Raw genomic sequence first — 57,671 nt, forward strand, 5'->3', positions numbered from 1 at the left:
GCACTAGACTTTTTTAGACCTTGTATATTATTATATTCTACGTAAAAATAGCGTTGATTCTTTGAGAAAATATTTTCTCCTTTTAAAAAGTTAAACCCCCAAATAAAAAGAGCAATAACTACAACTGCAACAAATCCCGTTTTTAGTTCTCTAGACATACATTCTTATTTAAGTAACAATATTACTAATTATTTTTTGGAGATTATACCTAAATCACCTTGTTTTTAATGCTTGTTTTACTGAAATTTTTTCACCATCCTTAAAAGCGGCAATAAAGGCAGATCTATATCCTTTCTTTTTTACTCTTTTAAGTAGTGACTGTATATTTTTATAATTGGTTGTTTTGCCATAATAATACTTATAAAACCTTCCCACTTTTATACTTTCTACATCTTTTAATCCTTTAAAATTGTACGCTTTTGTCGCTATCTTTTTTCTGCTAGAAGCAATCTGAATTTTATACTCAACCTGAGTTGTTTGTACTACATCTTTAGGCTCTACTACAACTGGATATTTATCCACAGAAACAACATCAACGGTGTTTATTTTTAATTGATTCACAAAAGAAACAATAGAACTCGCAATGTTTTTTGCCATTGCTTGTTGCCCACTTCTAGAATTTAAAAAACGTCCTTCTTTTTTATTGGTTAAGAAACCTAATTCTACTAACACACTTGGCATAATGGTTTCTCGTAATACTTGAAAATTATCCATTTTTACATATCTGTTGTGGCGATTTAATTTGGTAACAAGATTGTTCTGAATGAGGCTTGCCAATTGCAAACTTCGATCTAAATTTTCTTCTTGTAACAACGACAAGCCAATGACAGATTCAGGCGAATTTGGATCGTAATTATAATTTTGTTTGTAATCTTTCTCTAACAAAATCACACTGTTTTCTCTTTTTGCTATTTCTAAATTTTGCCGATTTCCTCTTGCCCCCAACACAAAAGTTCCAATCCCATAAGCATTTGTAGTATGAGAATCACAATGAATAGACACAAACAAATCTGCTTTTATCCTATTGGCAACACTTCCACGTTTCCACAACTCTATAAAAACATCTTTTTTACGTGTAAAAACAACCTTAATGTCTTTTTCCTTTCCGATGATTTTACCAACTTCTAATGCTACTTTTAAAGCGATATTTTTTTCTCGATAACCGTTGCCAATATTTCCTGGATCATGACCTCCATGACCAGCATCTAAAACAATTGTGTATGTTTTTTTTTGCGCAAAACTAAATTCTGATGCACTTAAAAAAAATAAGCTGCATATAAAAAGAGTAAAAAGCTTCGTTTTATGATTATATTTAAGGTGTTCTACTATTGGCATCAATATTTTTACTTAATTTTGGCTTTTCAAATTTGGCACTTCAACAATTGAAGTATATTTTTACATTTGTCACAAAAATAGCATTAAAAGCATTGCAATCAAACATACCACACATACTTTTATTTAGCTTCCTTAGCCTTTTTTGCTTACAAAATGGTTTTGCTCAAGATATAAAACCAAAAACCAAACCAATTCCACTTCTTAAAGATAAAAAATCTTCCTTAAAAAAGGACAGTCTTTTGCTAAAGAAAAAATTAGACACCGTTAAAATTGATACGATTGTTAAACCTAAAAGCGCTATTGAATCAAAAATAACACACAATGCTTTAGATTATATTTTACAAAATGCGAAAACAAAACAAATTGAATTGTACAATCAAGCACACGTTACTTATGAAGATATCGATCTAAAAGCGGGTTATATTTTAATCGACAATAAAAAAAATACTCTTTTTGCTAAAGGAATAAAAGATAGTTTAGGGTATACGCAAAGACCTGTTTTTAAACAAGGTTCTCAAGAATCTGAGCAAGATTCTATTTTGTATAATTTTAAAACAAGGCGCACTCTAATTTACAACATCAAAACCAATCAATCTGGAATGATTACCTATGGCGAAAAGATGAAAAAAGTAAATGATTCAACTATTTTTCTAAGAAATATAAAATTTACAACTTCAGATAAAATACACCCAGATTATTATATAAAAAGCAGAAAAGCAAAATTAGTTCCTGGTAAAAAAATTATCGTCGGGCTTAGTAATTTGGTTGTTGCAGATGTTCCAACACCCATTGCAATTCCCTTTGCTTATTTTCCAATGACAGACAAAAGAGCTTCTGGTTTTATCATTCCAACTTGGGGACAAACAAGTAGTCAAGGTTATTTTTTACAAAATGGTGGTTATTATTTGGCTTTAAACGATTATTTAGACATTTCTTTGATGGGAGATGTTTATACCAATGGAAGTTGGGGTTTGCGATCAGAATCTAGCTATGTTGTGCGGTACAAATACAATGGTAATTTTAGTTTACGCTACGAAAACTTAATTAGAAGTGTAAAAGGTTTTGATGATTATAGTAAATCAGCTAACTTTAATGTTCAGTGGTCTCATAATCAAGATGTAAAATCAAATCCGAATGCACGTTTTTCTGCTTCTGTAAACTTAGGAAGCAGTAAATATTTTAGAGAATCTTTAAACGAAGTAAATAGCAATGATTTCCTAACAAACACCTTAAGTTCTTCCATTTCTTATTATAAAAAATTCGTTGGAACACCTTTTAATTTAAACGCTACTGCAAGCCATTCTCAAAATACAAATACACAAAAAATTACAATGACGTTGCCTTCTTTACAAGTGAATATGGATAGAGTTTATCCATTTGCTGGTAAAGGTGGAATAAAGAAAAATGCATTACAAAAAGTTGGTTTGAATTATAGTATGAAAGGAGATTACAGAATTAACACTGTAGATTCTCTCTTTTTTAAGCCTGAAATGTTTAAAACTGCTAAAGCTGGCGTACAACATACAGCATCAGCAAATACAAATATGAAAGTATTAAAATACTTCACCTTATCGCCAAGTGCAAATTTTAAAGAAGTTTGGAACTGGGATTATATCAACAGATATTATGATGCAACATCTGGAACCGCAATTAAAGATACCGTTAGAGGTTTTAAAAGCTTTAGAGAATATAGCGCAGGTGTTTCTTTAGGAACTACTATTTATGGTCAATTCAATTTTAAAGGAAGATTAAAATCAATACGTCATACAATGAGACCATCAATTACTTATGGATATCGGCCAGATTTTGCAGACAAATACAATCAACAAGTACAGCAAAGTATAGATCCTACAGATATTTTAACCTACTCGCCTTTTGAAAACGGAATTTACGGAAGCCCTGGAGCTGGTTTATCAAACTCAATCGGAATTAACATCAGTAATGTTTTAGAAGCCAAAATAGCCTCCAAAGATTCTTTAGACACCGAAGACAAAAAAATAACCTTGCTAAACAATTTAAACTTTAGTACCAGTTACAACATCGCTGCGGATAGTTTAAAATGGAGCCCTGTTTCTATGAATGCCGGAACTCGCTTTTTTAAAGATAAATTGTCTATCAATTTTGGAGCCACATTAGATCCTTATCAAATTGACACAAAAGGAAATAGAATTAATAAAATTAACAGCAGCATATTTAGATTGACAAGCGCAAACATTTCTGCCAATGTTTCATTTTCTAGTAAAGATTTTGAGAAAAAGGAAAAAGCAACATCTAACAATACAAATCAAAATCAGTTTGGGTCTTCTTCTACAAACACAAAAAACAAGAACAATAAAGACGTAAAAGAAACCAAATTGTACAACGCAACAATTCCTTGGAATATTAATATTGCATATGCTGTAAATTACTCTAATTATGGCATTTCAAATAGCGGAATTGGTTCTAACTCTTTAATGTTTAATGGCGATTTAGAATTATCCCCAAAATGGAAAGTAAGATATAGTTCTGGGTACGATTTTAAAAATAAAGGTTTTACCTATACTCGTTTAGGGTTTACAAGAGATTTAGATAGTTGGAGTTTTAATTTTGATTGGTCTCCATTTGGCACCAACAAATCTTATTATTTTAGAATTGGCGTAAACTCAAGTATGTTAAGCGATTTAAAATGGGATAAACGGAATTTACCGGATAGATTGTTGTTTTAGGAATTAGGAAAAAATAAAATTTTAAACCCAAATTACGACAATAAGATTAAACTTTGTATCTCAAAAAAAAAATGACCCTTTGAACCTAAAAAAAATAAAAACATGAAAACAATCATTACAACAACAAAAGCTCCAGCGCCAATTGGGCCATATAATCAAGCGACGTTAGTTGGAAACACTTTATATACTTCTGGTCAGATTGCAATAAACCCTGCAAATGGCGAATTGGTTTTAGATGATATTTCTACAGAAACTAAACAAGTTATGGAAAATGTAAAAGCCGTTTTAGAAGCTGCAGAAATGACTTTTGAAAACATTGTAAAAACTTCTATTTTTATTTCTGATATGGAAAATTTTGGAGCAATTAATACAGTGTACGCAACGTATTTTAACGAAGCAACTGCACCTGCAAGAGAAACTGTAGAAGTTGCCAATTTACCTAAATATGTAAATGTAGAAATTAGTGTGATTGCTGTTAAATAGCTTTAATTAATAAATCTGCAGTTGCAGGATTTGTTGCCAAAGGTACATTGTGCACATCACAAATTCTTAACAACATTATAATGTCTGGTTCATGCGGATGTTTTGCATGTGGATCTCTAAAAAATAACACCATATTACATTTACCTTCTGCAACTCTACTTGCAATTTGTGCATCACCTCCAATTGGTCCTGATAAAAATTTAGTAACTTTAAAACCCGCCTTTTCTGCTTTATCCCCTGTATTTCCTGTAGATACAAGATTAATTCTTTTTTGTAAAAGAGCCTCTTTGTGCTCATTTAAAAACTGAACCATCTCTGCTTTTTTACCATCGTGGGCAATAATTGCTATTTCCATATAAAAATTTAATTATTGTTAAAAATAAAAAAAACCTGACAGAAAAAATACTATCAAGCTTTGTATATTTTAAATTTATTTCTTTTAAGATAGTGAAGCAGCATGCTCTACTAAATCTACTATTTTTGTTGAATATCCGATTTCATTATCGTACCAAGAAATTACTTTTACAAAATTGTCATTTAACGCAATTCCTGCATTGGCATCAAAAATAGAAGTTCTTGTATCTCCAACAAAATCTTGAGAAACAAGCATTTCTTCAGTATATCCTAAAATTCCTTTCATTTCGTTTTCAGAGGCAAATTTCATTGCTTTTTTAATTTCTTCATACGAAGTTGATTTCTCTAATCTTACTGTTAAATCAACAACAGAAACATCCATCGTTGGAACTCTAAAAGCCATTCCTGTTAATTTCCCATTCATTTCTGGAATCACTTTTCCAACTGCTTTTGCGGCTCCTGTAGAAGACGGAATGATATTATGCAAAGCTGCTCTTCCTCCACGCCAATCTTTTAATGATGGACCATCTACTGTTTTTTGTGTTGCCGTTGTAGAATGAACAGTTGTCATTAAACCTTCTACAATTCCAAAATTATCATGCAATACTTTTACAATTGGCGCTAAACAATTTGTGGTACAAGATGCATTCGAAATAATGGTGTCTTCTTTTGTTAATTTATGATGATTTACGCCCATTACAAACATTGGTGCGTCTGGTGATGGCGCAGAAATAACTACTTTTTTTGCTCCGCCAATAATATGTAAGTTTGCTTTATCTTTTGATGTAAAAAACCCTGTACATTCTAGTACATAATCAGCTTCAACTTCATTCCATTTTAAGTTTTCTGGATTCCTTTCTGCGGTAACTCTGATTTCGTTTCCGTTCACAATTAATTTTCCGTCTTTAACGTCAACTTCTCCATTAAACTTTCCATGTACAGAATCGTATTTTAACATGTACGCTAAATAAGCTACATCCAATAAATCATTAATTGCAACAACTTGCATATTTCCTCTTTCAACGGCTTTTCTAAAAGCCAATCTTCCTATTCTACCAAATCCGTTAATTCCTATTTTTATCATTTATTTAGTTTTATGTAGACATAATATCAGAAACTCTTAAAAGTTCTTGATCTATAATATGTCCACCTTTTATTGCTTCTTTAAGTTCTGTAGTAATGACTTCGTTGTCTTTTAAACCAACCATGTAATTACTTTTATTTTCTAATAATAATTCTACTGCTTTTACTCCTAATCTACTTGCTAGTACTCGATCAAAACAACTTGGAGAACCTCCTCTTTGCATATGACCCAAAACTGAAACTCTTACTTCATATTCTAGCAAATTATCTTCTACATACTTTGCTAATTCGTACACATTTTTACCAGATTTATCACCTTCAGCAACAACAACAATACTTGATGATTTTCCTGAATTTTTACTTCTTTTAAGTGATTCTAACATCCTTTCTAATCCCAAGTTTTCTTCAGGAATTAAAATCTCTTCTGCCCCTGCTCCAACGCCAGCGTTTAAAGCGATAAAACCAGCATCTCTCCCCATCACTTCAACAAAAAATAATCTGTTGTGCGATGAAGCCGTGTCTCTTATTTTATCAATTGCTTCTACAGCTGTATTTAATGCGGTGTCGTAACCCAACGTATGTGAAGTTCCAAAAATATCATTGTCTATAGTACCTGGAATTCCGATTACTGGAAAATTAAACTCTTCATTAAAAATCATTGCTCCAGTAAAAGACCCATCACCACCAATTACAACAAGACCGTCAATATGGTTTTTTTTTAAATGTTCAAAAGCTGTTTTTCTGCCTTCAACGGTTCTAAAATCTTTTGATCTGGCCGTTTTAAGAATAGTACCTCCTTTATTAATAATGTTATTAACCGTTCTCGCTTTTAGTTCGATAAAATCGCCTTCAATCATTCCTTGAAAACCGCGATAAATACCAACACATTCTTTTTTATAATATGCACAAGTTCTAACAACAGCTCTTATTGCTGCATTCATTCCTGGAGAATCTCCTCCAGAAGTCATTACTGCTATTTTTTTTATTTCTTCCATAATCGAACTTACGAAGTTAAGAAATAAAAACTACTTTTTAATAGATTTTTAAGAGTATAAAAATCACTATTGAGCTTGTATAAACTCTTTTATTTTAAAGAACTGTTGGGTGATTTTTTTTACAAAAACAAATTGATTCGTTGCCCTATCTAAATTATGCTTTTGATAGGTTGTTTTAAAGTAACTATCATTGTTTAAATAATCTGTTAAAAAACGCATTCCCATAATAAAAGGCAACACTTTTATACTTATTGGCAGTAAATTTATTTCTTGCTTTGTTGCACTTTTACAAGTTTGAAAAAAACCTTCTGTGTAACTTTTAAAAAACTCGAAATTAAATCCAATTTTAGTTGTATTTATTTCATCTTCATCTGCAGTATTACAAAGCGTTCTAATTGCATCGCCGTAATCGAAATGCAAAACGCCTTGCATTACGGTATCTGTATCAATTAAACACAGCGCTTTATTTTCTTTTGAAAATAAAATATTTGAAATTTTAGTATCATTATGTGTTACTCTTAACGGTAATTTATTTTGTTGAATTGCGATATCAATTTCTTGCATCTCTTCGATATGCTCTTCTATAAAATGAATCAATTCTTTAGATTGATTTATTTTTTTTTCTGATGCATGTTGAAGCGCTTTTTTAAATTGATGATACCGTACAGTTACAGAATGAAAATCTTCTAAAATAGTGGTGATTTTTGCACTATCAATATCTTTGGTCAATTCTAAAAACTCGCCTGTTATTTTACCCGCTTCAAAAGCAATTTGAGTATTTTCAGCTTTTAAAAACGTTACTGATTCTTCGATAAAAATGGAGGCATTCCAAAAATTACCATTTGCATCTTCATAAAAAAAAGTACCATCTTTTGCTTTTACAAAACACAATACTTTTTGTTGAATTTCTTTTTGAGGTAAATACTTTAACTTTTGCTGTAAATGATTGCTAACAAAAATTTTATTCCCTATTAATTTTTTCGCTTTCTTAAAAACAATATTGTTTATTTTTTGTAAAACGTACTGTGGTTTTTGTATTGTCTTAATTAAAAAAGTATCATTAATATGTCCAGAATTTAGTTCTTGGAACGATTCAAATTCAGATTGAATTTCAAATTGATTAATGATGCTTTTCAATACGTTTTCCATTACCAAAGTTTTGGCGGATAAACAGCTTGGGCAATTAAGTCTTTTACTTTATTTACAACAATTTCTTTGTCTTCTTTATAAGTAACACCCATCCATTTTGCATCGGTGCTCAATACTTTCACCTGAGCTTCATTTGTTTTTATCAAGTTGTCTACCACTAAGGGCAAAAAGAATTCTGCTTTTAATTCTTGACTACTTTCTTCTAAGAACACTTCGAACTCACGATCTAGAAAATCTAAAAAAGTGGGTGTAAACCCAAAAAAATTCATAGATACAATAGTATCTCTAGACATAATTGCTTCTTTACCTTCTTCGTTTTCAAAAACAATTTCTTCTCCTCTTTTTGTAATTGCTGTTCGTTCTATTATTTGTTGCAAATTGTTGTTTTCATCTGCAAAAGTTTCTCCTCTAGAAACACTTCCGTTATCTGACAACGTATTGTAAATTGGGTACCCAATCATTGCATAATCTGTGGATGTTTCGTCTGCGTTCTTTAAGAAAGAAATAATTGTTTCAAAAGCATCTAACCCATAAAAATCATCCGCATTAATGACACAGAAATTATCCTTAATTATGTCTTTTGCAACTAACAACGCATGTGCTGTCCCCCAAGGTTTCACTCGTTGATTGTTACTATACTTTTCTGGCACTTTAGAAGTTTCTTGAATGGCGTATTCAACTTCTACTTTATCTTTTAATTTTGCGCCAAAATCGGTTTTTACTTCTTCTAAAATATCTTTTCGTACAATAAACACCACCTTCGTAAATCCAGCTTTTATTGCATCAAATAGAGAAAAGTCCATGATGGTTTCTCCGTGTTCTGAAATCCCATCGAGTTGTTTTGTTCCTCCATATCTACTTCCCATTCCTGCCGCTAAAATTACTAGTGTAAAATCTTTCATATTTAATTTTTGCTTTTTGTTGATTTAAACTTCGTAAAACGATTTGTTTTTGCTGTTTTTACGGAGTCTTTTTCTTTTTTAATTACTTTCTTCTTTTTCAATCCTATTTTTCTAAGTAAATCAACTAAATTATTAAAATCTACTTGATATGTTAAACCGATTCCTTGCGTATAACCTTCCTCTTCTGTTGAATACTGTATTTCGTTTTGACGATTAAAAATAACGCCTCTAAAATTCCCTTTTTCGTTTAAAAGGACTTCAACTTTTACTTCTCCTACAACACTAGATTGCGTTTTAGAGCCAACTGGCACTCCAACTTTACCATTTACAACAACTCTATCAGAAATTTGTGTACCTACCGCAAAATTTACCAAATCGTCATTTATCACATTATTTACATTTGTTTTATCGGTAATTTCATAGTTTACGTTAAATTGTACTTTGCCGTCTTCGCTACTAATTAAATCTGAAACTAAATTTGATATTGCATTTGATGTTGTCCCTAAAATGGCATTTGAACTATTAAAATTAGATTTATCTGGATTATAAAATGTGTTTAACACAAGCAAAGATAAAAATTGTTTGGTTTTTTCGTTGACATCATTATCGTTTAATTTAAACTCTAACTCAGATGCAATTGTGTTGTTTACATTCGGAATCTCAATATCAAATTCTTGATTAGAGGTAAATAACCCTCCGCTAATTCTTGTAATTAAATTTACGGGTATTTTTCTGTTAGAGTTAAAATTTTCTAACAACATTGACGGATTTGCCTTTGTTGTATAAACTGCTGTAATATTTAAATCTGCATCAGACGGACTTCCATTCCATGAAATAGTTCCTCCTTTATTTACATTAAATGTTTTATTAACTAAACCCCCATATTTAAATTCATATTTTCCTTCATCAACAATAAAATTTCCATCCATTCTAAACTTTCCTCTGGTGTCAATTTCTATTTTTAAATTTCCATTACCTCTACCATTTAGCAAACTACCGTTAGACTTATCAATAACTATTTCTGCAAGTGCATCTTTAGTAACTTCTAAATTGATGTCTAGTGTTAATCCTTTTAATGCATTTAACTGAAACTCTTGAATTTCTTTGTTGGTATCGCTTTTTTTATTGCTTCTAAATTGAATCAACTTGTAATTATCTACCATCTTAATATCATTCAATGGAATTACAAATTTTGTATTAGGATTTGTAGTTGCGTTTACATCAATAAACAAGTTGTCTGTAAAGCCATAAATTCTTGCATTTCCATTGATAAAAGCCGTTCCATAATACAAAGACTCTTCTGTTTCTTTAGTGTCTAACACAACTAAATTGTTGGTTAAAATATTTAAATCCATATACCAAGATTTAAAATCCTTGTGTTTTATACTTCCACTAAAGTCTCCTCTCGTATTATATTTGGTGTCTAACAATTTTAGTTCTTCAAAAATAAACTTTTGTTGTTCTAACTTAATTTTTGTAATTCCCTCAAAATCATAATCAACATTTAAATACGGAAATAACAAACCTGCGTCTTTTAATTCTAATTCACCTTCCATGTCCGGATTTCTTAAAAATCCTGTTACCTTAAAATTCCCAGATGCTTCTCCTCTTAATTTTGATAACACATCTTGCCCTAAGGGACTAAATGCTTTTAATTGAAATTTATCGAGTGTTACTTTTAAATCTACAACGGGCCGTTGGTTTGTAAAATCTATAGAACCGTTTGCAAAAATACTTTTACGATTCGAATTTTTTAAGGTTAAATCTACCGCGTATTTTTCATAGGAATTATTTCCAACAATATTTAAATCTAAATCGCCTTGCGCAAAAGAATTGATCTTAAAATTAGAAACCGATAAGTTTCCTTTCGGACTGTATTGCCCGTCTTTTTGTAAAAAATCTAACTGTCCGTTTAAAACTCCGTTTAAAGTCAAGCTATCTATTTCTGGCAACAAACTAGCTAATTTTACCTTCTTAAAATCGATCTTTAAATCTTTTTGAGTAGAATCTTTTACAACTCCTTTAAAGGTTATTTCTTGCTCTTTTGACCTTAAATAAAAAGGGCTAAAATTAAATTCTTTTTTCTTTAAATCGAAAACTACTTTATTGTCTTTATTGTCTTGCGGATTAATTTTCCAAATATTATTTTCAAAATCGAAACTAGATTTTTGAATTCCTAATACAGATTTTTTCTCTTTATTAAACGTATAATAAAAATCCATATTAAAAACTTCATCCCTGTTTTTTACTCCAGTAAATTCTGATTTTACAAAAAGGGTATCGTTTCTTGTTTTATTAATAAGATTTAAATTATTTGCATTGATAACACTTGACGTTAGTTTTTTAACACCCAAATACGTGTTGTATAATTTATTTTTGTTGTTTACATACAGATTTACTGTATCTAAAACATTGCCGTAAACGATAACTTTTGGCGAGTTTAAATTAAATTTAAAGATGTTTTTATCAATATCAATTTCTCCGTTTAACTTGGTGTTTTTATCGATAAATATTTTAGGAAAAAACACATCAACAATTTGATTGTAAATACTAAAATCAAATTGTATAAACTGATTTGGCGCTACTTTATATGGATTAAAATTGGTGTAAATACTTCCTAAAGCATTTTGTGTGATTGGCAGCAACTCACTAAATCTAAAATTTCCTTTTAACCAGCCTTGAGCAATATCGTTCGACTCTGAATTTTTATTAATATCTATGGTTTTAATATTGTCTTTAACAGTAGATGTTACAACAAATCTTTTAAAAGCATACACTTGTTTTGGACTCGTATATTCTACGTTATTAAAAGTTGTTACTCCAACAATATCATCAAACGTATTCCCAACAATATCAAATTTTAGTTCTCCTTTTATTTTAGAAATGCTATCTCTTGTAAACAAATTGGTTTTTACCAAATCTGCATTTTCAATAATTGCAGTAAAATCGAACTTATTTACTTTTGATGAAAAATCTGCCAAACCGTTAAATCGCATTTTTAGAAACTCGTCGTTTACATTTAGATTTCCATTAAAAAGTTTGTTTTGAAATAATCCGTTTACATCCAAATCTTGATAGGTATATCCATTAAAATTTAGTTTTTTAATAACACCGATAATTCCAGTATTTATATTGTCAATTCTAAATCCTGTTCCGTTTACATCACCATTCAATGTGATTTTTCCAAAAAGTGGTTCTTTTAAGAATTTGCCAATATTAAAATTGATCAATTCAATATTCCCTTTATAATTTGCATCATCTATATTGGCAATATTTGTAAGTTTTAAATCTGCTTTTGTGGTTCCTATTTTAGAAAAAACAGCAACATTTATATCTAAATTATTTTTGTTGATAAATGTTTTTCCTTTTAATGTAAAATCTCCTAATCTTTTAAACTCTGTGGGTAAGGTTTTACCTAATAAATTGGGTAATACATTTTTTAATTCTTGATAATTTGCAGTTACGTTTTGTAAATCTCCATCAAAAGAAAACCCATTTTCTGTATTAATTGCATTTACAAATCTTAAATTTCCGTTGATTATCAATCCATTATCAGAAAAAACATCTAATTCATTTACTTTAAAATCATTTAGCGTTCCAACTAAATTTCCGTCTAAATTTAAGACATCACCTACGCCAAACTCGCCGTAAAAATTACTTAAATCTTCTAAAGAAACTCTACTCCTAGAAAAAGCTGCTTTTATTTGAACTTTATCATTAAAATATTTTAAATTTTCTCTTTTATAAGTAAAAGAAATATCTGCATTTATTTGAGAAGTTTCTGTTTCTAATACTGTTTTTTGAAACAGCATATTGGTTGTTGTATATGTAAAATCTGTTGTTAAATTGGTGACTTGCAACCCATTCTTTTCTCTAAAATACAAGCCTCTAATTTTTGCAAAAACATCTGGTCCTAGAATTTTAAAATCACTTAAACTCCCTCCAGCATTTTTAACAAAAAAAGGAATACTATCATTTTTGTTAGTATCAATCAAGTTAAAATTTAAGTTGTTTACATATATATTAGAACTGGTTAACAAGAATGGCGCTGCTAAAGAATCACTTGGCGAATTGCTATCAAAACTATCTATAAAAATGGATAAGTTATCATTTGTTTCTCCTTTGTAGGTTTTTAAATGAAAATCGACCCCGTCTAAAGAAACACTTCCTAAATTTACTTTATTATCGATTACTTTTTTTGCATTTAATAAAGAAGTGCTTAGTTTTTTTACAAAAATTAGCGTGTCGTTATGATGATCTCTAATTTCAACTCCTTTTAATCGCACCGATCCTAAAAAAGACAAATCGACTCTTTTTATAACAATATTTGTGTTGTACGATTTCTTTAAACTTTTGGTTAATGTTCTTGCCAACCTTGTTTGTACACTTGGAATTGAAAAGATAATACTCATCAAAAACAAGAATAACAGCACATAGGCTAAAAATCGTACAACTATTTTAATCTTGTTTTTAATAATCAATTTTTTATCTAAAAGTGGAATAATCAGTGAATTCTAATCAAAAATATAGCCATTCTTTGCAAAGAAAGTTGAAATTTTGATAACTATTGAATTTGAATCAATATTTTTGCAATACAATTTAAACCTTTTAACCTTTTGAGCCAAAAATCAATTTATATTTTAGGAATAGAATCTTCTTGTGATGACACGAGCGCATCTGTAATTTGCAACGGAAAAGTATTGAGTAATGTTGTCGCAAATCAAGAAATACATGCTAAATATGGCGGTGTTGTCCCAGAATTAGCGTCGAGAGCACATCAACAAAATATTGTTCCTGTGGTGCAACAAGCTTTAGAACAAGCAAATATTACTAAAAAGCAATTGTCTGCAATTGCTTTTACGCGCGGACCAGGGCTAATGGGTTCTTTATTAGTTGGCACTTCTTTTGCAAAATCGTTGGCGCTGGGTTTAGAAATTCCTTTGATTGATGTAAATCATATGCAAGCGCATATTTTAGCCCATTTTATTGAAGACTCAACCGCTAAAATTCCGCCTTTTCCATTTATCTGTTTGACAATAAGTGGCGGACATACACAAATTGTAAAAGTGACCCATCATTTTGAAATGGAAATTTTAGGAGAAACCATTGATGATGCAGTTGGCGAAGCTTTTGATAAATCTGCTAAAATTTTAGGATTGCCATATCCGGGCGGACCGTTAATTGACAAATACGCACAAGAAGGAAATCCGAAAGCTTTCAAATTTACAAAACCAAAAGTGGGCGATTTAGATTTTAGTTTTAGCGGATTAAAAACTGCTATTTTATATTTTGTTCAGAAACAAGTAAAAGAAAATCCGAATTTTATTGAAGAAAACTTGGTTGATATTTGTGCATCCATTCAGTATACAATTGTAGAAATCTTAATGGAGAAATTAAAAAATGCCGTAAAGCAAACTGGCATCAAACATATTGCTATTGCTGGTGGCGTTTCTGCGAATTCAGAAATTAGAAAACGATTGCAATTGGCAGAGAAGCATTTTGGTTGGACAACCTATATTCCGAAGTTTGAATACACCACAGACAATGCCGCGATGATTGCCATAACAGGATATTTAAAATACCTAAACAACACCTATTCTGAAATCGGAATTACAGCACAAGCTAGATTAAAAGTTACCGAATAATTTAAGTATCTTTAAATAACTAAAACTTAAAATTATGAAAACCAAAACGATTGTTTCACTTTTTTTTGTATTGATTATTGTTATTTTCTCCTTACAAAACTCAGAAATTACAGATGTAGATTTTCTTTTTTGGAAAATTTCTGTTTCTCGGATTCTAATCATTTTAGGAAGTTTTTCTTTTGGTGTATTGGTTGGTATTTTGGTTTCTATGGTAAAAAAGACAACCACAACAAAAGAGACAAAATCAGAAGCATAAAAAAAAGCGAGCTAATTTTAAGTATTAACTCGCTTTTTATTTTTATCAATTTCTTTTTATCCAAAAATATCGGTTAACACTTTTGCCAATCTAATCCCACCTTTTTGCAACTGAGTTCTTACCGTTTGAAAATGATCGTACATATAACGGTAACTTAATTTTTCTTCTGATTTTGCAGAACCGTAAATCATTTGCGCCAACCCTTTAGATTCGTTTACCCAATCAACAATAGCACCTTTTTGCAATTCTTTTACCTGAGCTTTACTTAACACATCTGTATTTGAAGCCAATTCTGTATAGGTCATATTAAAACTATCAATCATTTGACTGTCCCAAACTCTGTGCATATTTGTTCCTCTATTGAACCAATTTACTTGAAAATCGTTTCCTCCTCTATCAGTAACTCTACCAACATGCATTGGTTGATGTAAATCGCCAATTAAATGCACCAACATTTTTAGATAAAAAGCTTTGTCTGCTTTTGATGCATTTTCATCTAAAAGCACTTGCTTGCACTTTTCTATCCCAGTTACTAAATCTCCTTTCGGATTTTTATGAGAAGTTTGATACGTTTCATCATCATTTAAATTGACATAATGCCACGTATAAAAATCTCTGTATTTGCTGTCTGATTTTATATCATCTGCAAAAGTAGAAACCATTGCTAAACTTTGTCCATCTAACAATTCATTAATTTTTCGTTGTACTCTTTTAGATAAATATTTTGTAGCAATTTCTCCAACTGCTCTATGACCGGTGTTTCCCCAAACTACTTCTGTTTTGCAATCTGGTTCTGATGCAAATGAAAAATTGCTGATAAACACAAATGCCAATATCAATAAAATGTTTGTTTTCATTTTTAAGTTTTATAAATTTCGTTTGGCTAATTTATAAAAATAATACTTGATAAATTTGGAAATATCAAAAAAATACATATATCTTTGTGATATCATTTTAATATCAAAATAAAACAAATAGATTATGAGTAACGAAAAAAGCATAAAACCCGCAAACGGATATCTAATGTTCGCAGTAGTATTAGCACTATTTATTGGAGGAATTATAGCCGCAGTAAAATATGAAAATCCGGCTTGGATTTTAGTAACTGTAGTTGGTTTCATTTGTGCATTTGGATTTATCTTAGTCAACCCAAATTCATCAAAAGTAATTTTATTGTTCGGTAAATACATCGGAACCGTAAAAACAAATGGTTTGTATTGGGCAAACCCTTTGTACAAAAAAAGAACCATTTCTTTAAGAGCAAGTAATTTTGATAGCGAGCGTTTAAAGGTAAACGACAAATTGGGGAATCCAATTATGATTAGCACCATTTTAGTTTGGCGAGTAACAGATACACACAAAGCTGCTTTTGATGTTGATAATTACGAAAATTTTGTAAGAGTCCAAACTGATGCAGCAGTTAGAAAATTAGCAAGTATGTATCCGTACGATAATTTTGCAGACGAAGGAACAGAAGAAGATATTACATTGCGCTCTAGTGTAAACGAAGTAAGCGAAGCGTTAGAAAAAGAAGTAGAAGAACGTTTGTCTATTGCCGGAATTGAAGTTTTAGAAGCAAGAATTGGATATTTAGCATACGCACAAGAAATTGCAAACGCCATGTTAAAGAGACAACAAGCTACAGCAATTGTTGCCGCACGTCATAAAATTGTTGAAGGCGCAGTAAGTATGGTAGAAATGGCTTTAGAAGAATTGGGTAAAAAGAATATTGTTGATTTAGACGATGAACGTAAAGCGGCAATGGTAAGCAATTTAATGGTTATTTTATGTGGAGATAAGGATGCTTCTCCGGTTTTAAACACCGGAACTTTAAGTCATTAAAATGATTGTAGTTGTTTTAACATTAGCAGCAATTGTGATCTTTTTTATCTCACTACTACTAATCTATAGTATCTAATTAAAAAAAATGTATGTTAGGATTTCAAGTTAAAAACAAAAAAGTACTTTTTATACTATTCGTTATTTTTATAGCGCTAATTAGTATTGGAGTTTTAATTTTTGCAAATACATAAAATGAAAAATAAAAACGCAATCATCGGAATGATATTCGGAGCGGGAATCGGAATTATTTTTAGCAGTACTGGCTTAGGCTTACCTATGGGAGCTGGTGTAGGATTGGTTATCGGTTTAATACTCGATAAACAAAAGAAAAAAGAATGTAAAAAAGAATAAAAATGAAAGAATATAAAGTAATCAATTGGAAAATGGGATTGTCTAAAAACAATGAACGCTTAGAAGACACTTTAAATGAAAATGCTAAAAGTGGCTGGAGAGTAATTCATATTGGAGAACAAAATACCCGCATCGTTTTAGAAAGAGATAAAAATAGGTAATGAGAGTTTTTAAAGAAGAACAACGATTTACACAAAGCTGGCTTATTGTTTTAATAGCAATTAGTACTCTAGTGCCAATTTTTATAATTTTTAAAGAGTTTTCTAAAGAAAATACAACAATGAGTATGAGTGAATTTCTTTATTCAATTTTATTATTGCCTTTATGTGTATTGCCAATTTTTTTCTTTAAATTAAAAACAAGAATCGACGAAAAGGGAATTCATTTTCAATTTTTCCCGTTTCATTTCTCTCCAAAAACAATTGCTTGGTCAGCATTAAAAACTGCCAACACCAGAAAATATTATGCGATAACAGAATATGGTGGCTGGGGATTAAAAACCAGCTTTCTTTCAAGAAAAAAGAAAGGGATTGCTTATACTGTTTCTGGAGATTTAGGTTTGCAACTCGAATTAAAAAACGGAAAGAAAATTTTAATTGGAACACAACTTTTAAACGATGTAAATTCCGTTTTAAAAACCTACGAAGACAAAATAAGCACAGATGAAAACTAAATCTCTATACCTATTCTTATTGATTTTTTCGGTTTCGCACGGTCAATCAAAAATTACATCAGAAGAAATTCTGATACAAAACGACTCTATAGAATTACCTGGAACTTTAACGTTTACTAATACAAAAACTCCGTTGGTAATTTGGGTTCATGGTTCTGGAAATGTAGATCGAAACGGAAATCAAAGTGCCATTGTAAAAGCAAATTACATCAAACAATTTAGAGACGAAATCAACAAAAATAATATTGCTTTTTTTAGTTTTGATAAAAGAACATCGAACCCAAAAAACTTTAAATTTTTAAAAGGAATTGTATTTACAGATTTTGAAGAGGATGTAGAAAAAGTAATCACACATTTTAAAGACGATAAACGTTTTTCTGAAATTATTTTGGTTGGACACAGTCAAGGATCGTTAATTGCCATGTTGGCATCAAAAAACGCAACTAAATATATTTCTATCTCTGGACCAGGAGAATCCATAGATAAAACGATGGTAAAGCAAATTACTGCACAAAACGCTCTTTTAGGCGAATCAGCAGCAGCACATTTTAAAGAATTGAAAGAAACAGGAAGTATTAAAAATATAAATCCATTTTTATTTTCTATTTTTTCAAAAGCGAACCTTCCTTTTTTAAAATCGTGGGCAAATTATAATCCAACAGAAGAAATTAAAAAACTAACCATTCCGGTTTTAATTATCAACGGAACCAAAGATTTACAAGTAAAAGTTGAAGATGCAACTGCGTTACACCATGCAAAACCATCATCAGAATTAGTGCTTATAAAAAATATGAATCACGTATTAAAAAACATTGAAAAAGATGCCGATAATATGAAATCATATTATACTGCAGATTTTCCAATCTCAAAAAAATTAATTACAACGATTGTTGCATTTATAAAAAAGTAACCATGGCAAAAAAGAAGGCATTCGCTTTGCGGATAAATGAAGATATGATGAAAGCTATTGAAAAATGGGCTTCAGACGAATTTCGATCTACCAACGGTCAGATTGAATGGATGCTGATGCAAAATTTAAAAGAAGCCAAAAGAGAACCGAAAAAGAAAAGCGAAGAATAATATTCTTCGCTTTTTCTTTGTTAACATTTTTTTCTTTGTTAACATTTTTTTAAGAGTTAGTTCTTTTAAATAATTTGTAACTTTCAATCTTTAACAACTAATTAAAACCTCATGAAAAAATTACTTTCAATTGCATTTCTTTTTATTGCTCCGCTGATATTCTCACAAGAATTTTCAATGGATTTAGTAAAAAACATGAAACCAAGAAATATTGGTCCTGGCGGAATGAGCGGACGTGTTACAGCCATTGATGTTGTACAATCTGACACCAATATTATGTACGCCGGAACTGCTTCTGGTGGCTTATGGAAATCTACCTCAGCAGGAATTAAATGGGACCCTATTTTCGATAAAGAACTTACTGCTTCTATTGGATCTGTTGCCATTCAACAATCAAATCCAAGTGTCATTTGGGTTGGAACTGGAGAAGGAAATCCTAGAAATAGTTTAAATGGCGGATTCGGAATTTACAAATCTTTGGATGCCGGGAAAACTTGGAAATCAATGGGATTAGAAAAAACACGTCATATTCATCGTGTGGTAATTGACCCTACAAATCCAGACATTGTGTATGCAGCTGCAATCGGTTCGCCTTGGGGAGAACATCCAGAACGTGGCGTTTACAAAACTGTTGATGGAGGAAAATCGTGGAAACAAATTTTATTTAACAATAACAGAACAGGGGCGGCAGATTTGGTAATGGATCCATCAAATCCAAATAAATTAATTGCTGCCATGTGGGAACACAAGCGCGATCCTTGGTTTTTTAAATCTGGTGGAGAAGGAAGTGGAATGTACATTACACATGACGGAGGGGAAAACTGGAAAAAAATCACCCAAAAAGAAGGGTTTCCGAAAGGAGAGCTAGGAAGAATTGGTGTTGCAATTTCTAGAAGCAATCCGAATACAATTTATGCTTTGGTAGAAGCAAAAAAGAATGCGCTTTACAAAAGTATTGACGGCGGATTTAAATGGAAAAAAATAAATGACAAAGCCGGAATTGGAAATCGTCCTTTTTATTATTCAGAAATTTATGTAGATCCGCAAAACGAAAACAGGTTGTATTCTGTTTTTACATACATCAATGTTTCTGATGATGGTGGTAAAAATTTTAGTCAATTAATGCCAGCTTATGGTGTAGATAATGGCGTTCATCCAGATCATCACGCTTGGTGGATTCATCCAAAAGATGGAAATTTTATGATTGATGGAAATGATGGCGGATTAAACATCACCAAAGACAAAGGAAAAACGTGGCGTTTTATAGGAAATCTTCCTGTGGCGCAATTTTATCACATCAATGTAGATAATGACTTTCCGTATAATGTGTATGGTGGAATGCAAGACAACGGCTCTTGGGGCGGACCAGCCTATGTTTGGAAATCGCAAGGAATTCGAAACTCGTATTGGCAAGAATTGGCTTTTGGAGACGGATTTGATGTGGTACCAGACAAAGATAATTCTCGTTATGGTTACGCAATGAGTCAACAAGGTTCTGTTGTTAGATACGACAGAAATACGGGTTATAGTTATTCCATAAAACCAACGCATCCAAATCCAAAATTAAAATTACGTTTTAATTGGAATAGTGCCATTGGTCAAGATCCTTTTGATAATTCAACAATATATTTTGGAAGTCAATTTGTACATAAAAGTACAGACAAAGGAACTACTTGGAATGTGATTTCACCAGATTTATCAACCAACAACCCTAACAAACAAAAACAATCAGAAAGTGGTGGTTTAACTTTGGATGCAACTGGAGCAGAAAACCACACTACCGTTTTAGTCATAGAACCTTCGCCTTTAGAAAAAAACATGCTTTGGGTTGGTACCGATGATGGAAATGTGCAAGTCACTAAAAACGGTGGCGCAACATGGACAAATGTTTCTAAAAACATAAAAGGATTGCCTGAAGGAAGCTGGATTGCACAAATAAAAGCATCCAACAAAAACAAAGGAGAAGCTTTATTAATTGCAAACGATTATCGTCGATTTAATTACACTCCGTATGCCTATAGAACGAAAAATTATGGAAGAACTTGGACCCGAATTGTTGATGAAAAAGATGTACAAAGTTATACCTTAAGTATTTTAGAAGATCTTGAGAATCCGAATTTGATGTTTTTAGGAACTGATGATGGATTGTACATTTCTTTAAATGCTGGAGAAAAATGGACAAAATGGACCAACGGTTTTCCTACTGTTCCTGTAAAAGACTTGGTAATTCAACCAAGAGAAAACGATTTAGTCATTGGAACTTTTGGTAGAGCTGCTTGGGTTTTAGATGATATCAAACCTTTAAGAGAATTGGCTAAAAACAGTAAAAACTTTGCTGCAAAATTGCAATTATTTGAACCGCCAATTGCGTACCAAGCAAATTTTATACAACCAACCGGAAGTAGATTTGGGGCAGATGCATTATTTCAAGGAGAAAACAGAAGACGTGGCGCACCAATTTCGTTTTACATCAATGCACCAAAAAAAGAAAAAACAGACAAAGACGTAAAGAAAAAAGATGCCGAAAAGAATACCATTAAATGGGATTCTATCAAATTAGAAATTTTTGATGGAAATCGTTTGATTAGAACTTTAAAACAAAAAGCTCCAAAAGAAAATGGCGTACATAAAATGTATTGGTCTTTGGATGAAAAAGGAGTTGCCAGAGCATCAAGATCTTTACGAAAATCAACTAGAGAACCAGGCGGAATTAGAGTAAAACCAGGAACTTACAAACTTAAAATGAGTTTCGGAAATCAAGTTTCTGAACAATCAATTAAAGTTAAATTTGATCCTCGATTAACCTATTCTAAAACAGACATTTCTACGCGTTACGAAATGAGCAAACAATTAGAAGCACAGGGTAAAACCATTGCCGAAGTTGTAAAACAATTGGTAGAAAGTAAAAATGCGGTCAAAGAAATTTCTGATAAATTAGTTAAAACTGATAAGAAAAAGTACGCTGACCAGATAAAAGCGTCTAAAGAAATTACGAAAAAAATTGAAAATTTAATTGCAATCTATTTGGGTAAAATAGACAAAAGACAAGGGATTACTAGAAATGCAGAAGTTACCGTAAACCAACGATACGGAGCTGCAAGAGGTCCTTTGGCTTCTCGTTTTGGAAAAATAACCAAAACAGAAACCCAACTGATAACTAATTTTAAAGACGCATTAAAAGATGCGCTAAACAAAACAAATAATTTCTTTACTACAGATTGGAAAAAATACAAAAGCGAAGTTGAATCCATTCAAATTTCGCCCTTTAAGAAAACGAAACGGTTTTCTGCAAACTAATCTAAAAAACGAAGCGTAACTGCTTCGTTTTTTTTGTGCCTTTAATTTTAATACTTTAGCCAAAAATATTTTATAATGACAGCACCAATTTTTACAAATGACGCAATTGTTTTCGGACTATTAATGATCTCTCTGGGTTTTGTATTTTATACAGAATCAAAAACATCTGGTTTTTGGCCTAAATTTTACAAAATAGTTCCAGGGTTGTTTATGGCGTATTTTGTACCAGCAATATTTACTACTCTTGGTGTGATCGCTCCAGAATGGAAAACAACAAATTCTGCAGGAGAAATTGTAAAACATAGTTCTAGTTTGTATTATGTTTCTAGTCGATTTTTATTGCCTGCTGCGTTAATTTTAATGACATTAAGCATCGATTTAAAAGCCATTTTTAATTTAGGCTCTAAAGCATTGATCATGTTTTTTACAGGAACTGTGGGAATTATCATTGGTGGTCCCATTGCTATTTTATTGATATCCATTTTTTCTCCAGAAACTGTTGGTGGTGCAAATTTTGATGCTGTTTGGAGAGGACTTTCTACGTTGGCAGGAAGTTGGATTGGTGGCGGAGCAAATCAAACAGCCATGCTAGAAATTTACCAATACAATCCAGCAAAATATGGCGGAATGGTAATTGTGGATATCGTTGTTGCTAATATTTGGATGGCAGTATTATTAATTGGAATTGGAAAAAAAGACAAAATAGACAAGTGGTTAAAAGCGGATACTTCTGCCATAGAAGAATTGAAAGAAAAAGTAATCAACTTTACCCAAAAAGTAAAGAGGAATCCGTCGTTAACAGATTTGATGGTAATGCTAGCCATTGCTTTTGGAACTGTTGGTTTTGGGCATTTTTCTTCCAAATACTTAAGTCAATTTTTTAGTGGCTTGGTTGCAAATATAGCTTCACCAACTATTAAGAACATGTTTACTTTTTTAGACTCTCAATTCTTTTGGTTGATTAGTATTTCTACACTTATAGCCATTGCTTTGTCTTATACAAAAGCACGGAATTACGAAGGCGCTGGCGCAAGTAAATTAGGGGGTGTTTTTATTTATATTTTAGTAGCAACAATTGGAATGAAAATGGATTTAAATCAAGCATTTGAAAATCCGGGTTTAATTGTGATTGGTATCGTTTGGATGTCTATCCACGCTGGATTGTTGATTTTAGTTGCAAAACTCATCAAAGCGCCGTATTTCTTTTTAGCTGTTGGAAGTCAGGCAAACGTTGGTGGTGCCGCCTCTGCTCCTATTGTTGCACAAGCATTTCATCCATCATTAGCAACTGTTGGCGTTTTATTGGCTGTCTTTGGATATGCAATTGGAACTGTTGGAGCAATTCTCTGTACAATTTTACTAGAATTAGCATCAAAAGTTTAACAGAAATACGCATATTTGCAAACGCAAAAATTATACTTTATCAATGAAAAATTTACTTGTTTTAGGTTTCGCTCTACTAATTGTTTCTTGTTCTTCTAAGAAAGAAGGAAACATGATTGTAAACGGTCAAATAAAAGGATTAAAAAAAGGAACGTTGTATCTACAAAAGATCGTAAACGACACTCTTTTAAAAACAATAGATTCTGTTGCTGTTTTAGGAAGCGATCAATTTACATTAACTGCAAATGTAGATGAACCAGAAATGTATTATGTTACTTTTGATGGAAACACCACCAATAAATACATTACCTTTTTTGCTGATAAAGGGATTATTAATATTACTGATGATGTTGCTAAATTTGGAATAAACCCAGTAATTACAGGCTCTAAAAATCAAGATATCTTAAACAATTACACAAAAATAGCTAGACGTTTTAACGATCAAAATTTAGATTTAATTCAACGTAAATTTTACGCACAAAAATCGAAAAATAAAGATTCTTTAGCAATCATTCAAAAAGAGTATGAAAACTTATTGAGAAGACGTTATATGGTTACTGTAAACTTTGCGTTAAATAACAAAGACAATACGGTTGGACCTTATTTAGCATTGACAGAATTGGCAAACGCAAATATTAAATGGCTAGATACCATTAACAAATCGTTATCACCAGAAGTTAAAAACTCATTATACGGCAGAAAGTTAGACAAGTTTGTTACCGACATTAAAAAATCAGAAGTTAAAAAATAGTTTCTAAAACTCATTCAAAAAAACCGTTGAAAATTCAACGGTTTTTTTTATTGATCATAGACCCTAAAAAATACGTAATCGTACACTTGGGGTTCCTATTCTAATACTCGCTCCAGAAGATCTTCTATACCTACTTCTTTCATATTCATAATGCCCATTGTAATAAAAGCTTGCATGGTACTCGTAATAATACCCATGATGACAATGGCTATCGCAATGCGATCTATGTTCTGCATAGGCATCTCTTTTTCCTTCCATATATGCTTCGTAAGCTACTCTATCTTTTCTTTTTAAATCTTCCTCATAATTTTTCTGCTCTTTCCAGAATTTTTTCTCTTCAGATTTCGATTTTACTTTAAATTGTTGCTCAAACTTAGCATCTTCTTTTGCTCTTTTTTGATAATATTTCTTCTTATCTTCTTTGGTAACGGTTTTTGATTCCTGCGCATGTATAAAATTTGCAGAAAGAAATAACAGCACTGTCAAAATTGTTTTCATTGTTTTCATATCATTCGTTTTAATGTATCAGCAACTCTTTTTGTTGCTTCTACTAATAAGACAACTACAGCGCAATTTACCCTACCCTACAAATCATTTTTTTTATAAATTACACAACATCAATTGTCAGTTCGAGTGTCACGCTTTTTTGAGTGATGCATCGAGAACACACAAAACGAAATCAAGAATAAGAAAATTGTCGTTCTAAATTAAACCAATTAACTTGCTCAAAAAGCACTAGTGATGTCTAAAGCAACAAGACGTAGTTTTCTACAAAAAAGCATTTTAGGTGGTTTGTTTTATACGGTCGGAATTCCGTTTTTACAAGCAAACAATTCAATTGAATCTGTAAACTTAGATTCAGAATTCAAGTTAGAAACCAACAACTACAACCAAATCGATTGGAAAAAAATTAGAGCACAATTTTTGTTTCCGAAAAACAGACAGTATTTAAACACCGCTAGTTTAGGTCCGTCGCCAAGAATGGTTGTGAATACCGTTTGCAAAACCATTGAACAACTAGAAACTCAATGTAGTCACGGACATCATTTAACAAAAAAAACGCATCAACAAATTGCACAATTTTTAAATACCTCTGTAGATGAAATTGCCGTGATCAGAAATGCGACAGAAGGCATGAATATAATTGCCAGAACCTTGCGTTTAAAAGCTGGTGACGAAGTAATTATTTCTACTCACGAGCACGTTGGCGGTGCTGCGCCTTGGATGGCTTTGCAAAAAGATTTGGGCATTGTTGTCAAATTAATCGACTTGGATGTAGAGGGTGAAAAAAATTTACAAATCATCAAAAACGCGGTCACTTCAAAAACAAAAGCGATTGCTTTTTCTCATATTACCTGTACAAACGGGATGAAATTACCTGCCAAAGAAATTGCTGCTTTTTGCCGAAGTAAAAATATTTATTCTTGCATTGATGGCGCACAAGCATTGGGAATGTTTTCCATCGATTTAACAGATATACAACCAGATTTTTATACAAGTAGCGGACACAAATGGTTGTTTGGTCCAAAGGGAACTGGCGTTTTTTACATGCATAAAAAATGGATCAAAAAACTAAATCCTGTTTTTGTTGGCGCGTACTCAGACAGTAAATATGATTTAAATTCCTTAACAATGGAATACCGAGATTCTGTACAAAGAGAAGAATACGGAACACGAAACGCAGCCATTTCTTTAGGATTGGGAAGCGCAATTGAATTTATTTCAGAAATTGGAATTGAAAATGTTGCAAAACGCGGACGCGAATTGGCAAACTATTTTAGAAAAGGATTAAAAGACATTGTTGAAATAGAAATTTTAACTCCAGAAAACGAAAAATTTTCTGCTTCTATGATTACCTTTAAAATACACGGAAAAGACAATTTAAAAATCAATCAGCAACTAAATAGTGAGTACAAAATACGTTTGCGCGGAATTTATGAAAACAATTTAAACAGCATTCGCGTTTCATTTGCTATCTTTAATACTTTTAAAGAAATAGACAATTTATTGATTGCCTTAAAAGAAATAACCAAAAATTAATAACATCTCATTTTATGAAAAATTATTTAAAATTTTTAGCAGCCGCAGTTATCGTATTTGCAAGTTGTGATAATGACAAATCAGAAACCATTGAAGTTAGCAAAACAACCATTGGAAAACATATTGAACGCTTGGCTTCCGATGATTTTATGGGAAGAAAACCTTTTACCAAAGGAGAAGTAATTACCGTAAACTATTTAAAAGATGAATTTGAAAAACTAGGGCTTTTACCAGGAAACGGCGATAGTTTTTATCAAGATGTACCGATGGTAGAAATTACTGGAACGCCATCAGAAAACATGGTAATTGCTGGCAAAAAAGGAACATTCAATTTAAAAGCATTGAAAGATTTTGTGGCAACAACCAATAAAGTTGAAGAACATGTGAGTCTTAAAAACTCTGAACTTGTTTTTGCAGGATACGGAATCGTTGCTCCAGAATATGGTTGGAATGATTATGAAGGCATTGATTGGAAAGGAAAAACGGCGGTTGTTTTAATTAATGATCCTGGTTTTAAATCTGGAGATTCTACCTTATTTAAAGGAAACGAAATGACGTATTATGGTCGTTGGACGTACAAATACGAAGAAGCGGCAAGACAAGGCGCAGCAGGATTAATTATCATTCACGATACAGAACCAGCTTCTTATGGTTGGAATGTAATAGAGTCTGGTTGGAGCGGTGCTCGATTGATTATAGAAAGTGATGCTCCGCAACTAAATGTGGAATCTTGGATTAGCGGAGAAAGCGCAGCTAAAATGTTTGACGCATCTACCATGAAAGGAAAAGATTACAAAAAAATGGCTAGAGAAAAAGGGTTTAAACCAGTTCCGTTAGCGTTAAATGTTTCGGTTGATATTAAAAACAAAATCAAAAAAGACGTTTCTAAAAATGTGGTTGCCATGATTCCAGGAACCGACAGAAAAGATGAATATATTATCTATTCTGCGCATTGGGATCATTTTGGAATTGGAAAACCGATTGATGGAGATTCTATTTACAACGGCGCTGTTGATAATGCGTCTGGAACGGCAGGTTTATTAGCCATTGCTGAAGCATTTAAAAAAGGAAAAGCACCTAAACGCTCTATCGTATTTATGGCAGTAACCGGAGAAGAACAAGGATTGTTAGGTTCTGCGTATTATGCAGCGTATCCAATTTTTAATCCGAAGAAAACGGTGGCAAATATTAATATTGATGCGCTAGACAGTCCAGGAAAAATGAAAGACTTAACGATTACTGGTTTTGGACAATCTGAAATGGACGAATATGCCGAAGAAGCTGCGTTGCAACAAAACAGATACATCATTCCAGATCCTGTGGCAGAGAAAGGCTATTTCTTTAGATCAGATCATTTTAATTTTGCGAAAATCGGAATTCCGGCCTTGTACGCAAGTGGTTCTTATGAAGGATTTGACAAAAGTATTGAAGAAATAAAAGCCTACAATGCTTTTTACGAACACAATAAATACCACCAACCTTCTGATGAATACGATGCAGCAACCACAGAATTAAGTGGTGTACAATTAGATTTACAACTCTTTTTTAATGTGGGTAGTAAATTAGCAAACGAAGATTATTTCCCGAAATGGTATGATGGTAGCGAGTTTAAAGCGGCTAGAGAATAACAAATAAATAGGTTTACAATTTTTAGTATCTTTATTAAAAATTGTAAGAAATATTAAGAAAAATGCTAACTAACCAAGAAGCAAGTTATTTATTAGGTTTAGAAAAGGTTTTAACTAACCCGAAACAAATAATTGATTTATCTAAAAAGAAAAATAGATTGGAATTGATTTCACATCAAGATTCTGATTATGAATTTTGGGTTGAAATAACAACCAATCAAAAAATCATACTTAAAACTTCTATTCATCATTTAGAAAGTAATTCATTTATTGGTTTATTGAGAATTGATTTTAAAGGAGGTCATCATAATCCAGCAAATTTACTTCCTACTTTACCTGATTTTCTAATCCCATACGCTAACAAGTGGTTTGACCCAACTGAATCTCATATTCACATCTATGTTGAAGGCTATAAGCCTTTAGCTTGGGCAATACCATTAATTGATAGTGATTTTCCTGTTAAAGAAATTACTCAAGCATCAGACATATCGGATTTAATATTTAACTTTGCTCGGAGAATAAATCTAAAATCATTAATTTACATTCAGCAAGCAATACTTTGAATTGGGCAAATACATATGTGGACGATTATTATAACTGGTTAAGGGAGAAAACCTTTATTCAAAAGGATTCTAACACTGATTGGTTTCTAATAAACACCCCTTTTGTTGGAGCATTTAATGATACAATTGAAATTTATGCTCAAAAACACGGAAATCACTTAAAATTGAGTGACAACGGAGAAACTATGTCAAATTTAGAACTTCAGGGACTACATATTCAAGGTTCAAAAAGACGTAGAACAATTCTAGATACAATACTCTTAAATTATGGGGTTAAATATGAAAGTGACGAATTAACATTAGAGGCAAACATTGAAAATTTTCCGCAATCAAAGCACAACTTTCTATCGGCAATAATTGAGATTAATGATTTATATGTATTATCAAAACATAATGTTGCTTCAATTTTCAAGGAAGATGTTAGGAATTATTTAGATTCTCAAAATATAATTTACACTCCTGATTTTATATCAAAAGGTGCTACAGGCTTAGAATTTAATTTTGATTTTCAAATTGCAAAAAAGAATAAAGAGATAGTAATTAAATCATTCAACACAGTAAACAAATCAAATTTATCTACTTTTCTTTTTTCTTGGGACGATATAAAACCTGTTCGTGAAAAAATCACAAAAAAGAATGTAAATGCAATTGCGATTATAAATAATATTGATAAGGAAGTTCGAACTGAATTTTTAGATGCGCTTAAAACAAAAAGTGCTGATTTTATTCTTTGGTCTGAACGTGAATCTGAAAGAAGCAAGGAGCTTTTATCCGCATAAATCAATACTTAAAAGAATTGGTAAACAGCTTTTTAATTCATGTTCGTTTTAAAAAATGCTAACGAGTTTCTTAACATTTTTATTTGCTATATTAGTTACTAAATAACATCACTAAAATATCATGCTCACATCCATCAACCCAAAATTACCGATGCGTAACAAAAAAGTGACCAGAGATTTTTACATCCAACAATTGGGTTTTAAAGAATTTGGCACAACAGATTATGAGTATTATTTAATGCTAGAAAAAGACCAGATTCAATTGCACTTTTTTGAGTTTAAGGAGCTAAATTCAAAAGAAAATTATGGTCAAGTTTATATTAGAACAGACAATATTGAGAATTTTTATCAAACCTTATTAGATCATAAAACGAGGATTCACCCAAACGGTTTGTTAGAAACAAAACCTTGGGGACAAAAAGAATTTTCGATGCTCGATCCTGATAAAAACCTGTTAACTTTTGGAGAAGCTATTTAGAAATAAAAGACCAACCAACAAATTCCTAAAGTAAAAAATCACGCTTTCAACATGAAAAAAACCATTTCTATTATTGGCGGAGGACCTTCCGCTTTTTTACTGGCGGCTTTTTTAGATACTTCAAAATTTGATGTGACTATTTATGAAAAAAATAAAACAACTGGACGAAAATTTTTAGTTGCAGGAAAAGGCGGTTTTAACATCACGCATTCAGAACCGATGGAACAATTACTGAAACGTTATACACCTTCTGATTTTTTAGAAGAAGCATTACTAAATTTTACAAATACTGATTTTAGAAATTGGTTGAACCAAATTGGCATTCCGACTTATGTTGGAAGCAGCAAGAGAGTTTATCCGGAAGAAGGTATTAAACCGATTGAAGTACTAAATGCCATTCTTGCTTCTTTAAAAGAAAAAGGAATTGCCATTAAAGATGAACATATTTTTTCTGATTGGGACATTGATAACAATCCGATAATTAACAACAAATCCATTCAAACAGATTATACCGTTTTTTCTTTAGGAGGTGGAAGTTGGAAAATTACTGGTTCTGATGGAAATTGGCTAAACACCTTTGCTAAAAAAGGAATCAATACAACGCCTTTTGTGGCTTCAAATTGTGCATATCAAATCCATTGGAAATCAGATTTTATCAATAAAAACGAAGGAAGTCCGTTAAAAAACATCGCAATTTCTTGTGGTGGTACAACACAAAAAGGAGAAGCTGTGATTACCAAATTTGGCTTAGAAGGAAATGCTATTTACGGATTGAGTCCGAAAATTAGAGAAGAATTAAATTCAAATTCTAAAGCAACCCTTTTTATCGATTTTAAACCTTCGTTAACTTTAGAAAATGTGCTGTCTAAAATCAATTTATCAACACAAAAAAACACAACGGCAACGTTAAAGAAAGCACTCAAACTAAGCTCGGCGCAAATCGACCTTTTAAAAACTACGCTTTCTAAAGAGCTGTATTTAAATTCAGATTCGTTAGCTAAATTCATCAAAAAATTTCCACTAGAAATTATAAATACAGCTGAAATCGATGAAGCCATTTCTACTGTTGGCGGAATTGAATTAAATGCCATCACCAAAAATTTTAAACTAAAAAACTTACCAAATCAATTCTGTATTGGCGAAATGATCAATTGGGATGCGCCCACTGGCGGTTATTTACTACAAGCCTGTGCAAGTATTGGCGTATTTGTTGCAAAGCATTTGAATAAAATAAATTAAAAAAACTTCTAAAAAAATGCAATAATTTTAATTTGATTCGTCTTTATAGATGAAGATTTGTAAAAAAGAAAACTAATTCTTTATCAGATAAAAAACATTTGTATTTTTACTGGGTAAAACAAATTTATGGCTAAAGATTTAAGTACTTATCGTAAAAGTTACGAAAAACAAGAACTGCTAGAAAGCAATTGCCCAGAAAACCCGCTTGAATTGTTTCAACAATGGTTTTTAAATGCCGATGCTTCTGAAATGGTTGATGAAGCAAATGCCATGACCATCTCTACGATTGGTTTAGATGGATTTCCGAAAAACAGAGTTGTTTTATTAAAAAAATATACGTGGGAAGGTTTTATTTTTTATACCAATTACAATTCTGAAAAAGGAAAAGCAATTTTAGCAAACAACCATATTTGTTTGTCTTTCTTTTGGGCTGGATTAGAACAGCAAATCATCATTAAAGGGAAAGCAGAAAAACTATCAGAAAATTTATCTGACGGTTATTTTGAATCGCGCCCAGACGGAAGCAAATTAGGCGCTTGGGCATCAAACCAAAGTGAAGTTGTATCGTCTAGAGAAGAACTGGACGCACAATTAAAAAGCTACGAAGAAAAATACAATCAACAAGAAATTCCACGACCTAAACATTGGGGCGGATTTTTAATACAACCTATTTCTATCGAATTTTGGCAAGGAAGACCTAACAGAATGCACGACAGAATTCGCTATACTTTACAAGAAGATTTTTCTTGGAAAAAAGAACGATTAGCTTCATAATTTTCTATATTTACTTTATCAAACTTTAGAATGAAAACACTCTATATTGTTCGTCACGCAAAATCGTCTTGGGAATATGAAGGTATTGCAGATATCGATAGACCATTAAAAGAACGCGGCATTAAGGACGCACACTTAATCTCTAACTACTTAGCAGAAACAATTAACAAACCAGATGTTTTTGTAACCAGTAGCGCAAACAGAGCCTTGCATACAGCAATTATTTTTTGCGACAACTTTGGCTATCCATTATCTAACTTATACATTAAAAAACATTTGTATAATTTTAGTGATGGTTATTTGGTAAAAACCATAAAAGCATTAGATGACAGCTTTAATTCTGCTATTATTTTTAGTCACGATCACGGAATTAATACATTTGTAAATAAATATGGAGGCAAACCAATTGCACACGTACCAACTTGTGGCGTTATCGGAATTGAGTTTGATAATGAACATTGGAAAAGCATTAAAAAAGGAAAAACAACATTAATTGAATTTCCTAAAAATCATAAATAAAAAAAAGACGTTTGTTAGAAATTAAAAAATATGCTGCTATAGATATTGGCTCAAATGCCATACGTTTATTGATTGCAAATGTTATTGTAGAAAAAGATAAAGAACCTCAATTTAGAAAATCTTCATTGGTTCGTGTTCCAATTCGTTTAGGTGCAGATACCTTTGTTTCTGGAGAAATTACTCCTGAAAACACACAAAGAATGATTGAAGCGATGGAAGCTTTTAAATTGATAATGAAAATTAATAATGTAGAAAAGTACAAAGCTTGTGCAACTTCTGCCGTACGAGAAGCAGAAAACGGAAAAGAAATTGTCAAAGTTATTTTTGAAAAAACGGGCGTAGAAATAGAAATTATTGGTGGTAAAAAAGAAGCTGCAATTATTTCTTCTACAGATTTAAACGAATTGATTCAAAGTGATTCGTCTTATTTATATGTAGATGTTGGTGGTGGTAGCACAGAATTTACCATATTCTCTAGAGGAAAAATCATCAACAGCAAGTCTTTTAAAATGGGAACTGTTCGTTTGATAAACAACAGCAAAGCAGAAAATAAAATTATCTTTAAAGAGGTGCAAAAATGGGTTGAAGCCAACACAAAAGATCTAAAAAAATTATCTTTAATTGGTTCTGGTGGAAACATCAACAAACTGTTTAAAATGTCTGGAAGAACACTTGGCAAACCGATTTCTTATATTTACTTAAATGCACAATATCAATTCTTAAAAAACATGAGTTTTGATGATCGTATTTCTGAATTAAGTTTAAATCCAGATAGAGCCGATGTAATTATTCCTGCAACAAAAATCTATTTATCTGCCATGAAATGGAGCGGAGCTAGAAAAATTTATGTTCCTAAAATTGGATTGGCAGACGGAATTATAAAAAGTTTATATCGCAATAAATTATAAACTTTCTTCAACATAATTTGTAATTAGAGAATCAAACTTTTCTTGATCGTCTAAAAAACTGGTTTGTATTGGCAAATAATACAAATTTTCTAGTTGATTAGACAAGCGCACAAAATCTTTTTCGGTAGTTAGAATCATTTTATTTTCAGATTTTAACGCAGTAAATTTTTCTTTTAAATCAGTGATTTCCTTTTCCGTAAATTGATGATGATCTGAGAAATTTACGTGTTTAAATCTACAATTCAATGCTGATAGATGTTCTTCTAATGGTTTCGGGTTTGCAATTCCTGTCACCAATAAAACCTCGTATAAATTCAAGTCTGAAGTTTTAATTTCAGTATTATTATTTGACAACAAAACATCAGCATATTGTATTGATGAAAAGAAAATTGGGCCCTTAAAATATCTACGTATTAACTGTTGTAGTTCTTGTTTTTCTAGAGCATCAATTGTAGTTGGACATTTTGTAACAACAACCACATCAGCGCGTTTTGCACCAATTCTTCGTTCTCTTAAATTTCCTGTTGGCAACACAAAATCATTCGAAAACAATTCATTGTACTTTGTTAGCAGCACATAAAATCCTGCTTTTACTTTTCTATGCTGAAAAGCATCGTCTAATAAAAGAACATCCGTATTTTTTAATTGCTCTATTCCATGCACTCTGTTTTCATCAACAGCAACCGTAATATCTTTAAATTTTTTAGAAAACTGCAAAGGTTCATCTCCAACTTCTAAAGCGTTTTTGGCTTCATCAACCAGAATAAAACCGTTGGTTTTTCTACCATAACCTCTGCTTAAAACGCCCATTTTGTAATTCGATTTTAACAACTGAATTAAATATTCTATTTGAGGCGTTTTTCCGGTTCCGCCAACAGATAAGTTTCCAACAGCAATAATTGGTTTTTCAAATCTTGTTGATTTAAAAACACCAACATCAAAAAAGTAATTGCGAATAGTGGTAACTATGCTATAAATAATGGCAAACGGAAATAATAAAAATCGAATAAATTTCATTAGTACTAAAGTAATTAAAAATCTTAACTTTGGTTCTCGTTACAATTTTCTTTTTAAAAGAAAATTACACAAATTTATAGAGAATGAAAATACAAAACGTAACCAATTATTTAGAAGAATTAGCGCCACTTTCTTACGCTGAAAGTTTTGACAATGTTGGTTTATTAGTTGGTAATTACAACACAAAAGTTACTGGAGTTTTGGTGACTTTAGATAGTTTAGAAGCAACGGTTGACGAAGCAATTGCCAAAAACTGCAATTTAATTGTGAGTTTTCATCCTATTATTTTTGGCGGATTAAAAAAATTAAACGGCAACACATACGTAGAACGTGTTGTATTAAAAGCCATAAAAAATGACATTGCAATTTACGCAATGCACACCGCTTTAGATAACATAAAAGACGGTGTTAGCGGAAAAATTTGTACCGTTTTAGGTTTAAAAAATACAGAAATTTTAATTCCGAAATCGAATCTAAAAACCCAAGAAACTATTGGAATGGGGATGATTGGCGAATTAGAAACCGAAATGAATGAAGCCGCTTTTTTACAATTTGTAAAAACCACCATGAAAACAGCATGTATTCGCCATTCAGAATTATTAGGGAAATCAATAAAAAAAGTAGCTGTTTTGGGCGGTTCTGGAAGCTTTGCTATAGAAAATGCAATCGCCTTAAATGCAGACGCATACATTAGTTCCGATTTTAAATATCACGATTTTTTTAAGGCAGAAAAACAAATTTTGTTGACAGATATTGGACATTATGAAAGTGAACAATTCACAAAAAATCTTTTAGTTGAGTATCTTACAAAAAAATTCACTAATTTTGCAGTCATTTTATCAGAAAAAAGTACAAACCCAATTTATTACAGTTAAAACATGGCAAAGAAGAAAGAGGTTACGGTAGAAGAAAAATTAAGAGCATTATACGACTTACAATTAATCGATTCTAGAATTGATGAAATTAATAGCGTTAGTGGAGAATTACCTTTAGAAGTCGAAGATTTAGAAGATGAAATTGCAGGCTTAAACACTAGACTTTCAAATTATGCAGAAGACGTAGCAAACTTAGATACAGATATTAATAATAAAAAATTATTGATTGAAGAATCTAAAGGGTTGATGAAAAAATACGAAGAGCAACAAAAGAAAGTTAGAAATAACAGAGAGTTTGATTCTATCACAAAAGAAATTGAATATCAAGAATTAGAAATTCAATTAGCTGAAAAAAGAATTGGAGAATACACTGTTAGAATTGAGCAAAAAAATGAAATCATAAATGCTACTAAAGAAAAATTAGCAAAGCAAAATGAGCATTTAAAACATAAAAAAGCTGAATTAGACGGAATCTTAAAAGAGACTGAAAAAGAGCAAAAAATGTTGGTTGCAAAATCTACTGAATTTTCTGCAGCAATTGATGAACATTTATTAAGTGCTTATAAAAGAATTCGTACTAAAGTTAAAAACGGATTGGCAGTTGTATCTATTGAAAGAGGAGCTTCAGGTGGTTCTTTCTTTACAATTCCACCACAAGTTCAAGTAGAAATTGCTACACGTAAAAAAATTACGATTGATGAATATAGCGGTAGAATTTTAGTTGATGCTGATTTAGCAAAAGAAGAAAAAGAAAAAATTGACGCTTTAATTTCTTAAAGAAAATCAATCTTTAAAACATAAAAAAAACTCGGAGAAATTTCTCCGAGTTTTTTATTTTTATCTATGTTACTTCTTAATAATCCAATCTTTTTATATATTCTAATTTTTGTTCCCAAACGTTAATTTCATCTTTATAAGAATCGATATTATTTCTTACGTTTAACAATAACGGATTATCGTCTTTAGCATTAGAGAAAAAGCTTAAATTATTTTCTAATTGTTGTATTTCTTTATTAATTTCATCCATCTTTTTTCTAACAAATAATTGCTCAGAATTTAATTTATACCCATCTCCCTGAGCCATAAATCCATCGATTAAATTTTTATATTTAAGCATGGCTATTTCGTCTTTACTCAAAGACAATCCTTCTAACAATTTATCTATTTGCTTATAAAATTTAGATTCTATATGTCTTACACTTCTTGGCGTAGTTCCTAGCTCTCTCCATTTCTGAATAAACTCGTTGATTTCTTCAATGGTCGCTTTTTCTACTTTCTTAATTTCATCGAGGTAAGCTTTTTTCTCTTCGATAAAAACTTGTTGTTCTTTATTTAAATCGTCTTGCCTGTTATGAAATCTATCAAAATAATGGTTACAAGCAGCTTTAAAACGTTTCCAAATATCATCAGAAAATTTTCTAGGAACATGACCCACTTTTTTCCAATCTGCTTGAATTTTTTTCATTGCATTAGTAGTATTTTCCCAATCTTCACTTTCTTTATACGATTCGGCTAGTTCTATAAGTGCATTTTTTTTATCTAAATTATCTTGCTGAATGCTTTTCTCTTTTTTGTAAAAAACATTTTTTGCGGCATTAAACTTTTTAGTTGCTGCTTTAAATTTTAACCAAACTTCTTCGCTTTTGCTATAAGGTAATTTACCTGCATCAAAATATTTTTTTCTTAACGCTTCAATATCGTTAATGCTTTTTTGCCAATCGCTGTGTTTTTTATTTTTAGAAGTATCGTAATTTTCTATCGATGCTACAATCTCTAATTTTTTCTCAATAATTCCTTCATATTGAGATTTTAAAGACCTAAAATAATCGTGTCTTTTATCGTGTATTTTTTTACTTGCAGCACTAAATTTTTGCCAAACAGCTTCTCTATGTTCTTGAGAAACCGGACCAATATCTTCTTTCCATGCCTTATGATATTGCTGTAATTCTTTAAAAGCATCATTTACATTTTCTAATTCTGCCAACGCTTCAACTTTCTCAATCAATCTTAGTTTTTCTTCTAAGTTATTTTTGAAATCTAAATCTCTAAAGTCGTTGCTTAAATGCAATAAATCGTAAAATCGCTCTACGTGATGATGGTAATTTCGCCAAGTATCATTGTATTTATTTCTTGGTACTGCACCAATTTCTCTCCAACTTGCTTGTATCACTTTAAAGTTTTTATACATTGTTTGAGGATCTGCATTTTCAATTAACTCTTTAAGTTCATTGATTACAATATGGCGTTTTTCTAAATTATTTTTTAATTGTGTTTCTAAATTTGAGTAATATGCGTCTCTTTTCTTTTTATAATCAGACAATAAAGAATTGTATATCGCTTTAACTGGACTTGAATATTGAAAGTCGATAGAATTACCGCCTTCTTCTAAAAATGCTGCTTTCTTTTCTGCTAAAACTGCACCAAATTTGGCGTTAAAAGCATTTTTAATTGCATCTATATTTTTCTTTAGTTGTTGTACCGGAAAATCTTTTAGTAGCTTTTCTAACTCATTCGTCAAGTCTTCTAACTCCATGTTTTCATATGCTAACATTGGTATAGAGTTTCTTTCTTCATCTTTCTCAGCATCTTCCGCCACTTTCTCCTCAATCTCTTCAACAGCTTTATCTGTTGATGCCTTCTCCTCTACCGCTTCTTCTTCCTCTATTTTTTCTTCTGCTTCTTTTACTTCTTCAGCTTTTGGAGTTTCAGTAGGTATTACTTCATTTTCTTCTGGAGTTTGATTGATTTGATCTTCTGTATTCTCTTGATTTGTATCTAACATCTTATAATGTTTAAGGTTCCTTTTATTAATCCTTAAATATAGGGATGTATTACAAAATGACAAAAAAACTTCGCTTTTTATCACAAAATTTTAGCGATTCCAAATTTGCCAAGATTTTTCGGCTTGGAGTTGTAACATTTCGAGTCCGTTTTTAATTAATGCGCCTTTATTTTTACCATTTTGTAAAAATGTTGTTATTGCCGGATTGTAAATTACATCGTATAATAAATGTTGAGAAGTAATAAATTGATATGGAATCTCTGGACATAAATCTGTTTCGGGAAAAGTACCCAAAGGCGTAGAGTTAATGATTACCGTATGATTTGAAATTATTTCTTGAGATAAATTTGAATATAAGATTTCATTTTCTTTTTGTGGATTTCTAGAAGCAAAAATAAAATCGATGTCTAGTTTTTTTAATGCAAATGCAATCGCTTTTGATGCGCCACCAGTTCCTAAAATGAGTGCTTTTGTATGATGATTTTCTAACAAGGGTTTTAAAGAATTTAAAAACCCAAATACATCAGTATTAAAACCTTTAATAGATCCGTTTTTTAAAAACTTGAGGGTATTTACGGCACCAATTTCTTTGGCTTCTGCATCAATTTCTGTTAAATAGGATATAATTTCTTCTTTATACGGAATGGTAACATTCATTCCACATAAATCTTTCTGCTGCCTTAAAAGCGCCGGAAATTCTTTGATAGATTGCAAATCAAAATTATGATATTGATGATTTTCTAATTCTAATTCTTCAAATTTTTCTTTAAAAAATCCGCTAGAAAATGAATAGGAAATATTTCTTCCTAACAACCCAAATAAATGTTGGTTATTTTGCTTTTTTTCTTCTATCATAATAATCTATTCCTAAAATAATTGCAATACCAATTACAATATAAAAAATGGCAAACCAGGTTTCTGAATGAGAGAAATCTGGCAAATATCGTTCGTAATTCTGAACTATTTTATTTCCTTTTCCGTCTACTAAAAATTCACTGTTTTGAACTGCAAAAATTTTGTGTTTCCACGGCCAAACAATTCCTAAAGACCCCGCAATAAAACCAATGATAACTGCCGTAACAATTTGATGCCAACGTTTTAAAACATATCCTAAAACATGAGAGATTGAGACCAACCCAAAAGCTGATCCAGCAGTAAAAACAGAAATTATTTTTAAATATTTTATGTTTTGTGGAACATTTAAAACTTCAAAATTCCCAGACAAAATTCCAGTAACAACGGTAAACAATCCGTTTACAGAATCTACCAACAACAGCACATAATTGCCTAATAAAATTAAGATAAACGAACCGGACAGACCTGGAAACGTCATCCCAGAAACACCTATAATTCCGCATAAAAATACAAACCATAAATTGTCATTTTCTTGCGCTGGAGTCATAAAACTAATTCCAACTCCAACAGAGATTCCGATCACAAAAGAGAGTGTATTTTTAAAATTCCAATCGCCAAAATCTTTGTAAATATAAAATAAAGAGCCAATAATCATCCCAAAAAACCAACTCCAAACATACAATTCGTAATGTTTTAAAAAATAATCTAAAACTAAAGAAATGCTAAAATAACTAAACATACTTCCACCCATAATTAAGAGTAAAAATTGTCCGTTTACATATTGATAAAAACTTTTAAACCGTCCGTTTATGAGAAGTTTAAGTGCTTTTAAATTTATTTTTTGAAAAGAATAAATAAGTTCTTCGTAAAAACTCAACACAAAAGAAACCGTACCACCAGAAACTCCAGGAACTTTATTTGCAGCACCCATTGCCAATCCTTTAAAAAAGAGAGCGGTTTTCTGCAAAAAGGTACGTTCTAATTTCATTTTAATCTTTTTGAACGGCTATTTTTTCTAGTAGTAAAATCAACCCAAACCCAACCAATGCCAATAGAATTGCAAATACTAATTGGTTGTCTTCAAAATGAAAAGGAGAAACACTTTGTTGCTTTAAAGGAACTTCAATCCCATGAGAATTTGTTCTCCAAGTCAAGGTTTCTTTCCATGGCCAAATTTTATTTAAAGAACCTATAATAAAACCTGTCAACACTGCTAATGTGTAATTTTTAAAATCAGTAAACAACCACTTTAAAATTTTAGAAAACGTCAATAATCCAGTAATGGCACCTGCTGCTACAATTGCAATTATTGTAAAATCTCTATTATTTACAGCTGCCAAAATGGGTTTATACGCGCCTAATAATACTAAAATAAATGCTCCAGAAATTCCAGGTAAAATCATCGCACAAATTGCCAAAGCTCCAGCCAAAAACAAAAACAATGAGGATGAATTCTCTGTAACTAACGGATTTAACGTAGTAATATAATACGCCAAACCTGCACCAAGAATCAACAAAACAAAAGTAAAAACATTCCATTTTGTAAGTTGTTTTGCAATGTAAATAATACTTGCCAACACCAATCCAAAGAAAAAAGACCACAACAAAATTGGTTCGTTTTCTAACATCCATTTTATGGCTTTTGCCAAAGAAACAATACTGATGAAAATTCCAATCAATAAAGACAACAAAAACGATCCGTTTACTTGTATCCAAGCCGCTTTTACTCCCTTAGATTTCAAGGTTTTTAGCAAACTAAAATTTACGTTGCTAATAGAAGTTAGCAATTCTTCATAAATTCCAGAAATAAACGCAATCGTTCCGCCAGAAACTCCAGGCACAACATCTGCTGCCCCCATTGCCATTCCTTTTAAACCGATTATTAGATAGTCTTTTACTGTTCTACTCATTGGGTTGATTTTAATAAAGAAACGAAGATACAGGAATTTGTGAAAATAGTGATATTCTATTTTTTTTAGTTTGCCATTAAACATTTAAAACTTTAACTTAGCCTACAATTCTAATTAAATTAGAAATTATGTTTAGAAAAATAGCTCTTTTTTCGTTTTTTACAACGTTATTAATTGGTTGTAACAATCAAAAAGCAACCCCCATAAATGTATCTGAACTTACTATTTCAAAAATACATGATTCTTATCAAAAAGGAAATTATACAAGTGAAGAATTGGTAAATGAGTATATTAAAAGAATTCAAGAACACGATTCTGAAATCAACTCAATATCCATAATTAATCCTGAAGCAATTTCTATAGCAAAAGAATTAGATAAGGAGTTTAAAAGAACTAAAAAACTAAGACCTCTTCACGGCATTCCAATCATTATAAAAGACAATATCAATACTAAAAATCTTCCAACAACTGGAGGCGCCTTAGCTTTAAAAGATTTTATCCCTAAAGAAAATGCCTTTATTATTAACAAACTAATAGATGCTGGAGCAATAATTCTTGCAAAATCTAATATGGCAGAGTGGGCCTTTTCTGCAATGCATACAGAAAGTTCAACCAAAGGAACTACTCGAAATCCTTATAATTTAGAATACGTTCCAGCAGGATCAAGCGGGGGAACAGCTGCTTCTGTTGCTGCAAATTTTGGAACTATCGGGTTAGGAACAGATACTGGAAATTCTATTCGAGGTCCTTCGTCGCATAATGCACTTGTAGGATTTAGAACTACAATGGGTTTGATTAGTAGAGAAGGAATTATACCATTATTTTTAAGAAATGATGTAGTTGGCCCAATGGGAAGAACTGTAGAAGATGCAACTCGGGTAATGCAAGTAATGGCAGGAATTGACCCAAATGATGAAATAACATCCTATTCTAAAGGAAAAACTTTTAAAAATTACACGCAGTTTTTAAATAAAAATGGATTAAACGGTGCTAGAATTGGGGTTTTAAGAGAGTTAAGTGAAGATAATATTGACCCAGAAGTAAAAGTTTTATTTGAAAAAGCTATTGTAGATTTAGACTCTTTAGGTGCAGAAATCATAGACCCAATTATTATTCCAAATTTCTCGAAATTACGTCAAAATCAATGGTGTTCAGAATTTAAAAAAGATGTAGAAGCTTATTTGGCTACTTATGTTAAAAGAGATACTATGAAAACTATTGAAGATATTATTAGAGTTGGAAGCAAATCTAAATATGCTCGTGATAATTTAGCATCGGCAAGTAAAAAATTTACACGTTGGGGAGATGTAAAAGAAAAGTGTTCTAACGCCTATAAAGATCCTAGAAGAATTGCATTTAGAGAGGCAATAGAAAAAGTAATGGATTCATTAAATATAGATGCAATAATTTATCCTACTTGGAATAATAAACCTGCAAGAATTGCTTTTTTTGAAAAAGAATATCTGGGTGATAATAATCAAATAATTGCACCACATACGGGGCAACCAGCTTTTACTGTTCCAATGGGATTTACAAAAGGAAATTTACCCGCAGGAATTCAGTTTTTGGGAAGAATGTATGCAGAGCCAACGTTGATAAAACTTGCCTACTCTTACGAACAAGGAACACTACACAGAAAAGAACCAAAATTAAAATCAGCAAATAATTAAAGCAACTCACATGAAAAAAAATATCTTTTTATTACTGTTGATTACGATCGTTTCAATCAGTTGTAAATCAAAAGAAAAAAAAGCAGCTCCTGCGCAAAAGAAGGAAGCTCAATTAATTATTACGCCGATTGAACATGCAACAGCGGTTCTTACTTATAAAGATGTAACGATTTTTATTGATCCAACAGGAAACGCCGCTGCATTTGCAAACTTTTCTGCGCCAAATTATGTGTTTATTACTGATATTCACGGAGATCATTTGAATGTAAAAACATTGGAATCTTTAGACTTATCCAAAACGACAATTGTTGCTCCAAAAGCGGTTACAGATAAACTACCAGAAGGAATTGCAAAAGAAATTATCATCATCAACAACGGAGAAGAAAAAACATTTGGCGTTTTAAAAGCTGAGGCAATTCCGATGTACAATCTTAGAAAAGAAGCGTTGAAATTTCATACAAAAGGAAGAGGAAATGGCTATGTTTTTACAATCGACAATCAGCGAATTTATTTTTCGGGCGATACAGAAGACATTCCAGAAATGCGCGCCTTAAAAAATATTGATAAAGCTTTTGTTTGCATGAATTTACCGTACACAATGACAGTTGAAAGTGCTGCTGATGCGGTGTTGGAATTCAAACCCAAAGAAGTGTTTCCGTATCATTATAGAGGAACTGGAGGTTTGAGTGATGTTGCAAAATTCAAAAGTTTGGTCAACCTAGGAAACCCGAATATTAAAGTTGTTCAGTTGAATTGGTATCCTAATCAGAAATAAAGATTAATTATTTTAATTTTTAAAAATGAGAAAAAAAATAGCATTTCTTTTAATCTTAATTATTACTTCATGTGGTTACAAGGGAACAGATATTGAGAAGTTTCCAAATAAGATTTTAGAATTTAATGATTTACCTGATGAAATCAAAAACATTTATTTGAATCAATGGAAACCAAATGCTTGGGATACTTTTGAGAAAAATGGTTACGTTATCAATCTAGACAGTATAAACTATGATTTCAAATATAATAATACAGCAATAACTGGAGTAAGGCCTGGAGCAAAAATTTTTACTGTAAATAATAAGAGTTTTTTTCTAAAAAGAAATAGCAATAAAGAACAACCTCCTTTTATTTTAAAAAATAAAAATATTTATTTTCAATTATCTAGGAATTCTAATGAAATGAATTTATTAAACTTAACTGATTTAAAAAAATGTGTTTTTAAAAAATACGATATTTCTAAAGCGATAAAAAAATAAGTCAACAACATCATTAGTAACTACTCCGTAGCTTTTAAATAATTGGTAATTACTTTTTGCACTTTGGCATTGTCAAAAACTGTTGGATACAATTCTTCAATAATTTTTCTGTAATCTGCGTCAATTGCAAGTCCATTCTTTAAATGAATCAAAGCGTATTTCTCTTTAAAAGTCAATAGAAACAAACCACACAAACGATATTCAATTTCTGCAAATTGTCTGTAGGTATTTTTTGCTTTAATCATTGTTTTTAAAGCTTCTTCAAACTCGCCTAAAAACAACAACACATCTGCCAAACCAACATAAATTTCTAACGAAAGATCGTCTAAATTCAAACACTTTTTAAAAGCTTTTACCGCTTCCTCATAAAAATTTAATTTTAAATTTATCTCTGCATATTTTCTCCAATACATCGGATTTGAATCATCAATATGCAAGGCTTTTTTAATATAATATAAGGCTTTCTGGTATTGCTTTTCTTCTTGAAACAAATTGGTTAACAGCAACCAAGCCTTGTCTAATAACGGATCTTCATGCACCGCTTTCTTAAAGTATTTTGCTGCAGCATCTAAATCATTTAATTTCTGATAACATTCTCCGATTCTAACAAATACAAATGCCGTTGGATCGTCTAATTCTAACGTAATTAAGTAATTCTGAATCGCTTCTTCGTAACGTTCTAATTCTTCTAATGTTTTTGCTTTTTCTAAATATCCGCCGATAAAAGATTCATCAATAAGTACCGCATAATCAAAAGCTCTTAACGCTTCTTTAAATCTATTTAGCACAAAATATTGTCTTCCTAACTGATGCCAAGCAACTTCGCAATACGGATTTGAATCTATATAATTGGTTAAATACACAATTGCTTCTTCGTGGTTGTTTTCCATATCAAAACAATAGACAACATTATATAAAGATGAATAATCTTCATAATCTACATCAATACAATTGGCAAAATTTAATCGTGCATTTTCGAAATCGTCTAAATACAAATATTCCATACCAACCATAGACCAAATATCTGCAGGATCGTCAGTAACTGCTAAAATTTGATTCAACGTTGAAATCGCTTCAACATGTTTATCATTTTTAGATAAAATAATTGCTTTCTGAATTAACAATTCTTCATTGTTTGGTGCAATTGCTTCTATTTCGTTAATTAAAGTTGTTGCATTTTGTAGTTTGTCTTCAAAAATTAACAGCTCTACTTTCAATAATTTTAATACAACAGAAGTTGGATGTTGCTCCAAGCCTAACTTCACCGCTTTGTTTGCCAGAGAATGTTTTCCATTGTCTAAATAATGCTGAATAATTTCTTCAAACTCAACAGAGTCAAAGAAATACACATTATTTGTTTTTAACATGGACTCGAATTTTGATAGTGACATAGGCTTCTAATTTTATCATCAAAAGGAAAAAATAAAAATGAGTATTCCCTTTTTATTCGATTAAACAAATTGTAATAATTTAGTTGTATTACAGAATTAAAAGTACTACAAGTCTTGGCGCACTTTTATAAAAAGTGGTTTACTTTTCAACAAATTAATTAACAAAAATTACACCCTTTTTAAAATGCTATTCAGTAAAATTTTGCGAATCCTTTTATTTACACTAATTTTGCGTAGTATTAATTATCAGTTTTACTGATTTATTCCAGATTAAATCTGGGCATTTTTCTTATGAGCTCGAAGGTATTATTAAACTCGAAAGAAATTGAAATTATCTTACATCGACTAGCGTGTCAGCTTATCGAAAACCACAACGATTTTTCTAACACTGTTTTAATTGGCTTACAACCAAGGGGCATTTATTTGGCCAATAGAATTGCAGCTATTTTAGTCAATGATTACCAGATTAAAGATTTAAAATTAGGCTTTCTAGACATTACTTTTTATAGAGACGATTTTAGAAGAAGAGATTCTCCTATCGATGCGAGCAGTACAAAAATTGATTTTTTAATTGAAGATAAAAACGTGGTTTTAATTGATGATGTTTTATTTTCTGGACGAAGCATTAGAGCTGGTTTGTCTGCAATCAACGATTTTGGAAGACCAAGTTTGGTAGAATTATTAGTGCTAATTGACAGACGATTTAGCAGACATTTACCAATTCAGCCTAATTATAGAGGAAGACAAGTTGATGCCATCAACCAAGAAAAAGTAAAAGTTTGCTGGAAAGAAACACACAAAAAAGACGTAGTTTATATAGAACAGAATTCATAAAATGAAACAACTAAGCGTAGACCATTTATTAGGCATAAAATATCTGAACAAGAACGATATTGATCTTATTTTTGAAACTGCCGATCATTTTAAAGAAGTTATCAATAGACCGATTAAAAAAGTTCCTTCGCTTAGAGACATTACCATTGCCAATTTATTTTTTGAAAACAGCACAAGAACAAAACTTTCTTTTGAATTGGCTGAGAAACGACTTTCTGCAGATATTATCAACTTTTCTGCAAGTCAATCTTCCGTAAAAAAAGGAGAAACATTAATCGACACGGTAAACAATATTTTATCAATGAAAGTTGATATTGTGGTAATGCGTCATCCAAATGTTGGCGCCGGAGTTTTTTTATCAAAACACGTAAATGCAAAAATTATAAATGCTGGTGACGGCACACACGAACATCCAACACAAGCCCTGTTAGATTCGTATTCTATCAGAGAAAAATTAGGAAGTGTAAAAGGAAAAAAGATTGTAATTGTTGGCGATATTTTACACTCTAGAGTTGCATTATCAAACATCTTTGCATTGCAATTACAAGGCGCAGAAGTGAAGGTTTGCGGACCTACAACCTTAATACCAAAATATATTACCAGTTTGGGAGTTACTGTAGAAACCAACTTAAAAAAAGCATTGAATTGGTGTGATGTTGCCAACGTTTTACGCGTGCAACACGAGCGAATGGATGTTAATTATTTTCCTTCAACCAGAGAATACACACAACTTTTCGGAATCAACCAACAAGTATTGGATAGCTTAGACAAAAAGATTGTGATTATGCATCCAGGACCAATAAATCGCGGTGTAGAAATTACAAGTGATGTTGCAGATTCTAACGAATCAATCATTTTAAATCAGGTTGAAAACGGCGTTGCAGTTAGAATGGCGGTTATTTATTTATTGGCGCAACAGATCAAAAGATAATTTGTTTTCTTAACCACTATTCTTATGAAAATTTCTCAAAAAGACAACTACATTCTTATTTCATCTACCGAAAATTCATTTGCTGAATTTATAAAAGCATTTAAAGCAGAAAAATTAAATGTTGCAAAAAATCACACAATTCTTGAACTTTCTGAAAATCTTAACACAACCCTAAACGATTTGTCTTTATTTTTGGATATCGCTACAAATTACAGCGCAAATGGCATGTCTTTTGTAGTAGTTTGTAACGAAATTGATATTGACGAAATTCCTGATGAAATTAATGTTGTACCAACATTACAAGAAGCAGAAGATGTTTTAGAAATGGAAGTAATAGAAAGAGATTTAGGTTTTTAAAACCCTTTTATTTTTCAAAAAAAACAACAACTAACAAATGGTAAAAAAACTACTTTTTATTTTATTTTTATGCTTTTCAACTGCTGTTTTTTCTCAAAAAACCTTGCAGAAATTAGCTGCTGCTCCAAATCCGTTTATTAGCTCAACAAACATACAATTTAACGCTACAAAAAATCAAAATGTGCTTTTAGTCATTAAAAATGTGCTAGGAAAAACTGTTTTTTCTAAAACATATACTGCTAAAATTGGCAGTAATAAAATCACTTTTAACAGAAACAACTTACAATCTGGAATGTACATTTATGCCATTAGAAGCAGCAATGAAATGATTTCGAAACGCTTTGTTATCAAATGAGTTTACAGTTAACTATTTTAGGTTGTCATTCTGCAACACCACGAGTAAACGCACATCCAACAGCGCAATATTTAGAAATAAATAACAGTCATTTTTTAATTGATTGTGGCGAAGGAACTCAACGTCAAATGCGGAAATACAAAGTTGGTTTTGCAAAAATCAATCATATTTTTATTTCTCATTTACACGGCGATCATTTCTTTGGATTAATTGGTTTAATTTCTACATTCGGAATTTTAAATCGAGAAAAAGAACTCCATATTTACGGTCCAAAAGGCATCAAAGAAGTTACTAATTTGCAATTAAAAGTTTCGAAAACTTATTCGAAATTTGATGTTATTTTTCATGAATTAACATCTAAAAATAGCGAACTAATTTTTGAAGATGATAAAGTTTCTGTAAGTACAATTCCGTTAAACCACAGAGTCTATACCAACGGATTTCTATTTAGAGAAAAAGCTGCTGCCAGAAAGTTACACATCGAAAATGTACAGCAATATCCAGAAATACAAACCTGCGATTATCACCATATAAAAGCAGGAAAAGATGTAGTTTTAGAAAGTGGAGAAATCATTAAAAACGAAGAACTCACCTTGCCTCCAGCAAAAACAAAAAGCTATGCTTTTTGTAGCGATACTTTGTACAAAGAAGATATTGTTCCTATTATAAAAGGTGTAGATTTATTATATCATGAAGCTACTTTTTTATCAGACAGAGAAGATTTGGCAAAAAAAACAAAACATTCTACAGCAAAACAAGCCGCACAAATTGCATCGCAAGCAGATGTAAATCAGCTGGTTATTGGTCATTACTCTAGCCGATACAAAAATATTGAATTGTTTAAAGAAGAAGCTGAAAAAATTTTCCCGAAAGTTACTTTAGCGGAAGCTGGAAAAAAGATATTCCTATAAATTATCAGTACTTCTAATCAATTTATTTTTTTTAATATTGATGGATGCTTAACAACACCAACGTACACGCAACTTCGGTTTCAATATTATTTTCTTTCAGTAATTCTAAAAATTCAGCATTTTCTGTCCCAGGGTTAAAAATTACGCGTCTTGGTTGTAAGCCAATTACATATTTATAATACTCTTTTTGCCTCGTTGGATTTAAATATAAAGTTACAGTATCAACATCTTTAAAAGGTACTTTTTCTACCTCGATTTTAACATCTAAAACAGTTCCTTTTTTTGCTCCTACGGCAAAAACATCAATATTATTTGCTCTTAATTTTTGAATCGCTTTATTCGAGTAACGTTCTGTGTTTACTGATGCTCCAAGTACTAAGGTAGTTTTTTTCATTTGTTAATATTATGTTAAAGAGTATTAATGCAAGTAACAAAGATAAGAAATATAGCGTCTATCAAGCATCAAATCAAAACAACTTAAAATACATTTTATGAAAAAATTAATACTTCTTTTTGTTTTAACATTTAGCGTTAGTTTGCACGCACAATTAGACAAAAGTAAAATTGCGAAACCAGGAATAATTTTCGGTAAAGTAATAGACAAAACAACAAAAGAAACTTTACCCTATGTAAATATTGTAATTAGAGATATAGCCAAAAAAATTATAACAGGAGGAATTACCGATTTAAACGGGAATTTTAAAGTAAAAGATATTCCGGAAGGAGTTAGCTTAGTAGAAATTCAATTTATTGGATACAAAACATTCACAAAAAAAATACTTATTAAAAGCGGAAATTACAGAATGAATCTTGGTACAATTCCATTATCAGAAGATGCAACAACTTTAGATGAAGTTGAAATAAGAGCAGAACTTTCTACTGTCACACAAAAAATTGATAGAAAAGTAATTAATGTTGGAAAAGACTTAACTGCTGCTGGTGCAACAGCTTCTGAGTTATTAAACAATGTACAATCTGTAAGTGTAGATAGTCAAACTGGCGCTTTGAGTTTGCGTGGAAATAACAATGTTAGAGTGTTGGTTGACGGGAAACCAACCAATATTAGCACGGCGCAATTACTACAACAAATTCCGTCTACTTCTATAAAAAGTATTGAATTAATTACAAATCCATCTGCAAAATACAATCCAGAAGGGATGAGTGGAATTATCAATATCATCTTAAATAAAAGTGCAAATATTGGTTTTAATGGTTCGGTTAACACTGGTGTTACTCAAGGAGAAAACACGCGTTTTAATGGCTCTTTAGATCTGAATTACAAAACCGGAATTGTAAATTTTTACACCAATTATGGCTTTAATAAAGGAGATCAACACAATTTTGGAAGTGTTACAAGAACTGGCACAAATGCATCATTACAAGAGTTTGATTTCTTAAACAGTAATGAGTCTCACTTAATAAAATTTGGAGCAGATTTTTATATCAATGACAAAAAAACATTCTCTGTATATACTACTCAAAATTTTACAGATGCATTAGGAAATGCTTCAACAAAAGTTTCTCAAAATGGCAATTTGCTTATCAATGCTCCTTTTACTTCTGACATGAGCGGAATTAAATCTAGCGTGTACAACATGAATTACAAAGTGAATTTTGAAAAGAAAGGACATAGTTTAGAATTAGAAGGAACCTTTTCTAACTCAAAGCAACCAGAAATTGCAACATACAGTCAATTGATAAATCCAAGTTCTTTTTCAAATGTTATAAAAAATGACCGAGATAACACATTATTTAACATCGATTACACAAATCCTGTTACAGAAAATGCAAAAGTAGAATTAGGAGCTGAAGTTCGTATCAATAAAACTTTAAACATGAATACAACCACTCAACCAGGTTTTAACAATTCTTCTTTTACATATGATAGAAAAATATATTCTACTTACTTTAACTACGGATATAAGATGAATAAAATAACCATGCAATTAGGTGCTCGTGCAGAACTATATATTGTAGAAGGAATGTTTAATGAAGACACTAAAGCTTCTGCAAGCTATAAAAGCGATATCTTAAGTTTATATCCATCTGCTTTTGTAACCTACAGCGCATCAGATAAAAATCAATGGCAATTTAGTTATAGCAGAAGAGTTGATAGACCCTCAATAAAACAAGTAAATCCGATTAGAGAATGGAGTACGCCTTTAGTAACTTCTTTAGGAAATCCAAACTTATTACCACAATTTACCAACTCTTTTGAAGTAAATTACACAAGACAAATAAAAGGTGGCTCGGTAACTGTTGGAACATTCTTTAGAAGAGTAAATGATGAAATTTCTACTATTTTATATAAAGATCCAAACGACGCAACAGACACAAAACAGATAAAATCTGATGCCAATTTTGACGGAAATAACAGGTATGGTTTTGAAATGTCTACCAATTATAAAATTGCAAATTGGTGGAGAGCAAATGCAAGTTTAGATTTCTATTCTCAAACATTAAAAGGTTTGGTTGCTAACGTACAAAGTGAAGTTACAAACTCCGCTTTTAATATAAGAGTTAGCAATAGTTTTACGGCAACAAAGAATTTACGTTTTCAATTATTTGCAATGTATAGAGGCGAAAATAAGAATTTACAATTTGATGTTTCTCCAATGTGGATGGTAAATTCTGGAGCAAGTTACAGCGTTTTAGACGGAAAAGGAAACTTTACTTTTAGAGTAAATGATATTTTTAACTCCATGAAATTTAAATTCAACTCTACAACTCCATTTACACAAAGCGGACAGTTTCAAGGCGAAAATCAATCGGCTTATATTGGCTTTAATTACAGGTTTGGTGGTGGTAAAAACCGCGCTAAAGGTAGAAGAAATAGAGATAAAAACGAGAAACAAGGTGGTGGTTTCCTATAGCCAACAAAAAACCAAGTATAGTATTTGAATTAAAAAACCGAAGCAAAATGCTTCGGTTTTTTATCTTTTATCTTTCGTAATCATTTTATAACTACCACCGTATAATTACAGAACCCCAAGTAAATCCGCTTCCAAAAGCAGCCAACACAACCAAGTCGTTGTCTTTTATTTTACCCAATTCCCACGCTTCTGTTAATGCAATAATTACAGATGCTGCTGTGGTGTTTCCGTATTTCATAATATTGTTATACACTTTATCATCTTCGAGTCTAAACTTGCGTTGAATGAATTGTGCGATTCTTAAATTTGCTTGATGCGGAATTAACATATCAATATCTTCTTTATCTAAACCGTTTGCTTCTAACCCTTCTACAATTGCTTCAGAAAAACGAGTAATTGCGTGTTTAAATACAAATTGTCCGTTCATATACGGATAATACGAAACGTCATCAGGATTGTTTTCTGCCATAATTTCTGGAACCCAACGATGTGTAGATGGACCTTCTAAAACCAATTCTTTTGCGTGTTTTCCTTCAGAATGTAAATGAGACGACAAAATTCCTTTTCCTTTTTCTTCTGATCTCGATAAAATCGCCGCTCCCGCTCCATCGCCAAAAATTACAGACACATTTCTTCCTCTTGTAGAGCGCTCTAATCCGCCAGAATGATTTTCTGCACCAATCACTAAAATGTTTTTATACATTCCGGTTTTGATAAATTGATCTGCAACAGACATCGCATAAATAAATCCAGAACATTGGTTACGAACATCTAATGCGCCAATTGTTGGCATTTCTAGTAAATCTTGAATTTGAACTCCGCCACCAGGAAAATACATGTCTGGACTCAACGTTGCAAATACAATAAAATCGATATCATCTTTTGTCAATCCAGCACGTTCAATAGCAATTTTAGAAGCTTTTGCTCCCATCACAGCAGTTGTGTCGCCCGTTTTTGGATCAATCCATCTGCGTTCTTTTATTCCGGTTCTTTCTTGAATCCATTCATCACTCGTTTCCATCCATTGCTTTAAGTCATTGTTCGTTACAACATTATCCGGAACGTAATACCCTAAGCCTATTATTTTTGAATTATACATCATTTTCTACCTCTTTTATTGCATTAAAATTTAGTCTATCAAACTTACTAAATTTATTTTTATATATTTACAAAGTTAATGATTAACAAAAAGCACAAACAACTATAACCAAACTAAATGGAACGTCAATATTTTTTATTGGCGTTTTTTTATGTCAGTTTGTCACAAATCTTCTTTTGGTATTTTATTTGACTATTAGTAATTGAAATAAACGAATTGTCAGTTCGAGTGAATTTTAAAGAACGATAAAATTAGTATCGAGAACAAAAGACTTCTCGATACCATTTTCAAAAAAGAAAATCACTCGAAGTGATAGTAATAAATTAAAAATCTAAAATAAATATAAAATTATGAGTAAAGGAAACATTAATGTATCGGTAGAAAATATTTTTCCGTTAATTAAAAAATTCTTGTATTCTGATCACGAAATATTTTTACGTGAGTTAATTTCTAACGGAACAGACGCAACTACAAAATTAAAGCACTTAATTGCTATCGGCGAAGCCAAAGTAGAATTAGGTGATGCTAAAATTGAAATTAGCATCGATAAAGACAAAAAAACGCTTACCATTAAAGATAACGGAATTGGAATGACGGCTGATGAAGTTGAAAAATACATCAACCAAATTGCCTTTTCTGGTGCTGAAGAATTTTTAGAAAAATACAAAGACGACAACAACGATACAGGTGTAATTGGTCATTTCGGATTAGGTTTCTATTCTGCATTTATGGTTGCAGAAAAAGTAGAAATTATTACCAAATCTTTTAAAGACGAGCCAGCTGCTCATTGGACCTGTGATGGTTCTCCAGAATACACCATTGAAGCACACGACAAAACGGAAAGAGGAACAGAAATTGTTTTACACATTGCAGAAGATTCTTTAGACTTTTTAGAAGATTCTAAAATTGGTGGATTGTTAAACAAATACAATCGTTTTAATCAAATTCCAATTAAATTTGGAACAAAAAAAGAAAACGATCCAACCTTTACTCCAAAAACAACAAAAGACAAAGACGGTAAAGAAACTACAGAGCCGCACAAACAAATTGACGTTGATAACATCATCAACAATACAACACCAGCGTGGACAAAAAAACCTGCTGATTTAGAAGATGAAGATTATAAAAATTTCTACAGAGAATTGTATCCAATGCAATTTGAAGAATCGTTATTTCACATTCATTTAAATGTTGATTATCCGTTTAACTTAACAGGAATTCTATATTTCCCAAAGTTGAGTCCGAATATGGACATGCAAAAAGACAAGATTCAATTGTATCAGAATCAAGTTTTTGTAACGGATAATGTTGAAGGAATTGTTCCTGATTTCTTACAAATGTTAAAAGGTGTTATTGATTCTCCAGACATTCCGTTAAACGTTTCTCGTTCTGGTTTACAAGCAGACGGAGCGGTGAAGAAAATCTCTGGGTATATCACCAAAAAAGTGGCTGATAAATTAAACTCGTTGTACAAAAACAATCGTGAAGATTTTGAGCAAAAATGGAACGATATCAAAGTAATTATCGAATACGGAATGTTATCTGACGATAAGTTTTTTGACAAAGCACAAAACTTTGCATTGTATCCAACGGTAGATAATACATTCTTTAATTTAGAAGAATTAAAAGAGAAAACAAAAGACGCGCAAACGGATAAAGATGGAAATCAAATCATTTTGTACGCTGCAAATAAAGACGCACAACACAGTTATATTCAAGATGCAAAAGCAAAGGGATATGAAGTGTTATTGTTAGATTCTCCAATTGTTGGACATTTAATTCAAAAAATTGAAGGTAGCAACGAAAAGTTGAAATTTACGCGTGTAGATTCTGATCATATTGACAATTTAATTAAGAAAGACGACACCGTTATTTCTAAATTATCTGACGAAGAAAAAGACAAATTAAAGCCAATTATTGAAGCTGCTGTTCCTAAAGAAACCTATACAGTTCAGTTAGAAGCGATGGATTCTTCAGCTTCACCGTTTTTAATTACGGTTCCAGAATTTATGCGTAGAATGAAAGAAATGAGCGCATCTGGTGGTGGAATGATGGGAATGGGAAATATGCCAGACATGTACAATCTGGTAGTAAACACAAACCACGAATTGGTTGGTGAAATTTTAAATACCAAAACCGCTAAAAAACAAGAACGCTTAATTAAACAATCTTTTGATTTGGCTAAGTTATCTCAAAACTTGTTACACGGTGAAGAGTTGACCAACTTTATCAAACGTTCTTATGAATTGATTAAGTAGACACGAAGTGTCATTACGAGGAATGTCAGTTCGAGCAAAGTCGAGAACAAATGACGTGGCAATCTCATAAATAAACCAAAACCTCTTTGTGAAAACAGAGAGGTTTTTTATTTGACTTTCTGACAAAAATCAGCTAACTTCGTTTAATTCCTGATAGAATGAATTAAAACTCACGGTATCATAATAGTTCCCAGCAATTAAAAAAGACAAAACAGAATTAATGAAAGAGTTACTAGAATATCTAAATAGTATTCAACGATTGACTGATAAATCCCAAAAAGCACTTTCATTAATTTGCACAGAATTAACTGTTAAAAAAAACTCAAACCTTCATCCAATTGGACATACTTGTAGGAACATTTATTTTATTAAAAATGGATTGTTATGCATCTATTATTTTAAAGAGGACATTGAAATAATAGAAAGTTTTGAATTTGAAAATTCAATTGTTGCTAGAGCAGATAGTTTATTCAAAACCGAACCTTCACGTAAAGGAATTAAAGCCATTGAGAGTTCAGAGTTAATTGCCATTAATTCCTCCAAACTATTCGATTTATATGATAAACATCCTGATATTGACCGATTGTTTAGGAAGATATATGAAAATGCTTATGTAGAATTAGTTAACAGAGTTGAAAGTATTCAATTTCATACAGCAGAAGAACGTTATCATAACTTATTAAATCAATCCAGACAAACTATCCTAAGAGTACCTTTAAAGCTTATTGCTTCTTATTTAGGAATCACACAAGTCAGTCTGAGTAGAATCAGAGCAAAAAAGTAATTATTTAACATTTGTAAAGTATTTTCTTTTTATTCTTCCTGACTTTTGTAATAAATCAAAGAATATGGATAATATAAAGTTAGGATTGAAAGAAAATTGGAAACAATTTACATTACTGGTTGTTGTAAATGCTTTTGTTGGGGGTATGGTTGGTTTAGAACGTTCCATTCTTCCTGAAATAGCCGAGAAAGAATTTGGATTAGTTGTAAAAACAGCAATATTATCATTCATTATTGTTTTTGGTATTACCAAAGCATTGACCAATTATTTTGCAGGCACATTAGCAAATAAATATGGCAGAAAAAAACTATTAATACTAGGTTGGATAATTGGAACACCAATTCCTTTTATATTAATGCTTGCCCCTAATTGGAACTGGATAATAATTGCCAATATTCTATTAGGAGTTAATCAGGGTTTAGCTTGGAGTAGTACAGTTGTGATGAAAATTGATTTAGTTGGAGATAAGCAACGTGGTTTTGCAATGGGACTAAATGAATTTGCGGGTTACTTGTCGGTCGCAATTGTAGCCTTTTTAACAGGTTGGATTGCTAGTGTACACGGTTTAAGACCCTACCCTTTCTATATTGGAATTATTCTAGTCATATTAGGTTTAATCTTTAGTATCTTTTTTATTAAAGACACTAAACATCACGTAGCTAAAGAATCAAAATCGAGTACCGTTCCTTTCTTAAAAAATATTTTTCTGGATACAACTTGGAAAAACAAAAACTTAGGCTCTGTTTCACAAGCAGGACTAGTTAACAACCTAAATGATGGAATGGTTTGGGGTGTTTTTCCATTATTATTAGCAAGTAAAAACTTCACTATAGAGCAAATAGGAATAATTACAGCAATATATCCTGCCGTATGGGGAATAGGACAATTATTTACAGGAAAAATGGCTGATAAATATCCTAAAAAAGAAATGTTATTTTGGGGGATGCTCCTACAAGCCATTACGCTTTTACTATTTGTTTTTGCTAATAGTATGTCTCAGTATATCATTCTATCTTCAATTTTAGGTTGGGGAACAGCAATGGTTTACCCTACTTTTTTAGCGTCTATTGCTGAAAACACCAATCCAATAGATAGAGCAAAAAGTATTGGAATTTTTAGATTATGGAGAGATTTAGGTTATGCAATTGGCGCAATATTAACAGGTTTAATAGCAGATGCCTATAACATAAATAGTTCAATTGTATTTATTGGAGTACTTACCTTAATATCTGCAATTATCATCAAAGCAAGAATGAAAACTAATACAAGTTGTATTTCAAAGCAAGATATTCAAAAAAAGAAAAATTATACAATCATTGATGTAAGAACTAAAGAAGAACGAGAAACTGGGTATATCGTCAATTCTATTCATATTCCAGTCAGTGAACTTGAAAGCAGAATTAAAGAACTTCCCACAGACAAACTTTATGTTACTGCTTGCGGAAAAGGGGGGTGGAAGGTCAATTAAAGCATCTGAAATATTGCAATTAAACAAGTATAATGCAATTTGGCTTTGTGGTGGAACACTAGGTTGGATAGAAAAAAAAGCTGGTAACAGTGTATAAAAATAATAGCGGTTTAAGTACTAAATTCAAAGTGAGTATCTTTGCACAAAGTTTAGTAATAAATTGAGAGTTAGACCCTTAAAATCCGCTACTATTCTTATACTAACCGTTAAACGAAACATCCAAATTGCACAACATTACCAAAGCCAAACTAACAGACGCAAAAATCTTAGCTCAACTTGCTAAAGAAACTTTTTTACCAGCGCACGGACATTCTGCTTCTAAAGAAGATGTAGATATGTATGTTTCAGAAAATTTTAATGAAACCACATTTATTAAAGAATTGTCCAATCCTGAGAATCATTATTATTTGATGTATCATAACAATACATTGGCGGGATATTCTAAAATTACACTCAATACACCCAACAAAAATATATCTTCAAATACTGTAACTTGCTTAAGCAGGTTGTATGTTCTTAAAGAATTTTATGGTTTGCAATTAGGAAAAAAATTATTTGATTTTAATATCGAATTTACTAAACAACACCAACAACAAGGAATTTGGTTACATGTTTGGATAGAAAACCAACGCGCCATTAATTTTTACACAAAAATGGGGTTTACTATTGTGGGAACTTACGATTTTAAAATTTCTGCCACACATACCAATCCGAATTATGTAATGTATTTGCATTTTTAAATTGCACATCGTTCTTTTCACTATCTTTGAATAAAAGAAATTTAAGATGAATAGAAAATGGAAATTTGTTTTATATCCAATACTATTAATTGG

56 protein-coding genes (2 of these 56 cut by a window edge) are annotated in these 57,671 nt (G+C 31.4%); 38 read left to right on the top strand and 18 right to left on the bottom strand.

Annotation, left to right across the window (positions count from 1 at the left end):
- Both KCTC32516_RS00275 and KCTC32516_RS00280 read right to left on the bottom strand, forming a co-directional pair.
- Positions 1 to 158, bottom strand: partial view of an MlaD family protein gene (locus KCTC32516_RS00275; RefSeq protein ID WP_301401047.1) — the 5' end (the start) only. The gene continues 808 nt to the left of window position 1, outside the view; the window shows 158 of its 966 coding nt (coding positions 1-158); the start codon lies at positions 156 to 158; the stop codon falls past the left edge of the window.
- Positions 159 to 213: 55 nt separating this feature from the next.
- Entirely contained in the window at positions 214 to 1,335 is a 1,122-nt protein-coding gene (locus KCTC32516_RS00280) for an N-acetylmuramoyl-L-alanine amidase family protein (protein WP_301401049.1), read from the bottom strand.
- A 47-nt stretch (positions 1,336 to 1,382) separates the two neighbouring features.
- Between KCTC32516_RS00280 and KCTC32516_RS00285 the strand changes: the two genes are divergently transcribed.
- Positions 1,383 to 4,040: a putative LPS assembly protein LptD gene (locus KCTC32516_RS00285; RefSeq protein ID WP_301401051.1), complete on the top strand. Its 2,658-nt coding sequence runs from the start codon at positions 1,383 to 1,385 to the stop codon at positions 4,038 to 4,040.
- A gap of 102 nt (positions 4,041 to 4,142) precedes the next feature.
- Positions 4,143 to 4,523, top strand: coding sequence for a Rid family detoxifying hydrolase (locus KCTC32516_RS00290; protein ID WP_301401054.1), 381 nt, complete (start codon positions 4,143 to 4,145; stop codon positions 4,521 to 4,523).
- Here KCTC32516_RS00290 and KCTC32516_RS00295 read toward each other — a convergent pair.
- From KCTC32516_RS00295 to KCTC32516_RS00320, 6 genes are all read right to left on the bottom strand, one after another.
- Positions 4,516 to 4,878 (bottom strand): methylglyoxal synthase, encoded by a 363-nt coding sequence (locus KCTC32516_RS00295; protein ID WP_301401057.1) that lies wholly within the window; start codon positions 4,876 to 4,878, stop codon positions 4,516 to 4,518. The two genes, KCTC32516_RS00290 and KCTC32516_RS00295, sit on opposite strands and share 8 nt — an antisense overlap.
- An 84-nt stretch (positions 4,879 to 4,962) precedes the next feature.
- Positions 4,963 to 5,961, bottom strand: coding sequence for a type I glyceraldehyde-3-phosphate dehydrogenase (gene gap / locus KCTC32516_RS00300; RefSeq protein ID WP_301401059.1), 999 nt, complete (start codon positions 5,959 to 5,961; stop codon positions 4,963 to 4,965).
- Positions 5,962 to 5,971: 10 nt separating this feature from the next.
- Positions 5,972 to 6,958: a 6-phosphofructokinase gene (gene pfkA / locus KCTC32516_RS00305; protein ID WP_301402769.1), complete on the bottom strand. Its 987-nt coding sequence runs from the start codon at positions 6,956 to 6,958 to the stop codon at positions 5,972 to 5,974.
- A 63-nt stretch (positions 6,959 to 7,021) separates the two neighbouring features.
- Entirely contained in the window at positions 7,022 to 8,104 is a 1,083-nt protein-coding gene (locus KCTC32516_RS00310) for a phosphotransferase enzyme family protein (RefSeq protein WP_301401061.1), read from the bottom strand.
- Positions 8,104 to 9,006, bottom strand: a complete 903-nt coding sequence (locus KCTC32516_RS00315) for a sugar phosphate nucleotidyltransferase (RefSeq protein ID WP_301401063.1) — start codon at positions 9,004 to 9,006, stop codon at positions 8,104 to 8,106. Before KCTC32516_RS00315 ends, KCTC32516_RS00310 begins: the two co-directional genes overlap by 1 nt.
- A 2-nt stretch (positions 9,007 to 9,008) precedes the next feature.
- The gene (locus KCTC32516_RS00320) at positions 9,009 to 13,418 is read right to left on the bottom strand and encodes a translocation/assembly module TamB domain-containing protein (protein WP_301401064.1); all 4,410 of its coding nucleotides are present in this window, start codon (positions 13,416 to 13,418) and stop codon (positions 9,009 to 9,011) included.
- 204 nt (positions 13,419 to 13,622) lie between these two features.
- On the opposite strand from KCTC32516_RS00320, the gene tsaD reads away from it, so the two are divergent.
- Positions 13,623 to 14,651: a tRNA (adenosine(37)-N6)-threonylcarbamoyltransferase complex transferase subunit TsaD gene (gene tsaD / locus KCTC32516_RS00325; RefSeq protein ID WP_301401065.1), complete on the top strand. Its 1,029-nt coding sequence runs from the start codon at positions 13,623 to 13,625 to the stop codon at positions 14,649 to 14,651.
- Between the two features lie 34 nt (positions 14,652 to 14,685).
- Positions 14,686 to 14,907, top strand: coding sequence for a LapA family protein (locus tag KCTC32516_RS00330; RefSeq protein WP_301401066.1), 222 nt, complete (start codon positions 14,686 to 14,688; stop codon positions 14,905 to 14,907).
- Positions 14,908 to 14,963: 56 nt separating this feature from the next.
- On the opposite strand, the gene KCTC32516_RS00335 is transcribed toward KCTC32516_RS00330, so the two are convergent.
- The gene (locus KCTC32516_RS00335) at positions 14,964 to 15,764 is read right to left on the bottom strand and encodes a S1/P1 nuclease (protein WP_301401067.1); all 801 of its coding nucleotides are present in this window, start codon (positions 15,762 to 15,764) and stop codon (positions 14,964 to 14,966) included.
- Between the two features lie 124 nt (positions 15,765 to 15,888).
- Between KCTC32516_RS00335 and KCTC32516_RS00340 the strand changes: the two genes are divergently transcribed.
- The 9 genes from KCTC32516_RS00340 (at position 15,889) to KCTC32516_RS00380 (ending at position 24,284) form a co-directional block, all read left to right on the top strand.
- A complete protein-coding gene (locus KCTC32516_RS00340) occupies positions 15,889 to 16,749 on the top strand; it encodes an SPFH domain-containing protein (protein ID WP_301401068.1) in 861 nt (286 codons plus the stop codon).
- Positions 16,750 to 16,941: 192 nt separating this feature from the next.
- A complete protein-coding gene (locus tag KCTC32516_RS00345; RefSeq protein ID WP_301401070.1) occupies positions 16,942 to 17,100 on the top strand; it encodes a hypothetical protein in 159 nt (52 codons plus the stop codon).
- Between the two features lie 2 nt (positions 17,101 to 17,102).
- Positions 17,103 to 17,261 (top strand): DUF4177 domain-containing protein, encoded by a 159-nt coding sequence (locus KCTC32516_RS00350; protein ID WP_301401071.1) that lies wholly within the window; start codon positions 17,103 to 17,105, stop codon positions 17,259 to 17,261.
- Positions 17,261 to 17,773 (top strand): hypothetical protein, encoded by a 513-nt coding sequence (locus KCTC32516_RS00355; RefSeq protein WP_301401072.1) that lies wholly within the window; start codon positions 17,261 to 17,263, stop codon positions 17,771 to 17,773. Before KCTC32516_RS00350 ends, KCTC32516_RS00355 begins: the two co-directional genes overlap by 1 nt.
- Positions 17,763 to 18,683 (top strand): alpha/beta fold hydrolase, encoded by a 921-nt coding sequence (locus KCTC32516_RS00360; RefSeq protein WP_301401073.1) that lies wholly within the window; start codon positions 17,763 to 17,765, stop codon positions 18,681 to 18,683. Before KCTC32516_RS00355 ends, KCTC32516_RS00360 begins: the two co-directional genes overlap by 11 nt.
- A 2-nt stretch (positions 18,684 to 18,685) precedes the next feature.
- Positions 18,686 to 18,853 carry a type II toxin-antitoxin system antitoxin gene (locus KCTC32516_RS00365; RefSeq protein WP_301401074.1) on the top strand — a complete coding sequence of 56 codons (168 nt, stop codon included), beginning with the start codon at positions 18,686 to 18,688 and terminating at the stop codon, positions 18,851 to 18,853.
- Positions 18,854 to 18,964: 111 nt separating this feature from the next.
- Entirely contained in the window at positions 18,965 to 22,150 is a 3,186-nt protein-coding gene (locus KCTC32516_RS00370) for a WD40/YVTN/BNR-like repeat-containing protein (RefSeq protein ID WP_301401076.1), read from the top strand.
- Positions 22,151 to 22,225: 75 nt separating this feature from the next.
- Entirely contained in the window at positions 22,226 to 23,533 is a 1,308-nt protein-coding gene (locus KCTC32516_RS00375; RefSeq protein ID WP_301401078.1) for a DUF819 family protein, read from the top strand.
- A 43-nt stretch (positions 23,534 to 23,576) separates the two neighbouring features.
- On the top strand, positions 23,577 to 24,284 hold the full coding sequence (locus tag KCTC32516_RS00380) for a DUF4369 domain-containing protein (RefSeq protein WP_301401080.1): 708 nt from the start codon (positions 23,577 to 23,579) through the stop codon (positions 24,282 to 24,284).
- A gap of 63 nt (positions 24,285 to 24,347) precedes the next feature.
- Here KCTC32516_RS00380 and KCTC32516_RS00385 read toward each other — a convergent pair whose 3' ends face one another.
- On the bottom strand, positions 24,348 to 24,791 hold the full coding sequence (locus KCTC32516_RS00385; RefSeq protein ID WP_301401081.1) for a hypothetical protein: 444 nt from the start codon (positions 24,789 to 24,791) through the stop codon (positions 24,348 to 24,350).
- Between the two features lie 234 nt (positions 24,792 to 25,025).
- Here KCTC32516_RS00385 and KCTC32516_RS00390 point away from each other — a divergent pair, with 234 nt between their 5' ends.
- The 9 genes from KCTC32516_RS00390 (at position 25,026) to KCTC32516_RS00430 (ending at position 33,212) form a co-directional block, all read left to right on the top strand.
- Positions 25,026 to 26,324, top strand: a complete 1,299-nt coding sequence (locus KCTC32516_RS00390) for an aminotransferase class V-fold PLP-dependent enzyme (protein ID WP_301401082.1) — start codon at positions 25,026 to 25,028, stop codon at positions 26,322 to 26,324.
- 14 nt (positions 26,325 to 26,338) lie between these two features.
- Complete coding sequence (locus KCTC32516_RS00395) at positions 26,339 to 27,952, top strand: M28 family metallopeptidase (protein ID WP_301401083.1); 1,614 nt, start codon at positions 26,339 to 26,341, stop codon at positions 27,950 to 27,952.
- Positions 27,953 to 28,014: 62 nt separating this feature from the next.
- Complete coding sequence (locus tag KCTC32516_RS00400) at positions 28,015 to 28,515, top strand: DUF6978 family protein (RefSeq protein WP_301401085.1); 501 nt, start codon at positions 28,015 to 28,017, stop codon at positions 28,513 to 28,515.
- Positions 28,512 to 29,294, top strand: a complete 783-nt coding sequence (locus KCTC32516_RS00405; protein WP_301401087.1) for a DUF1828 domain-containing protein — start codon at positions 28,512 to 28,514, stop codon at positions 29,292 to 29,294. Before KCTC32516_RS00400 ends, KCTC32516_RS00405 begins: the two co-directional genes overlap by 4 nt.
- 121 nt (positions 29,295 to 29,415) lie before the next feature.
- Positions 29,416 to 29,772, top strand: a complete 357-nt coding sequence (locus KCTC32516_RS00410) for a bleomycin resistance protein (RefSeq protein ID WP_301401089.1) — start codon at positions 29,416 to 29,418, stop codon at positions 29,770 to 29,772.
- A 51-nt stretch (positions 29,773 to 29,823) separates the two neighbouring features.
- The gene (locus KCTC32516_RS00415) at positions 29,824 to 31,011 is read left to right on the top strand and encodes a BaiN/RdsA family NAD(P)/FAD-dependent oxidoreductase (protein ID WP_301401091.1); all 1,188 of its coding nucleotides are present in this window, start codon (positions 29,824 to 29,826) and stop codon (positions 31,009 to 31,011) included.
- Positions 31,012 to 31,137: 126 nt separating this feature from the next.
- On the top strand, positions 31,138 to 31,785 hold the full coding sequence (gene pdxH, locus KCTC32516_RS00420) for a pyridoxamine 5'-phosphate oxidase (protein WP_301401093.1): 648 nt from the start codon (positions 31,138 to 31,140) through the stop codon (positions 31,783 to 31,785).
- A 30-nt stretch (positions 31,786 to 31,815) separates the two neighbouring features.
- On the top strand, positions 31,816 to 32,304 hold the full coding sequence (locus KCTC32516_RS00425; RefSeq protein WP_301401095.1) for a SixA phosphatase family protein: 489 nt from the start codon (positions 31,816 to 31,818) through the stop codon (positions 32,302 to 32,304).
- An 11-nt stretch (positions 32,305 to 32,315) separates the two neighbouring features.
- Positions 32,316 to 33,212: a Ppx/GppA phosphatase family protein gene (locus KCTC32516_RS00430; protein WP_301401097.1), complete on the top strand. Its 897-nt coding sequence runs from the start codon at positions 32,316 to 32,318 to the stop codon at positions 33,210 to 33,212.
- Here KCTC32516_RS00430 and lpxK read toward each other — a convergent pair.
- Complete coding sequence (lpxK, locus tag KCTC32516_RS00435) at positions 33,207 to 34,229, bottom strand: tetraacyldisaccharide 4'-kinase (RefSeq protein WP_301401099.1); 1,023 nt, start codon at positions 34,227 to 34,229, stop codon at positions 33,207 to 33,209. The genes KCTC32516_RS00430 and lpxK overlap by 6 nt on opposite strands.
- An 83-nt stretch (positions 34,230 to 34,312) precedes the next feature.
- Here lpxK and KCTC32516_RS00440 point away from each other — a divergent pair, with 83 nt between their 5' ends.
- Both KCTC32516_RS00440 and KCTC32516_RS00445 read left to right on the top strand, forming a co-directional pair.
- The gene (locus KCTC32516_RS00440) at positions 34,313 to 35,104 is read left to right on the top strand and encodes a Nif3-like dinuclear metal center hexameric protein (protein WP_301401101.1); all 792 of its coding nucleotides are present in this window, start codon (positions 34,313 to 34,315) and stop codon (positions 35,102 to 35,104) included.
- 3 nt (positions 35,105 to 35,107) lie between these two features.
- Positions 35,108 to 35,881 (top strand): zinc ribbon domain-containing protein, encoded by a 774-nt coding sequence (locus KCTC32516_RS00445; protein WP_301401103.1) that lies wholly within the window; start codon positions 35,108 to 35,110, stop codon positions 35,879 to 35,881.
- 76 nt (positions 35,882 to 35,957) lie between these two features.
- Here the strand turns inward: KCTC32516_RS00445 and KCTC32516_RS00450 are convergent, their stop codons facing one another.
- From KCTC32516_RS00450 to KCTC32516_RS00465, 4 genes are all read right to left on the bottom strand, one after another.
- Entirely contained in the window at positions 35,958 to 37,886 is a 1,929-nt protein-coding gene (locus tag KCTC32516_RS00450) for a DUF349 domain-containing protein (RefSeq protein WP_301401105.1), read from the bottom strand.
- 90 nt (positions 37,887 to 37,976) lie between these two features.
- On the bottom strand, positions 37,977 to 38,741 hold the full coding sequence (locus tag KCTC32516_RS00455) for a shikimate dehydrogenase family protein (RefSeq protein ID WP_301401107.1): 765 nt from the start codon (positions 38,739 to 38,741) through the stop codon (positions 37,977 to 37,979).
- Positions 38,716 to 39,729 carry a DUF368 domain-containing protein gene (locus tag KCTC32516_RS00460; RefSeq protein WP_301401109.1) on the bottom strand — a complete coding sequence of 338 codons (1,014 nt, stop codon included), beginning with the start codon at positions 39,727 to 39,729 and terminating at the stop codon, positions 38,716 to 38,718. Before KCTC32516_RS00460 ends, KCTC32516_RS00455 begins: the two co-directional genes overlap by 26 nt.
- Position 39,730: 1 nt before the next feature.
- Entirely contained in the window at positions 39,731 to 40,651 is a 921-nt protein-coding gene (locus KCTC32516_RS00465; RefSeq protein ID WP_301401110.1) for a polyprenyl-phosphate transporter, read from the bottom strand.
- Between the two features lie 128 nt (positions 40,652 to 40,779).
- Between KCTC32516_RS00465 and KCTC32516_RS00470 the strand changes: the two genes are divergently transcribed.
- The 3 genes from KCTC32516_RS00470 to KCTC32516_RS00480 are packed head-to-tail and all read left to right on the top strand — an operon-like array spanning position 40,780 to position 43,577.
- Positions 40,780 to 42,321, top strand: a complete 1,542-nt coding sequence (locus tag KCTC32516_RS00470; protein ID WP_301401111.1) for an amidase — start codon at positions 40,780 to 40,782, stop codon at positions 42,319 to 42,321.
- A gap of 10 nt (positions 42,322 to 42,331) precedes the next feature.
- Entirely contained in the window at positions 42,332 to 43,096 is a 765-nt protein-coding gene (locus KCTC32516_RS00475; RefSeq protein WP_301401113.1) for an MBL fold metallo-hydrolase, read from the top strand.
- 25 nt (positions 43,097 to 43,121) lie between these two features.
- Positions 43,122 to 43,577, top strand: coding sequence for a hypothetical protein (locus KCTC32516_RS00480; protein ID WP_301401114.1), 456 nt, complete (start codon positions 43,122 to 43,124; stop codon positions 43,575 to 43,577).
- A gap of 20 nt (positions 43,578 to 43,597) precedes the next feature.
- Here KCTC32516_RS00480 and KCTC32516_RS00485 read toward each other — a convergent pair whose 3' ends face one another.
- Positions 43,598 to 44,944 carry a tetratricopeptide repeat protein gene (locus tag KCTC32516_RS00485; RefSeq protein WP_301401117.1) on the bottom strand — a complete coding sequence of 449 codons (1,347 nt, stop codon included), beginning with the start codon at positions 44,942 to 44,944 and terminating at the stop codon, positions 43,598 to 43,600.
- 315 nt (positions 44,945 to 45,259) lie between these two features.
- Here KCTC32516_RS00485 and pyrR point away from each other — a divergent pair, with 315 nt between their 5' ends.
- Genes pyrR through KCTC32516_RS00510 form a run of 5 tightly spaced genes read left to right on the top strand, consistent with a single transcriptional unit; the run spans position 45,260 to position 48,356 of the window.
- The gene (pyrR, locus tag KCTC32516_RS00490; RefSeq protein WP_301401120.1) at positions 45,260 to 45,802 is read left to right on the top strand and encodes a bifunctional pyr operon transcriptional regulator/uracil phosphoribosyltransferase PyrR; all 543 of its coding nucleotides are present in this window, start codon (positions 45,260 to 45,262) and stop codon (positions 45,800 to 45,802) included.
- A gap of 1 nt (position 45,803) precedes the next feature.
- Positions 45,804 to 46,733, top strand: coding sequence for an aspartate carbamoyltransferase catalytic subunit (locus KCTC32516_RS00495; RefSeq protein ID WP_301401123.1), 930 nt, complete (start codon positions 45,804 to 45,806; stop codon positions 46,731 to 46,733).
- 24 nt (positions 46,734 to 46,757) lie between these two features.
- Positions 46,758 to 47,090, top strand: coding sequence for a hypothetical protein (locus tag KCTC32516_RS00500; RefSeq protein WP_301401126.1), 333 nt, complete (start codon positions 46,758 to 46,760; stop codon positions 47,088 to 47,090).
- A 37-nt stretch (positions 47,091 to 47,127) separates the two neighbouring features.
- A complete protein-coding gene (locus KCTC32516_RS00505; RefSeq protein WP_301401128.1) occupies positions 47,128 to 47,445 on the top strand; it encodes a T9SS type A sorting domain-containing protein in 318 nt (105 codons plus the stop codon).
- Positions 47,442 to 48,356, top strand: a complete 915-nt coding sequence (locus KCTC32516_RS00510; RefSeq protein ID WP_301401130.1) for a ribonuclease Z — start codon at positions 47,442 to 47,444, stop codon at positions 48,354 to 48,356. Before KCTC32516_RS00505 ends, KCTC32516_RS00510 begins: the two co-directional genes overlap by 4 nt.
- 31 nt (positions 48,357 to 48,387) lie before the next feature.
- Here KCTC32516_RS00510 and KCTC32516_RS00515 read toward each other — a convergent pair whose 3' ends face one another.
- Positions 48,388 to 48,750: a CoA-binding protein gene (locus tag KCTC32516_RS00515; RefSeq protein ID WP_301401132.1), complete on the bottom strand. Its 363-nt coding sequence runs from the start codon at positions 48,748 to 48,750 to the stop codon at positions 48,388 to 48,390.
- Between the two features lie 97 nt (positions 48,751 to 48,847).
- Between KCTC32516_RS00515 and KCTC32516_RS00520 the strand changes: the two genes are divergently transcribed.
- Complete coding sequence (locus KCTC32516_RS00520; protein WP_301401135.1) at positions 48,848 to 51,229, top strand: TonB-dependent receptor; 2,382 nt, start codon at positions 48,848 to 48,850, stop codon at positions 51,227 to 51,229.
- A 91-nt stretch (positions 51,230 to 51,320) separates the two neighbouring features.
- Here KCTC32516_RS00520 and KCTC32516_RS00525 read toward each other — a convergent pair whose 3' ends face one another.
- A complete protein-coding gene (locus KCTC32516_RS00525; protein ID WP_301402770.1) occupies positions 51,321 to 52,328 on the bottom strand; it encodes a 3-oxoacyl-ACP synthase III family protein in 1,008 nt (335 codons plus the stop codon).
- A gap of 350 nt (positions 52,329 to 52,678) precedes the next feature.
- Between KCTC32516_RS00525 and htpG the strand changes: the two genes are divergently transcribed.
- The 5 genes from htpG to KCTC32516_RS00550 form a co-directional block, all read left to right on the top strand.
- Positions 52,679 to 54,586 (top strand): molecular chaperone HtpG, encoded by a 1,908-nt coding sequence (gene htpG, locus KCTC32516_RS00530; RefSeq protein WP_301401138.1) that lies wholly within the window; start codon positions 52,679 to 52,681, stop codon positions 54,584 to 54,586.
- Positions 54,587 to 54,806: 220 nt separating this feature from the next.
- A complete protein-coding gene (locus KCTC32516_RS00535; protein WP_301401141.1) occupies positions 54,807 to 55,370 on the top strand; it encodes a Crp/Fnr family transcriptional regulator in 564 nt (187 codons plus the stop codon).
- A gap of 64 nt (positions 55,371 to 55,434) precedes the next feature.
- Entirely contained in the window at positions 55,435 to 56,838 is a 1,404-nt protein-coding gene (locus KCTC32516_RS00540) for an MFS transporter (RefSeq protein WP_301401144.1), read from the top strand.
- A gap of 224 nt (positions 56,839 to 57,062) precedes the next feature.
- The gene (locus KCTC32516_RS00545) at positions 57,063 to 57,578 is read left to right on the top strand and encodes a GNAT family N-acetyltransferase (protein WP_301401146.1); all 516 of its coding nucleotides are present in this window, start codon (positions 57,063 to 57,065) and stop codon (positions 57,576 to 57,578) included.
- Between the two features lie 46 nt (positions 57,579 to 57,624).
- Positions 57,625 to 57,671, top strand: partial view of a mechanosensitive ion channel family protein gene (locus KCTC32516_RS00550; protein WP_301401149.1) — the beginning only. It continues 826 nt past the right edge of the window; 47 of the gene's 873 nt are visible here — the first part of the coding sequence; it begins with the start codon at positions 57,625 to 57,627; its stop codon lies beyond the right edge, outside the window.

This window comes from Polaribacter huanghezhanensis (assembly GCF_030444335.1).
Lineage (GTDB): Bacteria > Bacteroidota > Bacteroidia > Flavobacteriales > Flavobacteriaceae > Polaribacter > Polaribacter huanghezhanensis.

Excerpts from the sequence above, each read along its gene's own strand:
- KCTC32516_RS00280 (WP_301401049.1), bottom strand. The coding sequence starts at position 1,335 with ATGCCAATAGTAGAACACCTTAAATATAATCATAAAACGAAGCTTTTT.
- KCTC32516_RS00290 (WP_301401054.1), top strand. The coding sequence starts at position 4,143 with ATGAAAACAATCATTACAACAACAAAAGCTCCAGCGCCAATTGGGCCA.
- KCTC32516_RS00295 (WP_301401057.1), bottom strand. The coding sequence starts at position 4,878 with ATGGAAATAGCAATTATTGCCCACGATGGTAAAAAAGCAGAGATGGTT.
- gap (WP_301401059.1), bottom strand. The coding sequence starts at position 5,961 with ATGATAAAAATAGGAATTAACGGATTTGGTAGAATAGGAAGATTGGCT.
- KCTC32516_RS00310 (WP_301401061.1), bottom strand. The coding sequence starts at position 8,104 with ATGGAAAACGTATTGAAAAGCATCATTAATCAATTTGAAATTCAATCT.
- KCTC32516_RS00315 (WP_301401063.1), bottom strand. The coding sequence starts at position 9,006 with ATGAAAGATTTTACACTAGTAATTTTAGCGGCAGGAATGGGAAGTAGA.
- KCTC32516_RS00320 (WP_301401064.1), bottom strand. The coding sequence starts at position 13,418 with ATGAGTATTATCTTTTCAATTCCAAGTGTACAAACAAGGTTGGCAAGA.
- KCTC32516_RS00330 (WP_301401066.1), top strand. The coding sequence starts at position 14,686 with ATGAAAACCAAAACGATTGTTTCACTTTTTTTTGTATTGATTATTGTT.
- KCTC32516_RS00335 (WP_301401067.1), bottom strand. The coding sequence starts at position 15,764 with ATGAAAACAAACATTTTATTGATATTGGCATTTGTGTTTATCAGCAAT.
- KCTC32516_RS00340 (WP_301401068.1), top strand. The coding sequence starts at position 15,889 with ATGAGTAACGAAAAAAGCATAAAACCCGCAAACGGATATCTAATGTTC.
- KCTC32516_RS00345 (WP_301401070.1), top strand. The coding sequence starts at position 16,942 with ATGAAAAATAAAAACGCAATCATCGGAATGATATTCGGAGCGGGAATC.
- KCTC32516_RS00350 (WP_301401071.1), top strand. The coding sequence starts at position 17,103 with ATGAAAGAATATAAAGTAATCAATTGGAAAATGGGATTGTCTAAAAAC.
- KCTC32516_RS00355 (WP_301401072.1), top strand. The coding sequence starts at position 17,261 with ATGAGAGTTTTTAAAGAAGAACAACGATTTACACAAAGCTGGCTTATT.
- KCTC32516_RS00360 (WP_301401073.1), top strand. The coding sequence starts at position 17,763 with ATGAAAACTAAATCTCTATACCTATTCTTATTGATTTTTTCGGTTTCG.
- KCTC32516_RS00365 (WP_301401074.1), top strand. The coding sequence starts at position 18,686 with ATGGCAAAAAAGAAGGCATTCGCTTTGCGGATAAATGAAGATATGATG.
- KCTC32516_RS00370 (WP_301401076.1), top strand. The coding sequence starts at position 18,965 with ATGAAAAAATTACTTTCAATTGCATTTCTTTTTATTGCTCCGCTGATA.
- KCTC32516_RS00375 (WP_301401078.1), top strand. The coding sequence starts at position 22,226 with ATGACAGCACCAATTTTTACAAATGACGCAATTGTTTTCGGACTATTA.
- KCTC32516_RS00380 (WP_301401080.1), top strand. The coding sequence starts at position 23,577 with ATGAAAAATTTACTTGTTTTAGGTTTCGCTCTACTAATTGTTTCTTGT.
- KCTC32516_RS00385 (WP_301401081.1), bottom strand. The coding sequence starts at position 24,791 with ATGAAAACAATGAAAACAATTTTGACAGTGCTGTTATTTCTTTCTGCA.
- KCTC32516_RS00390 (WP_301401082.1), top strand. The coding sequence starts at position 25,026 with ATGTCTAAAGCAACAAGACGTAGTTTTCTACAAAAAAGCATTTTAGGT.
- KCTC32516_RS00395 (WP_301401083.1), top strand. The coding sequence starts at position 26,339 with ATGAAAAATTATTTAAAATTTTTAGCAGCCGCAGTTATCGTATTTGCA.
- KCTC32516_RS00400 (WP_301401085.1), top strand. The coding sequence starts at position 28,015 with ATGCTAACTAACCAAGAAGCAAGTTATTTATTAGGTTTAGAAAAGGTT.
- KCTC32516_RS00410 (WP_301401089.1), top strand. The coding sequence starts at position 29,416 with ATGCTCACATCCATCAACCCAAAATTACCGATGCGTAACAAAAAAGTG.
- KCTC32516_RS00415 (WP_301401091.1), top strand. The coding sequence starts at position 29,824 with ATGAAAAAAACCATTTCTATTATTGGCGGAGGACCTTCCGCTTTTTTA.
- pdxH (WP_301401093.1), top strand. The coding sequence starts at position 31,138 with ATGGCTAAAGATTTAAGTACTTATCGTAAAAGTTACGAAAAACAAGAA.
- KCTC32516_RS00425 (WP_301401095.1), top strand. The coding sequence starts at position 31,816 with ATGAAAACACTCTATATTGTTCGTCACGCAAAATCGTCTTGGGAATAT.
- lpxK (WP_301401099.1), bottom strand. The coding sequence starts at position 34,229 with ATGAAATTTATTCGATTTTTATTATTTCCGTTTGCCATTATTTATAGC.
- KCTC32516_RS00440 (WP_301401101.1), top strand. The coding sequence starts at position 34,313 with ATGAAAATACAAAACGTAACCAATTATTTAGAAGAATTAGCGCCACTT.
- KCTC32516_RS00445 (WP_301401103.1), top strand. The coding sequence starts at position 35,108 with ATGGCAAAGAAGAAAGAGGTTACGGTAGAAGAAAAATTAAGAGCATTA.
- KCTC32516_RS00450 (WP_301401105.1), bottom strand. The coding sequence starts at position 37,886 with ATGTTAGATACAAATCAAGAGAATACAGAAGATCAAATCAATCAAACT.
- KCTC32516_RS00455 (WP_301401107.1), bottom strand. The coding sequence starts at position 38,741 with ATGATAGAAGAAAAAAAGCAAAATAACCAACATTTATTTGGGTTGTTA.
- KCTC32516_RS00460 (WP_301401109.1), bottom strand. The coding sequence starts at position 39,729 with ATGAAATTAGAACGTACCTTTTTGCAGAAAACCGCTCTCTTTTTTAAA.
- KCTC32516_RS00465 (WP_301401110.1), bottom strand. The coding sequence starts at position 40,651 with ATGAGTAGAACAGTAAAAGACTATCTAATAATCGGTTTAAAAGGAATG.
- KCTC32516_RS00470 (WP_301401111.1), top strand. The coding sequence starts at position 40,780 with ATGTTTAGAAAAATAGCTCTTTTTTCGTTTTTTACAACGTTATTAATT.
- KCTC32516_RS00475 (WP_301401113.1), top strand. The coding sequence starts at position 42,332 with ATGAAAAAAAATATCTTTTTATTACTGTTGATTACGATCGTTTCAATC.
- KCTC32516_RS00480 (WP_301401114.1), top strand. The coding sequence starts at position 43,122 with ATGAGAAAAAAAATAGCATTTCTTTTAATCTTAATTATTACTTCATGT.
- KCTC32516_RS00485 (WP_301401117.1), bottom strand. The coding sequence starts at position 44,944 with ATGTTAAAAACAAATAATGTGTATTTCTTTGACTCTGTTGAGTTTGAA.
- pyrR (WP_301401120.1), top strand. The coding sequence starts at position 45,260 with ATGAGCTCGAAGGTATTATTAAACTCGAAAGAAATTGAAATTATCTTA.
- KCTC32516_RS00495 (WP_301401123.1), top strand. The coding sequence starts at position 45,804 with ATGAAACAACTAAGCGTAGACCATTTATTAGGCATAAAATATCTGAAC.
- KCTC32516_RS00500 (WP_301401126.1), top strand. The coding sequence starts at position 46,758 with ATGAAAATTTCTCAAAAAGACAACTACATTCTTATTTCATCTACCGAA.
- KCTC32516_RS00505 (WP_301401128.1), top strand. The coding sequence starts at position 47,128 with ATGGTAAAAAAACTACTTTTTATTTTATTTTTATGCTTTTCAACTGCT.
- KCTC32516_RS00510 (WP_301401130.1), top strand. The coding sequence starts at position 47,442 with ATGAGTTTACAGTTAACTATTTTAGGTTGTCATTCTGCAACACCACGA.
- KCTC32516_RS00515 (WP_301401132.1), bottom strand. The coding sequence starts at position 48,750 with ATGAAAAAAACTACCTTAGTACTTGGAGCATCAGTAAACACAGAACGT.
- KCTC32516_RS00520 (WP_301401135.1), top strand. The coding sequence starts at position 48,848 with ATGAAAAAATTAATACTTCTTTTTGTTTTAACATTTAGCGTTAGTTTG.
- KCTC32516_RS00525 (WP_301402770.1), bottom strand. The coding sequence starts at position 52,328 with ATGTATAATTCAAAAATAATAGGCTTAGGGTATTACGTTCCGGATAAT.
- htpG (WP_301401138.1), top strand. The coding sequence starts at position 52,679 with ATGAGTAAAGGAAACATTAATGTATCGGTAGAAAATATTTTTCCGTTA.
- KCTC32516_RS00535 (WP_301401141.1), top strand. The coding sequence starts at position 54,807 with ATGAAAGAGTTACTAGAATATCTAAATAGTATTCAACGATTGACTGAT.
- KCTC32516_RS00540 (WP_301401144.1), top strand. The coding sequence starts at position 55,435 with ATGGATAATATAAAGTTAGGATTGAAAGAAAATTGGAAACAATTTACA.